Raw genomic sequence first — 57,671 nt, forward strand, 5'->3', positions numbered from 1 at the left:
TCTCTTGCATAGGATCTGTAAATGTCGTAGGCGTAAGCTTTTGCTGTAAAAACATCGTAAGACCCATAAGTATAGGTAGAACAAAATATGGATCCATAACAGCTAAATCTTGTATCCAAAGTATCCATGGAGCAGCTTTTAGCTCTATAGCGTTTAATAAAACCCTATAAATTGCGAAAAATATCGGAATCTGCATAATTATAGGCAAGCAACCTCCCATAGGATTCGCACCGTGTTTTTTATAAAGCTCCATCATATGAGCGTTTAGCTTTTGCGGATCTCCTTTATACTTAGTCTGAAGCTCCTTAATTTTTGGAGAAAGCTCTTTAAGCTTATTCATAGATAGCATTCCCTTGTATGTAAGAGGGAATAGCACAAGTCTTATAATCAATGTAAGCACTACTATCGCCCAACCCCAGTTGCCTATATATCCATAAAGTAAATTTAAAAACCCAAACATAGGCTTAGCTATAAATGTAAACCATCCATACTCTATGACATCTGTTAATCTGGCGTCTATAGACTCCAATGTCTTATGATCTTTAGCACCTATATATCCACTAGTCTTAAAATCTCCTGTATTTTTAATAAAAACTATAGCATTATCGGCGGTATCTTTAGACATCACTACATTTAAAGGCTTATCGAAAGAATAAAATAAAGTAGTATAGTATCTATCGCTATCGGCCGCTATATTCACATCATCAAATTTTTCAGTACCCTCCAAGTCACCATCTTCTAGTATAGTTAACTTCTCATCCGCATGACGTATAAGTGCTCCATGAACAGTATAATTATCCACAACCACACTTGGTCTAAATCCAGGAGTTATAAAGTATTCTCCGTTGCTAACCAAAACCTCCAAATCATAGTTACCGCTAGGATAGAAAGTAATGTTCTTAACTACTTTGGATCCATTTAAATTTTGAGCTAAAACCAAAGTTTGCTTTGAGTTCGTAACGTCTATCTGACTAAGATTGCTTACATAGTCTGTTTTAAACGCCTGCTCATTTAAATTTGTATCGCTAAATCTAATTTCAAGCGGAAGAAGGGTTTTAGAAGTTAGCTCTATCCTGCTTCCATCTTCATTTTTATATTTATCTTCATTTAAATAAAATTTTGAAATTCTGCCTAAATTATCAATTTGCGCTTCAAAATAAGCGCCTTTGATAGTAGCTATTGTTTTGGTTTGACTTTCGCTAATATCAGGCACAGAAGCAGTAGAATTTGAAGTTGTAGCAGGTGCTTGTTTGGCTTGTGTTTCTTGAACACTCACTGTTCTATTTTGATCTATTGGCAAATTTTTAGGGATAAAAAAATAATCATATACTATAAAAAAAATAAAAGAGATGACCGTAGCCAAAATAACTCTCTTTTGAACAGATAGTTTATCTAACACTATTTTTCCTTTAACGAATCTAAGACTTTTATAACATAAAATTTATTCTCTTTATATGGGATAAACCAAAAATTTATATTAGGTCTAACGTTTTGGTAAAAAATTAAAAAAGAGCTAAATTTTTTATAAATAACAGGGTAATCTATACCACCTTTAAATAGCTGATTGCAACGAAGAATTCTAATAATAGTAGCTAAAAAAGCTAAAAAAAATTTATTGTTTTGAAACTGCCAGATGGCATATTCGGAGCATGTGGGATAGTATCGACATGACTTTGGGGTAAATTTAGAAATATAACGCTGATAAAATTTGATTAAAGATATCATTGCCTCTCTCATCGTTATTTTTATTGCTTTAAGCATCCAAGCTTTTTTAAAGCCCAAGATATATTTTTCTGAATCTTTAAATAAGGGATCTGCTCAAGTCCCGCCTTAACAATAACCACATAAACACCGTCTTCAAGCTCATTATGAATTTGATTAAAAACTGCTCGCAATAGCCTTTTACAACGATTACGAACCACAGCTTTACCAACTTTTTTGCTAGCTACTATAGCTAGTTTAGGCTCGTTTGAAGGTTTATAAAATATGGTACAACAGTCGCAATACCACTTGTTCGCCTCTTTATAAACCGTCAAAAATTCCTTTGATTCGCTTATGGAACCAAATTTACTTAAGCCGCCAATCTTCTTCTACCTTTTGCACGTCTTGCGTTTATAACCTTACGTCCATTTTTTGTTTTCATTCTTTGGCGAAAACCATGAGTGCGTTTTTTAGGCGTTTTATGAGGCTGATAAGTCCTTTTCATAACTTTTTCCTTTTGTTAAATTTTATGATAAAGTCGTGATTTTAACAACAAATTACTTAAAATCCATTGAATAAAATTTATAAAGCTCATAAGAGATAATCAAAATAAAAATTTTCTAAAATAGGCTTTTAAAAATTTTATTTAGTTTTAACTGGCAATTTGATAATATTTTTTAATGATTTATGCAAACGAAATTGAAATTTTAAGACAACTTCACTATCTAAAGGCATTTGGGTATAGATATATAAATCCATCTTTTGGATTACATATAAAAAATAATGTTTCAAACGATATAAAAGAGCTTGAAGAGCAGATTAAAAACTGTAACTTATGCGAGCTTTGCAAGAGCAGAAATAACGCTTTAGTGGGAAGTGGAAGATTGGATTCCAAGATAATGTTTATAAGCGAAGCGCCAAGCGTTAGTGAGGATATAAGCGGAAAGTTTTTAGAAGGCTCTATTGGAGAGAAATTTTGCAAATTAATATATGAAATTTTAGGCTTTAACAGGCATGAATTTTACATGACAAGCATAATAAAGTGTAAAATTCACCAAAACAACTTAGCCATAAATCTTAGCTACGAACTTTGTAAGCCATATTTAATGTCTCAAATAGATATAATTTCACCAAAGATTATAGTCGCTCTTGGCGAAAACGTATTTTTAAATTTAATCAATAATTTGGAGCGAACAAATAGCTTTGAATCCATCAGAGGAAATGTTTTAAGATTTAAAAATTCCTATCTTATGGCCACTTATTCGCCAGCATGGGTGCTAAAAAATCCAAGCAAAGAGCAGGCCTTGATAGATGATTTAAATAGAATAAAAGGGTTATTATGAAAAAAATTCTTTTGGTTTTTTTAATTATACAAATTTCACTTTTTGCCAGAAGCGATAAGCTTTCAGATATTCCGCCGGCATATGAAATTTACATAAATTTAGAACCATTTAAATGCGATGATGTATGTCTTTTAAATTTAATTAAAGATGGTCTTTTGCATAGCTTTTTGGCAAGATATGAAAGAAGTGACAATGCAGAAGTTATTCAAGCTTTTAGAACTATCAAAGGAGAGATATCAACCGAGAAAGTATTTATACCAAGCGCTAATGCAGAGTTTAAAATCGCTATTATAATACCCCAAGATAGTATCAAAAGCTACGCCGCAGTAGTATCAAATTCTGCTATCGCATACATGATAAGACAAAATGCGAATATAGATATTAAATTTTACAACATCGGTAACGAATCTACGGATAGTATAAGCGATGCCTTAACAAGAGCCAAAGCTGAAAACATAAGCTATCTGATAACTCCATTTACTCAAGTTGGAGTAGCGCATCTAAATAATCTGTTAGAAGATTCTATGCTCGCTTATATACCTACACTCCACTCTTCAACTCTGCCTAATTTAAAAGTAAATTTGATATTTGGCGGGATTGATTACAAAGAGCAGATTGCAAGACTTTTGGATTTTTCAAATGGCAAAAATGCTGCATTTTCGGACGGTAGCCTATTAGGAAGCACATTAAATAAATACTCAGAAGAGCTTAGTGGAGGTCTTGTATATCAAAACGAAATAGGAAATCAAACCGATCTTAAAAATTTCGTAGATAGAAACAGCAAGATAAACGAAGCTTCAATATTTTTAAATATTCCTATTTTAAAAACATCGCTATTAAGCTCGCAACTTAGAGTATATGATATAAATGCAACCAATCTATTAAGCACGCAGATAAACTATACTCCAAGCATATTTAAACTAACCCAACCGCAGGATAGAGAATTAATTTATATAGCAAATTCTCTCTCCGCCGTAGATAGTAGCCTTGATTCAAATAATAAAATTTTAGGACAAGATATCAACTTTAACTGGGTCGGCTACTCCACAAGCGTAGGAATGGACTACATCTATACCGCCTACTTAAATCAAAACGCACAAAAGCTATTTAGCGAGCGAATAGAAAATTCTCAAGTGATTTACAATACAAAAATTTTAAAAGCAGGCGAATCAAGCTTTATTCAAGCAGACGCGACGAGATAAACTCAAGCATCTGCTCGCTCATCTTCGCCATGCCCTTTTCGTTCATAAAAGCTACTGTCACATCGGCTTCAAAGAGCAGTTCAGGCTCGCACTTGCTCTTTAAATTTCCGACTTTATAAATTTGCTGATTAATAACAATAGAAACTTTTTTAACCTGCACGGCTTTGCTTCTAACCTCAATCATATCACCAAGTGTCGCGGGCTTTTTAAATTTGGCGTGAATTTCACTTACTACGAAATAGCCATCCTTACTAAACGGCTCTAAATCGGAGTTAAAAAACGCCTCGCTCCTTGCTCTTTCGCAAAATTTGATGTAGTTAGCGTGATAGACTATGCCTGCCGCGTCGGTATCTTCGTAGTAAATTCTAAATTTCATGTATTGCCTTTAGAAAATTCTAGATATTTAATAGTCTTCATAAATAATAGAACTTAATTTTAAACCATAAAAAAATTAATAAGATTTAAGCTCTTTTAATCTTACCCATGCTATCAGTTGGAGCACGAAAGAAGCCAAAATAAACAAATATCCTATGCCAAAGACCAAAGTTAAATATCCTGCAACCAAGAGCCAAAAACTATATATAAAAAACGGATCTCCGCTTAGTTTAGTAAGCTCTTTATAGTATTTAATTCCCACTATAAAGCCATATACAAATAAAACTAAGCCAATAGCTATCGGTATAAATCCTATACTGCTTCCATTAACTCCAAAAGCTATAGCAGGAATAATAGCAAAAATAACAATCATATAACCCGCCAACAAACATACACTCATCAAAATATAATTTTTAAGTATTGTATTGCTTCCTGTAACTTTTTTGATAGAAATCAAAGCAAACACCATAGCTACTATAGAAACAATACTAAACATAAAACCTATTGTAGGAACTGAGGATAAGATGCCCGTGGCTATGCTTATATAAACCTTTAATTTTATAGATTTTATATCATCTTGCTTTAACACATCAAGACTAAATTGAGTTTTTGTGATATATATCTCTTTTGCAAAACCGTCAACTATTTCAAAATCAACTTCTGCACCTATTAAAGAATCAATAGGTTTATTGTTTAAATTCTTAACATCTTCGACATCAAATCGATATCTAACGCCATCTTTTGCAGATATAATTCCGACATCTAAAATTTTACCTTGCATTTTCATCCCCTTGAGCTTAAAATTTATATAATTATATTAACAGATAATAAATTTCAAATTAATATTTATACTAAGTATTTTTTTTAATTTTTAGATCGCACCTTGCGCCACGCGTTACCATTAAAGATTGCTCATAAAAGATCAAAAGCGTCACAGAAACGCCCACTCCAAGCGCAAGAGAAACCGCAACGGTGGTTAGCGCATTATCAAAAAAGAGCATTAGGTAAGTGATCTTTTGGGAAACTTCACTGCTATTAGTAAAAGAAAACAGAGCCAAAATACTCTTGTAAGCGTAAATTCCCGGCACCATCGGTAAAAGCGCGGGAAAAGCTATGATCTCGGCAGGCACTTTTAATTTGCGTGCAAAAAATATCCCTAAAATTCCAACCAAAAAAGAGGCAAAAAGAGTCGCAATTGAGATAGAAAAAATTTCGCTCTTTAGCATCATAAACCTACTTGCATGAGCAAGTGCGGCAAGTGTCGCGGAGTAGATCAAAGTTCGCTTCGGAGGAGAGCTTGCATAAGCAAAGCCAAGCCCGGCAATCGCCGCAAAGAACGCATCCGTAAGAGTTAAAAAAATGAGATCAAACATTTAAAAGCTCTATATTTGAAATGGCAATCGTCATATAAACGCCTATTGCGATACAGATTATCAAAAGTCCGGTGTTTAGCCCTCTACTAATGCCAACGAGCGTGTTTTCGTTAAGTATGTCAAATACCGAATTTATAAGCAAAACGCCCGGCATCAAAAACAAAATGCTCGATCCAATCGCCACGTCAGGCGTATTTGAAACTCCAAGATAAACTCCAAGATAAGCGATAAAAGACGAGATAAAAGAGACTATTATGTATTGAATTTTTAAATTTATGCCAAATTTACTAAACAGATGTCTTAGATAAAATCCGATAAAAGTAGCCACAAAAACACTTGCCATCGAGCCTATATCTCCACCAAAGAGCTTGCAAAAAGCCGAATTTGCAAAACTCATCAAGATAAGTGATACGCCGAAATTTCGCTTAGTGTGGCTTATGATCTCATTAAAAAAGCTTCTTGCTCTTTTAAGCGAAATTTGCTCGTCATAAATTTGCCAGCTAAGAGCGCTCAGCTCGGATATGAGGTTAAAGCTGATAGGCATTGTAGCACTTGATTTTACGTATGTTCGGCGGATAGAATTATCATTTGGATCCATCACGCTTATAGTAAAGTGCTTTACAAAGATAGTAAGGCTCACGTCGTATCCGTAAGCGCGCGCTATCCTGCTTACGCAGCGATCTATGCGAGCCGTGTAAGTGCCTATGCTTAGCATCTTTGCCGCGTAGTCGATCAAAAAATCGGTCACCTCTTGGATATCGGGCTTTTCTTGCATAAATTTGCCTTAAGCCTCTTTTGCACGTGGAAATTTGATAAAAAAGAGCAAAAGCTGAGCAACCATCATCACTTTCATCACAAGCTCGCTTGCCTTATGCATCTGAAAAAACTCAGGCGTCGTGGTTCCTGCTTCACCCAAAGCCTGCGCGTTTAGCACGTAAGGGGTAAAATAAAAGACAAAAGATGTAGCTAGAGCAAAATTTATAAGCGCGAGCATAAAAGAGCTGAATTTTAGAGCAAACTTAACGTCGCTTCTAAGCATAAAAAGCTCGTAAACAAGTGCCAAAATCGCAACCACGATTAAAACGTAGTTAAATTTTACAAATATATTTGTCATCAAAAGTCCGCTTTGAAAATGTGTCAAAACGCCATCTCCTATGATACTCTGCGGATAAAAAAGTGTAGGCGCGATAAAAGCTCCTATTGAGATTTCTATGCCGATTAGAGCCGCTAAAAGCAAAAGATATAAACCTTTCATATTTTTCCTTTAAATTTGATATTTAAATTTGGCGACAAATCCCCTGTCAAAACCCGCCAAATCCTTATAAAATTTAGCCTCAAATCGGTTTATCTCAAGGGCTTTTGCCATACTTTCTTTTTGATCGTAACCCATCTCGCAAACGAGATTTTTTATATTACGGTTTCTTGCTTGCAAGATGATGTTTTTTAAAATTTCATCGCCGTTTTTACCGCCAAATAGCGCCTCATGCGGCTCATTTAGCACGAATTTGCTAAGCTTATAGCCGTCTGCTATATAAGGCGGATTTGAAACGACTAGATCAAATTCGCCACAAGCCTCGTCCATATAGGCGCAATGAATAAAATTTATGCGCTTTTCTACACCGAATTTAACGGCATTTTTATGCGCTAGCTTTAAAGCTTTTTCGTTTATATCGGTCGCCGTTATCAAGGCGTTTGAATTAAGTGCCAAGCATACACTTACAATCCCGCTTCCAACGCCTATCTCGCAAACTTTTGGAGCGTTAAATTCGCGTAAAATTTCAAGCGATTTTTCAACCAAGATTTCAGTCTCGGGACGAGGGATTAAAACTCCATTTTCAACTAAAAATTCAAGTCCGTAAAAGCCTGCTTTGCCCGTTATATACTCAAGCGGCTCGCAAGAGGCAAACCTATCAATAAGGGCAAAATACTCATCCTTATCCTGAAGCTCTTTGCTTAAATTTAAAAACACCCACTCTATGCTCACACCAAGATGATGCATAAGCAGGATTTTAGCAACTCTTGCGGGATTATCACATAAAGATGAAATTTGAGCGCTCGCCTCTTTTAGCGCCTCATCTATTCTCATTTTTTAGCTCATTTATACGCTCATAAAGGCTAGGATGCGAGTGATAGATAAAAGCATAAGCAGGATGCGCTTTAGGAAACGCCCTATTTTCACTAGCCAGCTTCTTAAGCGCACTTATCATGTCATCTTTACTCTTTACGCTTGCACCGAATTTATCCGCGCCAAACTCGTTCTTTCTGCTTACTGCCGAGATAACCGGGCTAAAAACGAAGCTAAAAATCGGCGAGAAAAGAAGTATAAATACGATTATCGCTCCGCCCTCTTTCTCAAGCCCAAGCGCGTTATATGCAGACGCAGGGATATTTCCAAACAGCGCAAACATCGCAAGCAGCATCACGGCACTAAGAGCTATCATCTTAAATAGATCCTTATGCTTAAAGTGTCCTAGTTCATGACCCAAAACGGCGATTATCTCATCTAGGCTAAGCTTTTTTATAAGCGTGTCAAAAAGCACCACGCGCTTTGTCGCTCCAAGTCCGCCAAAGTAAGCATTTAGCCTGTTATCTCGCTTGCTTGCGTCCATACTAAATACACCGCTACTTTTAAATCCGCAACTATCAAGCAGTCCTTCTATAGAGCTTTTAAGCTCACCTTCTTCAAGAGGTTGCATCTTGTTAAAAAGAGGCGCGATTATAGTCGGATAGATCAAATTTATCATTAAAACTATCACAAAGCTAAGAGAAAAAGCCCATAACCACCAAAGCTCGCCCAAAAAATCGATACAAAGCAAGATAAGCCAGACAAAAAGCGAGCCGAAAACAAGAGTTAAGGCAAGAGCTTTTAAAGTATCCATTATAAAAATTTTTGGAGTCGTGTTTGAAAATCCGTGCTTTTTATCCTTGACAAAGGTTTCATATACGCCAAACGGCAACTCAAGAATAGAGGATATGATTATAAAGCTCATCACAAAGATGATATTTTCGCTTACAGAGCCACCTTTAAGCGTGATATCTGCTAAAAATTTAAGCCCCCAAAACGCCCAGATCATAAATATACCCAAATGATAAACAAGGCTTGCTATCTGAAATTTTTGGTTTGCGATAGCTATTTTAGCCGCACTTTTATACTCTTCCTCGCTAAGCACGACAGCTTTAGCCTTACTCTCTTTAGCTATAAAATTTATCTGCAAAAACGCCAGATAAATTTTAACCAAAGTGTATATAAAAAATATAGTTATTAAAAGATTAAACATCTATTTCCTTATTATAAATTATAAATTTTGCAAAATACTATCAAAATTTAGTAAATCATTTCAAAAAATTGTCGTAAAAACTGCTTGCAAAAACGATCAAAATCACAAACGGAATTATATATTTTACATACAAAAACCATAAGTTGATTATCTTTTTGTGATTTTCGCTTCCTTGTAAAATTTCAGCCTTCGCCTCATCCTTTAAAACCCAGCCGACAAATATCGCACAAAGTAAAGACGTAAGCACGAAAAATATCGTCGCACTTATGGCGTCATAAGCATCAAAGATATTTTTACCGAAAATTTTTACTTCGCTTAGCAAATTCGTAGCCATTAAAGAAGGTAAATTTCCAAGCACAAAAATAGCCGCTAGCACTATCAAAATCGCTTTTTTGCGATCTATTTTCATCTTTTCTTGAAGTGTGGTTATAAGCACTTCATAAATAGGAAGCGAAGTAGTAAGAGCCGCTATCATAAGCAATGTAAAAAACGTAACCGCAAAAACGCCTCCAAACGGCATGTGCGAAAATACTATCGGAAGGCTTTTAAACACAAGGCTTGGCCCGCTATCAGGCGTTACTCCGAAGCTAAAAAGCGAAGGAAATATCATAAAGCCCGCAAGCACGGCTATAACGGTGTTTAAAATTCCAGTTATAACCGAAATTTTAACCAGCGCCTCGTCTTTTTTAACAAAGCTAGAAAGCGTTATCATCACGCCAAATCCAAGCGAAAGCGCAAAAAACACCTGCCCAAGTACATCTATAAAAAGCTTCATGCTGATCTTTGAAAAATCAGGCGTGAGATAAAATTTAGTCCCTTCCATAGCTCCTTCAAGAGTTATGTTTTTAACCACCATTGTAATCATAAGCAAAAAGAGTATCGGCATGAGATACTTAGCCGCCTTTTCGATCCCTTCAACCGCGCCTTGAGTTAAGATGATGTAATTTACCATAACAAAAACCAAGGTAGCAAAGCCGACTGCAAAAGGATTATTTACGATATTTTGCTCATAAAACGCACTTGTCGTGGCAAAATCAACAACTTTTGCAAGATCAAGCGACCCAAATAAAATTTGCGCTATATAATTTAGCACCCAGCCGCCTATAACCATATAATAAGCCATTATCCCAAAGGCTCCCGCCAAGCTCATATAGCCTGCCAATCGCCAAATTTTGGCTATCTTTTTACTGTTTACAACACCGCTAAAAGAGTCTATGACATTTACTTTAAGGCGCCTTCCGATAGCGTTTTCAACTAAGATCATCGGAATTCCTATGACGATCATAGCTATACAAAAGGTAAGCACATACGCCCCGCCTCCGTTTTGACCGACCAGATAAGGAAACCGCCAAGTCGCGCCAAAACCGACCGTAGCGCCCGCAATAGCAAGTATATAAGTAAGTCTTGAACTCCAAGATCCTCTTTTCATAAATCATCCTTCAAAAAAAGGGTGATTATATAAAAATTTACTTAAATTTAAGCCTACACGCCTCTAATGGTATGCAAAAACTGCATGTGTTTGCGGTACTGCTCGACGATATCGTTTATGATAGTAGCCTCGCTCCAGCCGAGTATATCATAGTCTTGTCCGCCCTCTTTTAAAAACACTTCGGCTCTGTAATACAAATCATCCCCTTCAAGAGCTCTGGTGTAATCATGGCTTTCCATTCTAACCAGCTTTACTCCGTAGCTAAAGTCCATCTCATCGCCAAGCCCTACGATCAAATTTATAAAATTTCGCTTTTCGTCCTTTGAAATTTTAGCTTTCAGCCCGTTTTGTTCAAATTCGACCCTAACTTCTTCAAAGACTTTTTCGATAACCTCGCTTATAAATTTGTCCGCGTTTTTCTTGTTTGGTAGCGATATGATCGTTTTTAACCTCTCTTGCCAAGTTTTAGACATCTCAGAAACGGGCATGTTGGCTAAATTTCTACTTTGTTTTTTTATAAGATCTACCCTAAGAGCCTGAAAAAGCCCGTAAATAGCTACTAAAAGCGCAATAGTAAAAGGAAGTGCGGAAGCTATAGTCATAGCTTGAAGCGAAGCTAGTCCTCCACCAAGCATAAGAAAACAAGACACAACGCCAATCGCCGCTCCCCAGAAAATTTTCTGCCAAAGAGGAGTGTTGTCTTTGCCGTTTGAACAAAGCATATTCATAATCATCGCCGCAGAGTCAGCCGAAGTAATGAAAAATATCGCGATCATAATCACGGCTATAGTGCCAAGCAGACTTGAAAATTTAAAGCTATCTAAAAACATAAAAAGAGCCGATGCGGTGTTTGAATTTGCAGCTTCGGCGAGCTCGCTAAATCCGTTTTGAACAAGAGTTATAGCGCTGTTTCCAAAGAAAGTCATCCACATAAAGGTAAATCCCGTAGGCACCAAAAGTGCTCCTACGACAAACTCTCTTATCGTTCTGCCCTTTGAAATCCTAGCGATAAAAAGCCCTACAAAAGGCGACCAAGAGAGCCACCATGCCCAGTAAAGAAGCGTCCAACCGCCAAGCCAAGAGCTGTTTGCTTTTTGATACGCGTAGAGGTTAAAGGTATTTGAGATAAGCGTGGATACGTAGTTGCCGCTATTTTGCACGAGCCTTTGAAGAAGATCGGTGGTATTTCCTAAAAACAATATAAAAAGCATAAATATAATAGCCATAATGATGTTTGAATTTGAAAGAATTTTTATACCCTTATCCACTCCGCTTGCGGCTGAAACTGTAGCTAGCAGACACAATATAACAAGCAAAGTTATATGCATACTAGGAGCTCCAAATACGTGAGTAAGTCCTGCATTTACCTGCACGACTCCATATCCAAGAGAGGTAGCCACTCCAAAAAGTGTCGCAACCACTGCAAAAACGTCTATCACATCTCCGATTTTGCCGTAAATTCGCTCGCCTATAAGCGGATAAAAAGCCGATCTAAGAGTAAGAGGCAGATTGTGTCTATACGCAAAAAATGCAAGTATAAGCGCGACGATGGCATAAGTAGCCCAAGCACCCACACCCCAGTGAAAGAAAGTGATATTCATAGCAAGCTTGGCAGCCTCCATGCTTTTAGGCTCTCCGACTGGTGGGTTAAGATAGTGCATAAGCGGCTCGCTAACGCCAAAAAACACAAGCCCTATACCCATACCTGCAGCAAAGAGCATGCCAAACCAAGATAAATTCGCATATTCGGGCTTTGAGTGATCGGCTCCTAGTTTTATATCTCCAAATTTGCTAAATCCAAGCATAATAACACAAAGCACGATAATGGCGATAGCAAGCACATAAAACCAACCGAATTTGATAGTGATGAAATCCTGCATGGATTTAAAAAATTCGCTTGATCCCTCAGGAAAAACAACAGAAAAAATAGCAATCATAAATATGATAAATACCGATGGATAAAATACGGATGTGTTAAATTTCGAGTTTTTTATAAAGGTCATAAATCTCCTTGTTTATTTTAAGCTTGCTTTTAACTTACTTGAATTTTGTAAATAAGTCAAATAAATTATAAATGTAAAGCGTATTAAATCCTTAAATTTAGGGAAAGTAACAGCCAAATTTCATTCCGCTAAATTTTGATAAAGAGTTTTATAAAGTATTTTTAGAAGCAATGCAAATTTGAATTTGTATAAATTTCCAAATTTTGCTTTTAGGCTCTATTTTTGGGATATAAATTAAATTTAGCGGCTTTAAATTTCAATCCTTAGATTTGTAAAATTTGAAATTTTTAAAATTCTAATCAATATTTTTTATTATTTAAGAAATATTTTATTTTAAATAAGTATAATTCCGAAATAATAAATTTTATTAAAAGGAAAAAATTATGAGACAACTAACAACTACTTCGGGCAATCCAATCGCCGACAACCAAAACTCGCTAACTGCAGGTGCTCGTGGCGGCGTTATGATGCAAGATTATCAACTAATCGAAAAACTTGCTCACCAAAACAGAGAGAGAATCCCTGAAAGAACGGTTCACGCTAAAGGTAGCGGTGCATACGGCGTACTTGAGATAACTAACGACATATCTAAATATACAAAAGCTAAAGTTCTTCAAAAAGGCGAGAAAACAAAGCTATTTTTACGCTTTTCGACAGTTGCAGGCGAAGCCGGAGCTGCTGATGCAGAGCGCGACGTAAGAGGATTTGCGATCAAATTTTATACAAAAGAAGGCAACTGGGACTTAGTAGGAAACAACACACCTATATTTTTCTTAAGAGATGCTTACAAATTCCCTGATTTCATCCACTCTCAAAAGAGAGATCCTCGCACACACCTACGCTCAAACGAAGCAGCATGGGATTTTTGGAGCTTAAGCCCTGAAACGCTTCACCAAGTAACGATCCTAATGAGCGATAGAGGAATTCCTGCAAGCTACAGAACTATGCACGGATTTGGAAGCCACACTTATAGCCTAATCAACAAAGACGGCGAGAGATTTTGGGTAAAATTCCACTTCAAATCACGCCAAGGAATTAAAAATTTAACCAATAAAGAAGCGGCCGATATCGTTGCAAACGACAGAGAAAGCCACCAAAGAGACTTATATGAAAATATAGAAAAAGGCAATTTCCCAAGCTGGGATTTCAAGATCCAAATAATGACTGACGAGCAAGCTAAAAAGCTACCTTTCAGCCCGTTTGACTTAACAAAAACATGGTCTCATAAAGATTTTCCACTGATTGAAGTAGGTGTTATGACTCTAAATGAAAACCCTAAAAACTACTTCAACGAGGTTGAGCAAGCGGCATTTAGCCCGTCAAATATAGTTCCTGGCATAAGCTTTAGCCCTGATAAGATGCTTCAAGCTAGAATTTTCAGCTATCCTGACGCTCAAAGATACAGAATCGGAACTCACTACGCACAGCTTAAAGTTAATCAACCTATAAACGAGATAGGTACTTATACAGTTGGCGGCGCTATGAATAACGGCATGTACGAGATCGAAGACAAGGCTTACTATGAGCCAAACAGCTTTGGCGGTGCTAAAGAAAACGCTGATTTCCTAGAGCCTGACATGCAGCTTGAAGGCGTGATGAAAAGATATAACCACAGAGATGAGGATAGCGATTATTACAGCCAACCAAGAGATTTGTTTAACCTAATGAACGACTGCCAAAAATCTCAGCTATTTAACAATATAGCAGAGAGTATGTGCGGAGTAAGCGACTTCATAGTTGAGCGCGCACTTGGACATTTTGAGAAAATTTCACCAGCTTATGCAGCAGGCGTTAAAGCCGCACTTAAGAAATAAGTTATGAGTGATAGAAATTTAGAGATTAGCAAAGAAGAAGAGGCAAGGTATAACGAACTTTGCCTCATGGCGCTCGATTTTGCTAGAAAAGACGAAGTAAGCGAGCTTGAAAAGATGATCAAGGCTGGACTAAATGTGAATTTAAAATCCTCTAAAGGCGATACGCTCCTCATGCTTGCAAGCTACAATAACTCCATAAATACCGTAAAAATGCTAATAGCAAACGGCGCACAGGTAGATGAGCGAAACGACAGAGGTCAAACTCCTCTTGCAGGAGCTGCGTTTAAGGGATATTTAGACGTAGTAAAAGCTCTGGTTGAAGCAGGTGCGGACATAAACGCAAACAACGGAATGGGCGCAACGCCTCATACCTTTGCCGTGATGTTTGGTAGAAGCGAAGTCGCAAAATATCTACTAGCCGCAAATAAAAAGCCAAGTTTGCTAGCTAAGATAAGTTCAAATTTGCTATCTCTTTTTAGCAAGAAGGCTTCATAGTATTCCAAATTTAAGAGAGCTTCGGCTCTCTTAAATTTTTATTTACTTAAAAACCCATATTATAAAACATTTTTAAAGATTAGATAAAAATATAATATTTATAATAAGATTGTGTAATTTTAGTAAATTTTCATATTCTTTTTACATAGTTAATACTATTTTATAAAATTTTAAAGATCATTTTAATTATAATCTCTCTAAATTCTAAGCAAAAGGAGATTGTATGAACTCTTTGGTCTTGATGTTTATAGGCTTTGCAGCCTTTATAGCTGGATTTTTTATATACTCGAAATTTATAGCCGAAAAGATACTAAGGCTTGATCCAAATTTCAAAACCCCTTCACATGAATTTGAAGATGGGGTAGATTACGTTCCTACGAATAAATTTGTATTATGGGGACATCACTTTACCTCTGTTGCCGGTGCTGCACCTATTGTAGGGCCTGCTATTGCCGTTATTTGGGGCTGGGCGCCTGCATTTTTATGGGTTATACTAGGAACGGTGTTCTTCGCAGGAGTTCATGATATGAGTGCAATTTGGGCAAGCGTGAGAAATAAAGGCTACTCAATAGGTACGATTTCAGGTCAAATTCTAAGCAAACGTGCTAGAAGCCTTATGATGGTAGTTATATTCTTACTTTTACTTATGGTCAATGCCGTATTTGCCGTTGTAATCGCAGGTATGATGATAAAAACTCCATCAGCAGTAGTTCCGGTATGGGGTGCTTTGGTGGTTGCATTTTTTATAGGACAGGCGATATACAAATTTAAATTAAATTTGCCTTTGGTTTCTTTAGTAGGTGTTATTGCGCTATATTTTCTGATATATATAGGACCTAGTATGCCGGTATCTTTACCAGACAATGTGCTTGGACTAGATGCCAATGCCGCTTGGATCGTGATTTTGTTTATCTATGCGGCAGTTGCTTCCATGCTTCCTGTATGGATGCTACTTCAACCAAGAGATTATATAAACGGTCTTCAGCTATTTGTGGGGCTTATAGCTCTTTATGTATCTTTTGTTATAGTATCACCTGATATAGTTGCTCCGGCATTTAATTCAAATTTACCTGCTGGAACTCCATCTATGTTCCCTCTACTTTTTGTAACTATAGCTTGTGGTGCGATTTCAGGATTTCATGGCTTAGTCTCAACAGGAACTACGGCAAAACAAATAAAGAGCGAACCTGATGCTAGATTTGTAGGATACTTCGGAGCCATAGGAGAAGGATTACTAGCACTCGCCGCCATCCTTGCAGTAACTGCTGGTTTTGCTAGCCTATCTGAGTGGGAGGCTGTATATAGCGCATTTGGCAAGGGCGGAATAGGAGCATTTATAGACGGCGGAGGAAAAATTATGAGTATGGGTATAGGGCTGAGTCCTGAACTCTCGGCTACTATGCTAACCGTTATGGCTGCTCTATTTGCAGGAACCACTATGGATACCGGAGTTAGACTTCAAAGATATATATTTCAAGAGTGGGGAGAGGTATATAATCTAAATATATTAAAAAATGGAAATGTGGCTACGCTTTTTGCAGTAGGCTCATGTCTGCTTCTTGCATTTGGAGCTGGTGGAGCTGACGGCAAAGGTGGTATGATAATATGGCCTTTATTTGGTACTACAAACCAACTAATGGCAGGACTTACTCTGCTAATTATCACAGTTATGGTAATGAGACAAAAAAGCGCTATAAGATACACTCTGATACCTTTAGTATTCTTGCTTTTTGTTACAATAGCGGGACTACTATTGCAGCTTGTAAGTTTTTACAATAAAGGAAATTGGCTACTAATCTTCCTTGATTGTATTATCTTAATAGCTACTATCATGGTGTGTTTAGAGAGCTTTGCTATCCTCAAGAAGGAATTTGTAAAACAATGATAGAGAAGATAAAATCTTTTTTAGAAGGGCTTGACGAATACTATCAAGCCCCTTACAGAAGTGCACTAACAAAGAGTTATCAAGAAGAAAATGATTTTTTTATGCTTATGGCTTTTGCTGAAAGCCTTGGCGTCCAAAACCCTGCAAGTTTCTATACTATAGAACTTTTACCGTTTTTATTAGAAGAATTTCACGCATGGCATAAAAGAATGGGCATGCAACACTCTCCAATAGAGCATTTTGGATGTTGCTAGAATCTATCACGCCTATAATCTTTGTCGGTGGAAAAGGCGGAGTAGGAAAAACCACCATATCTTCATCCATAGCTTCAAAGCTAGCAAATTTAGGTAAAAAAACACTAATTATCTCAACGGATCCGGCTCATAGCCTATCTGACGCGCTAAATGTAAAACTTAGCAGCAAAATAGTAAATGTAAGCTCAAATTTAGACGCTCTTGAGCTTAATCCTGATGAAATAGTAAATGAGCATTTTAAAAACATAGAGGATACCTTAAAAAGCTACGCGAAGCCGGAGATGTTTCCAAAGATAAAAGAGCATTTAGAGCTTTCAAAAGAGACTCCGGGAGCCCAAGAAGCTGCACTTTTAGAAAAAATTTGCTCTCTTTTAGTGCAGAGAAAAGATTATGAGCATATAGTCTTTGATACCGCACCCACAGGACATACCATTAGACTTCTAGCCATGCCTAGCGTAATGTCGGCTTGGACAGAGGGGCTAATGAAGCATCAAAAAAAGCGCGATGAGGTGACGGACGCAGCAAAAGTATTTTGGAAAAATAAACCAGAATATGAATTTAATCCATTTGCACCAAGTAAAGAGATGAGATGGAAAAAAGCCGTAGCAAAACTAGAAGAACGAAAGAGTCTATTTCTAAAAGCAAATGAGATTTTACAAGATAAAAATTTAACATCCATATATCTTGTGATGATACCAGAGACCCTGCCTCTTTATGAGACTCTAAGAGCATATGAGACTCTTAAAAAATTTGCTATTAATGTAGGCGGAATTTTTATAAATCAAATAATACCTCAAGAACAAAATAGTGAGTTTTGGCAAAATAGGGTTAATAGACAGAGTGAAATTTTATCTCAACTAAACAAAAATCTTCCAAATGCAAAAAAGATACATGTAAAGCTAAGTTCAAACGATCTTAGAGGTATAAAAGAGCTTAAAAATATAAATTTTGAGTTTTAAAAGGATTAGCCGCGCCTATATGGCACGGCTAAGATTTATTACCAGTCAGTTGGATCTAACGGCTCGTTTGGAGTAAAGCTACATTCGTTGCCTTTGCATTTTACAGCTGCATCTATATATAGCCCTTTTTGAAAGCCTCCCTTTTTAGCCTTTCCGTAAGCCTCAAGAGAGCGTCCGCCTGCTGAGCAGTGGAATATCACATATGTATCAGGAATTTTTGACAAGAATGTCTTTGTATCATTCTCTTCAATAGATACATGTAAAGAGCCAGGTACAAATCCAGCAGCTCTCTCTTCGCTTCTTCTTACGTCAACTATTGTTACGCCTGCTGGAAGTTTTTTGTAGTTTTCTACAAACCACGCTCCATCTACAGAGCCCTCGTCTAGTCCTTTTTTAACAGGTCCCATAAACGGTTTGCTTAGTTTTGTTACAGCTCCGCCTGCAGCAACCTTCTCTTCTCCACCTTTAGTAGTTTTAAGTCCCGCTTGTTTCCATGCAGGAAGGCCTGCTGAGTAGTTAGAAACCTTTGTATATCCTAGAGAGACTAGTTTTTGAGCTACTACGTGAGATTTTTTACAATCATATCCTTGGCAGAATGTTATGATAGGTGTATTTTTATCAGTTGGAAAGCGTCCCATAAGAGTAGGAATATCTGTATCGTTTACAGATATGGCTCCAGGTATAGACTCGGCTAAAAATTTAGCATATGGTCTAGCATCTATCAAGAATGCACCGTTAGCATCAAATGCATTTTTAACTACAGATGTACCAACCTCTATATAATCTTTTTTAGACCACTCAGGATATCCAGCTTGATATAGTTTTACATTTTTATATCCAGCCTCTTTTAACATTGCCGCTACTTTAGGACTCTTTGCGCAATCCCAGCCTTGGCAAAATACTATTATCTCTTTATCTTTTGGAGTGCCATCTATTCTCTTTACGTGATCTTTAAAGTCCGTATCGTGAATTTGAATACTAGAAGGTATTGTTCCAGCGTTATAGTGCCTGTCAGGTCTTGCATCTATAAACAAAGCCTCGGTCGCACCTCTCATACCGCTACCTAGTTTGCTTCTAGTATATTTATAATCAACTACTTCAAGCTTATGCTTGTTTATTAAAGATTGAACAGCCTCTGTAGGCTTAGTCGCTATAGCTTGTGCGGCTACAGAAGATGACATACTCGATGTGCCAGTTGCGCAACCGGTTAATAATAAAGCCGCACCGAGTATAATAGCACCAACAAATTTTAAACGCATATATTCTCCTTTTTTAAAATAATATTTTTATGTTTTACTTTATTTAAATTCTTCCCGGAAGCATTCCGTGATATATCATTGGTTTCATTAGGTAAACTTTAAGTAACCACATTAGCCAACGCTCCTGCGTAGGATCAAGCGGGAATGAAGGCGCAGGCTTGCCAGACCAGTCAAATTCCGCAAACATAACAGTGCCTATGCTTGTTATAAACGGACAAACAGTGTATCCGTCATAAGCTGCAGGCAGTTTATCTTTTTTCTCCATTACGGCTATTAAATTATCAACAACAACATGGTATTGTTTTCTAGCGCTTCCACCTGTCTTTCCTAAAGGAACGGCAGCGCAATCTCCTATCGCAAATACATTTGGATATTTTATATGCTGAAGCGTCTCTTTATGGGCAGGAACCCAACTAGCAGGTGAACCTAGTGGAGATTTGCCTACCGCATCGGGGGCTTTTTGAGGCGGTACTATATGTAGGAAATCAAATTTCTTAGTGATTCTCTCACTTTTTTTGATCATCTCATACTCTTCTAAATCTTTATCCCACTCGCCTTTTTCCATCCATGTCTTCTCAAGAGTTGCAACTCTATTTTCAGTATCAACGGCAACAAGCCTTGTTTTAAAATCCCACTTAAAATCACGCTCTTTATACTGTTTTTCAATAGCCTCGGCATATTCTGGAACGCTAAATAATTTATCGCTATTTGTATAAAATAGCATCTCTACCTTATCTCTAACTCCAGCTTTTTTGATTAGATCGTGAGCGATATACATTATTTTTTTAGGAGCGCCACCACATTTAATGGCTGTAGGAGAGTCTGTAAATATAAGCTGCAGCTTCTCGCCTCCTTTGATTTCTTTAGCTTTTTTTATGATATCCTGGATTCCTTCATAAGTATCCACGGAACCATCTGCAAAATAAAGAGAATATACACCATTTTTACCTATTTTTTTGCGAACAACATCGCTATTGCCCAGAGTTGTTATCTCGCCTTCCAATCCTTCAATAGCACCATAATTAAGAGTAACACCCATAGCCACAACAAGATAGTCGTATGAAACTTCACTACCATCTTCTAAAATTACTTTATTGTTATCCGGATCAAAATTTTTAGCAGCTTTTTGTATCCACTTAGCGTCTTTTGGTATATAATCTTTTGTCTGATATATAATATCTTCTTTCTTATAAACACCTGCGGAAATAAGAGTCTGTCCAGCCTGATAAGATACCGAAATAGGATTAGGCTCTATAATAGTTACGTCTGGATTCTTTAGCTTTTTGCAAAGCTTTGCAGCCGTAGCAATTCCCGACAATCCACCTCCAACTATTACGATTTTACCTGTTGCAGAAGAAGCTTCGGCATTGGTAGGGGCTACCGTATTTGCAAACACACCAGCAGCTACAGGGGATATCGCTATAAGTTTCATCGCATCACGACGACTTATCTTATGACCCTCTTTCTCAAGTTCTTCAAGAACCTCATCAATAATCTTGTTTGAGTCCATAAAGCGCTCCTTTGAGTTAATATTTATTTTAAATTTTTATATTTTAAAATTTTAGATTACACTAATATTTTAAGAAAGTATAAAATTGTATCATTATGTTATTTGATTAATATGTGATATAGTCACATATTATTTACCAAATATTAAGATATGATTTCATACTCAAAAATTTAAGTTTTTATCTTAGAATAAACAACTAAAATATATTTAAGGAGAAAATATGTTCTTAAACAAAAAAACATCAGCTTCAATGCTAACAAAGTTTGCATCCATAGCATTTGCCGCACTAGTTAGTCTAGGCTTAACAGTAAGTAGCGCTTCAGCCGATCATGCGCGCGGACAAAAGCTATATCTTAAATTTATGAAAGACGCTACGGGCATTAAAGGCGACGCTTTTGCCGCTCAGCACACTATAGCCGAGTGGAAAGCTCTTTGCGAAAACGGCGCAGAAGGACTTATAAAAGAGTATTCACAAAAATATCCAGGCGCAGCAGAGTTTTTACAAGGATCGCAGTTTAAGAAATTTCAGCCTGATATCTGCGATTTTGTGATCCATTACGCAAAAGATAGCGGCAACGTTCCTTCTTGCTGATTTAAATTTAAAGGAGCGAATTTAAGCTCCTTTTACTGCCTATTACTTTATAATACACACAATAATATCAAATCAATTTATAATATTAAACATCAAAGGAGCATCAAATGAAATTAACAAAATTTACGGCTACTTGCTTATTGGCATTAGGTTTTCTAAGCTTAAATTTAAGTGCTAAAGACACGTATGATTATACGACTGATATGGCGATAGCAAATAGCATTATCAATCCTAAAATTTTGGAGGATGACATTAAAAATTTACAAAAAAAATGTGCAACTGAAGATAACGAAGACTATTGTTTAGCAGCAGAAAGAAATAAAGTCATCTTAAATAAAGGCGATTTTGAGAAATTTTACACAAAGACAGTGCCTGAGTATTGCTATAAAAAGAAGGTGATGGGTGCTTGCAAAATTATAGCTACTGACTTGATAGCTGCCAAGTTATACAGAGAAACAGATGAGCATTATGTTATAAAAGCGGCAAAAGAGATTATAGCCGATAAAGAGGCTACTAATATGCTTAAATTTGGCTGCGAGAAATTAAGCGATAAAGGACAATGCACTTATCTATCTTTAATGTATGCCGAATTAGGCGATATGGACAACGCTAAAAAATACGGCGCACTAAAGAAAAAGGCTACTAAAGGTCATAGAGAGTTTGATGCGATAGGAATTGATGGTTACAGGTGGGGTAATCATTATTATATCTATAAAGAAAAAATGTATGGTAGCGGAAGATGAAACTTTCTCTCTCCCTGATAATATCGGCTCTTATGGTATCGGCTGCTTTAGTGGCTGATACCTCTTTTAAAGAGAGCGTCTATCTTGAAGCTAAAATGCTTGATGAAAGATTTAACATAGACAAAGATATTATCTTGGCTTACGCAAAGACGGAAACTGATTTTCAGCCGTATGTTATAGCCCTAAAAACCAAAAACCCTGATTTTACGCATTGGGTATTTCAACAAGTGGGCTATAAAGCAAAAAAGAGTAAAAATTTACCCTATGTCAGTGTTTTTCCGGCTGATGTTAAGAGCGCGGAATTTTTATATGATTTTATGATAATGAATAAAAAGGCGTTAGAAATAATTGACTATGACTTTGGACTAATGCAGCTTAATACAAGAACGATTGCAGGCTACGGAATAGACCAAGCAGGAGAAAAGGAGTTATATCTGGACTATAAAAAGAATATGCTTTATGGTGCAGATATAATTTAAGATACTTTAAATTTAACTATCCAAATTTTCAGCAATTTCTAAAACTTCAAAATACTCTTCTTCTAAAATTTCAAGCTCTTTTTTGGCAGCTTCAAGCTCTTCATAAAGCTTTGTTAGTCCTATCTTTTGATAGACATTTGGATCGCTAAGTCCTTCGTTTAACTTTGAAATTTGAGCCTCTAAGGTAGCGATCTTATCAGGGTGATTTTGCAAAATTTGATTTTCTTTATAGCTTAATTTTCTACTCTTGCTCTTTTGTTTTTCAGCTAAATTTTCACTATCCGCACTCATCTGAGCTTCAAATTTATCAAGCTCGTTAAGCTCGTCTTCAAGCTCAAGATAGACGCTGTATTCTTGGTGCACAACTTCGATTTTAGTGCCCTCAAAAGCCCAAAGCTTGGATGAAATTTTATCCACAAAATACCTATCGTGACTAACTAGCAAGATAGCGCCTTCAAAGCTTTGCAAGTAGTCTTCTAAGATATTTATAGTAGCTATATCAAGGTCGTTTGTCGGCTCATCAAGCACGAGCACATCATATTCGCCTGTAAAAAGTAGCGCTAACGCGACGCGGTTTTTCTCGCCGCCGCTTAGCACGCCGATAGGCTTATCCAAAAACTCCTTTGGAAACAAAAAATTTTTAAGATAGCCGTAAACGTGCATATTTCGACCGCGCACCTGCACTCTATCGCCACCGTTTGGGCAAAAGACTTCGATCAGGCTCTTTTCATCGCTTAGAGCACTTCTTGCCTGATCAAAGTAGCCGATCCTAACATCACCGCGCTTTATCTCGCCGCCGCTTTGCTTTTCTAGTCCAAGCAAAATTTTAAGCAAGGTGCTCTTGCCACTTCCGTTTCGTCCGACTATAGCTATGCGCTCGCCTTGCAAAACCCTAGCGTCAAATTTCTCAAACAGCACCTTATCGCCAACACTTTTACCTAAATTTTTAATCTCAAACAGCATTTTCTTGCGGTTTGTCGAGTGAGCTTGGTTAAAGTTTTTACTCGCTCGCTCAAGCTCAAGCCTTACTCTTCGTATGACGCCCGGGTTTTTCTTAGCCTCTTCGCGCATCTGCATGACACGCTCTTTGCGCCCTTCGTTGCGTTTTAGCCTTGCTTTTACACCTCGTCTTAGCCACTCCTCTTCGCTTTTAAGCTGTTTTAGCAAAGTCTCGTGAGATTTGGCCAAAGAGAGTAAAATTTCCTCTTTTTTGGCTAGGTAGTTAGCATATCCGCCCTCAAAACTACGAAGCTTGCCATCCTCAACCTCAACGCTTCTAGTCGCCAAAGCATCGATAAAATAGCGATCGTGGCTTATAAATACGATAGTTTGCTTTGAGCTTTTAAGCATCTCTTCAAGAAAGCGCACCATATATACATCAAGGTGGTTTGTCGGCTCATCAAGCAATAGCACGTCAGGCTTTTTAAGTATGAGCGCACCTAGTGCCACGCGGCGAATCTCTCCTCCGCTAAGGCTTGAAACCGCCCTATCTTCATACTCTTTTAACTTAAATTCGACCAAAACCTGCTCGATCTTTCGCTCAATCTGCCAGCCGTCTTTTGCCTCGATAAATTTTATAAGCTCATCTTGTCTAGCATGAAGCTCTTTGTCATTTGGTCTATTTGCAAGCTTTTCAAGAACCGCTGCATATTCCTCTCTAGCGTCAAATATCTCTTTAAGCTCCAAATTTAGCGTCTCTTTTACGCTTGCGCCTTCGCTGAAATTTGGATTTTGCGCAAGCATTTGCACAGATATTGCGTTTTGCACCACTCTTCTGCCCGTATCAGGCTCGACTAGACCGCCTATAAGCTTCATAAGCGTGCTTTTACCACTTCCGTTTTTACCTATGATAGCGATTATCTCGCGCTCATTTACGCTAAAATTTACCTGATTTAATATCTCGTTTGGACCAAATTTTTTACTTACATCTATTAGATCGACTAACGCCACAAAAAGCCTTGATTAAAATGAAATTTGCTTACTAAGCGCAATTATACAAAGTGTAAGAGCCATCGGCACATAAACATATCTACCTATGCTATACCAAAGATCACCCTGCTTTTTAGCTGCGCCCATGTTTATCTCATCCACAATCTCATCTTTTTTTATTATCCAAAACCAAGATACCGCTCCGATAACCGCTCCGATTGGAATAATATAGATAGAGACAAAATCCATCCAAGGCCCCCAGCTTGATATAGCCTCCATATTTACGCCTATTCCAAAACATATAACACAAAGAGCTATCAGCATAGGAGCGCGCTTAATATTTGGAAATTTGTGCATGATAGATTCTGCTACCGCTTCAAACATATTTTGCAAAGAGCTAATGCCTCCAAAGATTACAGCAGTAAATAAAATAATGGCAAAAATTTGTCCACCAGGCATATCTTGTAAAATTTTAGGAAGTGTTACGAAAAGTAGCCCTGGTCCTGCCGCAGGATCCATTTTGTAAGCAAAAACAGCAGGTATCATCACAAGCGCTGCAACAAGTGCGGCGATAGTATCAAAAATAGCCGTCTTTTTAGCAGAATCTACAACATCCTCTTGTTTAGAAAGATAAGCGCCATAAACTATCATTCCAGAACCCGTAATAGAAAGTGAGAAAAATGCTTGTCCCATCGCTGCAACCCAAACCATAGGATCGCCTAGCTTAGCCCAATCGCCTTTAAATATAAATTTATATCCCTCAAAAGCACCGTCAAACATGGCTACTCTAATCGCCAAAATAAAAAATAGTATGAAAAATAGAGGCATCATAATTTTGTTTGTTTTTTCTATACTTTTAGCTCCGAAAAATAGAGTAAAAAGTGTACCTGCAACAACTATAAAGTGAAAAGGAACTACCGAGTAACTACTTAACGCGAAAGATTCAAACCATGTATTTGTATCAACACTCATTAAAGAGCCTGTTACCGCTTGAAACAAGGCCTTTAAAACATAAGCGATAATGACAGCATAGCCTATTGCTATACACATAGATCCTGCAAGAGGTATCCAGCCTACGATCTTTCCAATCTTACCAAGCCCGCGAGTGTTAAAGGCAAATTCATAAGAGCCTAGAGTACCGGTTTTTGCGCGTCTTCCTATAGCATACTCAGCAGAAAGACCAACATAAGAAAATATGGCAACAAAAAATAGATATATGAGCAAAAATGCCCCACCGCCATTTGTGCCGACCTTGTAAGGGAAGCCCCATACGTTAGCCATACCTACGGCAGATCCGACGCAGGCTATAATAAATGCCCAGCGAGAGGTGAAACTTTTCTTTTCCATTTTTTACATCCATTAAGTTGAAGATTTTAAAAATTATACTTAAGTAAACTAATAAGAAAATTATATTAGCTATTATTATAAAATATTTGAAAAAGACTAAAAGCAAGGCTTTTATCTTCGGTTTTATGAAATATAAATTCTATTAAATTTATATTCTGATATAATCAACCGTTATTTTTAGAAATCTTACGCATATATCAAAAGAGAAACTTTATGAACCTATCGCTTAAAAAGCTTGCGCTTCCCATATTTTTAGACATGTTTTTACATTTTGTAACACTTATTATAAATACATATATGGTTACAAAGGTAAGCATTCATCTAGTGGGTGCGATGGGTGCAGGAAATCAAGTCATGGATCTTTTCATGACCATATTTAGCTTTTTAAGCGTTGGTTGCTCTGTAGTAGTAGCTCAAGCCTTGGGCGCAAAGAATAAAAATTTAGCTACAAGAATAGTGCATGCAAGCATTACATTTAATACGATTTTTGGGATAGTTGCGGCTACATTTTTATATTTTCAGGGATACTTGGTGCTTAAAATATTAAGAGTGCCTGAAAATTTACTCGATGAGAGCTACAGCTACCTACATATTTTAGGTTTTGCACTATTTATCGACGGAATGGGTATGGTGCTGGCGGCTGTTTTAAGAGTGTATAATTTCGCAACAGCGGTTATGCTTGTATCATTACTAATGAACGTTATTACGCTTATTGGAAATGCTATCGCGCTATTTGGATGGTTTGGACTACCAAACTACGGTCTTTACGGTGTAGGGATTTCTACACTGATAGGCAGGCTGGCTGGTGTTGCGGTGCTATTTATAATTTTAATCAAAATAGCAAAGGTAAGAATTTATATAAAAATGCTTCTAACCCTGCCATTTAATATCCTGCGCAAAATTCTATCTATCGGGATTCCAAGCGCTGGTGAAAATCTATTATGGATGGCGCAATATATGGTCGCATTTGGCTTTGTAGCAAGCATGGGCGAGGCCAGTTTAAACGTGCAAACAATATACTTTCAAATAACTCTATTAATACTTCTATGCGGAGCAAGTATTAGCGTAGCAAATGAGGTTATCGTCGGTCATTTAGTAGGCGCAATGAGATTTGAAGAGGCCTATATAAAGACTTTTAGAGCGTTAAAGCTAGGTTTTATAGCAACCTTAGCCGTTGTTTTAATAGCCTATTTTGCAAAAGATGAGATTATGAACAGGCTAAATTTAACAGACGAGCTAAAACAGATAATGCTTCCGCTATTTACACTATCGATAATTCTTGAAACAGGACGAACTTTTAACATAGTGATAGTAAATGCACTTAGAGCAAGCGGAGATGCGAAATTTCCACTAATCACGGGAGCTATATTTATGTGGGGTGTTAGCTTACCGCTTGGATACTATTTAGGAATCATGCAAAATATGGGCATAATAGGAGTCTGGATAGGATTTGTAGCCGATGAGTGGCTAAGAGGACTTGTAAATACATGGCGATGGAAGAGTAGAAAATGGCAGTCAAAACGACTTGTATAAAATTTGATAAATTTGATGTTACGCTCAATTTTAAAAGAATAAAATCAACTCGCATTAAAATTTCAAAAACAGGTGAAATTTCGCTCTCATTACCGTATTTTTGCACCCAAAAGCAGGTATTTGAAATACTGAATAAAAATATAGAGTGGATAGAAAAAACTCACTCCAAAATTTTAGAAAATTTGCCAAACAGTGATGAATTTAGGCTACTTGGTGAAGTTTATAAACTCCAATTTGATGAAAATATAAAAAACATAAAAATAGTTGATAAAGAAATTTGGACTCCGAGCTTAAAAAGGCTCGAAAAGTATAAAAAAGATGAGGCCAAAAAGATTTTTTATGAGCTGATAGAGAAATTTAGGCCATTCGTTGGTAAAGATATAAACAGAATCGTAATCAGAAATATGCAAACCAGATGGGGTAGCTGTAACTCTCGCAAAGGCTATATAAACCTGAATCTAAATTTAATAGAAAAACCAATAGAATTGATCGAATATGTAGTGCTTCATGAGCTCACACATCTAATATATCCGCACCATAAAAAGAGTTTTTATGATTTTATCGCTTCAATCATGCCAAATTTTAGAGATCTTGAAAAAGCCTTAAACAATAAAAATTTATAAATACCCAAATATGCGTTTTAAGCGCAATAGTAACAAAATATGTTAAAATAGCATATTATTAACTTTAAAGGATTTGTATGAAAAAAATTTTAGCATTTGCACTGCTATCCTTAAGTGTTTTTGCAGGTGATTTTGAAGATGGTTTAGCTGCATACAAAAATGCCGATTATGCAAGTGCATTTGAGAAATTTAACGCCGCTTGCATGAACAAAAACGCTGCAGGTTGCGAGCAAGTAGCGTTGATGTATCACACAGGTAAAAGCGTTAAAAAAGATGTAAGCAAAGCCTTTTCACTATATCTTCAGGCTTGCGAAGCGGGACAAAAGCATAGTTGCTCAATGGCTGGCGGAATGCAAGATATGGGAGAAGGAACAAAGATTGATAAAGAAAACGCAATGAAACTTTTAGTAAAAGCTTGCGAGCTTAATGATGCTCACTCTTGTGCCGTAGTCGGTTCTTTTCATCTTGAAAAACAAACGCCTGACAGTTTAAAAACGGCAAAAAATCTCTTTCAAAAAGCTTGCGATCTAGGCGACCGCTTGGGATGTATGTGGGCCGAGGATCTAAGTAGATCAAAGAAAATATAATATCAGTTACGGCGTTAAATTTGCGCCGTAACTTTAGATTTATCTCTACTTAATAGGACTGTTTATACCTATTATCATATTATCTTCTTTTAGGTATAGCTTAGCTGCATTTTTGATATCCTCATTTGTTATCATGCTAACAAATTTCTCATACTCATCTAGACTAAATATCTCATTATCATATATCTTGCTTGATACCAACTCATTTAGCCAAAAACCGGATTGCTCATATTTTTGTTCTAGCTTTAAAATAGTAGATTTTTTATAGCTTTGAATATATCTATCAAGCGCACCTTCGCTCTTTAAATTTGATATCGTCTTTTTTATTCCATCAAGAACGCTATCAAGTTTTTGAGGAGAAGTTGTAAAAGATATATCGACTCTTGAATGAATATAAGGATGTTTATTTAGTCTAGTACTCAAAGAGATTCCGTAAGTTTCGCCCTTTTCTTCGCGTATATTCTCTCTAAGTGCCATTTTTAGCACTTCGCCAAGAGCAGAAATTTTTATCAAATCAAATTTAGAATACTGGATTTGGTTATTTTTCATCTTTACTATCACATCGCTACGATTTGAAGTCTGATAAAATCGCTCAAATATATGAACTCCATCTAAACCTCTTACGCCGTCATCTATAAAATTTTCGCTATTAAATTTAGCAGGCAGAGTGGCTATATATTTTTTAATAAGTGGCTCCATATCGGTCTCTTTGAAATCTCCGACAAAAATAAATGTATAAGATGAAGCGTTAGTAAATTTATCATTTACTATATCTTTTAAGTCATTAATTTTAACCGCCTCTATATCACTTCTGCTAAAATGCTTTTTACGCTCATTGCCGTTGTAATAAAATTCGCTAAACTCTTTAGAAAATTTATAGCTCGGCAAAGACTCTCTTTTGGCAAGATCTTCTATTCTTTTAGTCTTAATCTTTTTTAGCATATCATCATCAACTCTTGGGGAATTAAACTCAAGATATATGGCTTCCACTAAAGACTCTATATCGCCAGTGCTACTCTTGCCGTAAAATCCATGAGATAAAGAGCTTATTCGCTTTTGATAGCTTAAGTATTTTCCGTTTAAAATTTTACTTATTTGGTAGTTATTAAACTCTCCAGCTCCACTTTCATTTGAAAGTGTGGTCGCAAACTCTCCTAGCTGAGGTCTGGCAAGATTTGAGACACCTCCTTTACTAACAGCCGCGAAAGATATTAAATTTTTCTCATTTTTAAGAGTTTTTAGAATCACAGTAGCATTATTTTCAAGAGTATAACTCCAAATTTTATGCTTTTCATCAAATTTTTTTGAGATAATTTTGCCTGGTTTTATCTCTTTATTTATCAGTTTTGAAGGCAATTTAAAGCTTTTAAGATGAAATGTATATGGCTTTATATCATTTGCAAGCTGTTCAAATTTCTCCTTACCAAGCCTATATCCTTTAGAACTAAATATACTGACGCTCTTTTCATCAAGGCTCAAGATTCGTCTAAATTCAGCATTAACCTCGTCAAGAGTTATTTCGTTTAAAATTTTAAGACTTAAATTCCTGCTATCAATATCGCTTAAAATCACATTTCCAAGCTCAAGTGCATAGACTATATCTCTTAGATAATCGGCTGATTTTTTACTCTTTGATTGCAGATATCTATTATTGATAATGTTGATTAAATTTTTCTTCTCATCATCAAAGTCGCTTTGGCTAAATCCATGAATTTTTATGCCGTTAATAACGCTTAACATATCTTTTATAGAGTCCTCTTGATCATCTCCTATGATTTTCATATCAAAGCTATACATTGTCTTTTGCGCCTGAATCGGCATATTTGTAAAAACCGCTCTTTGAATAGAATTTTCTCTATTTGTTTTCTCTTCATAAAGCGTATTTATCAAATTTGAAATATATAGATTTATAATCGCTTTGCGAATTTGCGATTCAGTTTGTCTTGGTGAAAATTTATCAAAAAATGAAATTTTAATAGAATTTTCAGCGGTTTCATTTGAATCGTAGTTGTAGATATTAAGTCCGTTTTTAGCAGGTATAGTTCTGTTTTCTTTAGTATCATAATTCGTATTTTTAACAGAAGAAAAACTATCTTTTATATAGTTTAGAATTTCATCTTTTTTAAAGTCTCCTACAGCCACAAATTCCATAAGTCTAGGCTGATACATCCTATTATAAAAGTCTTTCATCTGGCTTACGCTAACATTTCTTACTATATTCATATCACCTATCGGGGCTCTACTAGCATAGATACTCCCTTCCAGTAAATCATCCCAATGTAGTTTATAAAGCCTATATTCAGGAGTATTTCTAGACCTATCCTCCTCTATAATTACCCCGCGCTCCTTATCAAGCTCATCTTTATCGAAGTTAATTCCATCCATCCAGTTACGAAAAACCAAAAAAACATCTTTTAAATTTCGCTCGTTTACCTCTATATTTAGCATATATGCCGTAGAATCATAAGTCGTATAGGCATTCAAATCGGCACCAAATGCCACGCCTAAACTCTCAAGTTTTTGTATCAACTCGTTTTTACTAAAGTCCCTACTCCCATTAAATGCCATATGTTCAACAAAATGCGCTAAACCAAGCTCGCTTGGCTTTTCATCCGCAGAGCCTGCGCGCACAACAAGCTGAAAATATGCCTTATTTTCCGGCAATCTATTTTCTTTAATATAATATTTTAGTCCGTTTTCAAGAGTGCCTGAGGTCAAATTTGCATCTTGCGAAAGAGCAAAAAGACCAATAACAGTAATTAAAAGTAATAAAATTTTTCTCATATCTTCTCTTTTATAAAATTTAATCTATCAAAATCATCCGATCAAGTCGTTTTAAATATCTATATATCCTATCCAGCTCGACTTGACTATCTACTTTGGAGTCTGAATAGTAATACTCTATTTCTTGAGTCGAATCCTCAAGCAAATTTACCCTCTCAAGTTCGTATTTTAGCTTATTTACAGTCCCTTCATTTCCATCTATAAATTTTATATTCGGTGGCAAAATTTCTCTTAAAGTATCTTTAAAATAGTTAAAATGCGTACATCCTAGCACAAGCGAAGAGTAATTAGCAAGATCAAATTTTAGCAGTTCATTTTTTAAATATGCACGCACTCTTTGAGAGTAAAACTCCTCATTTTCTGCAAATTCAACAAGCTTAGGCAAAGCAACTAAATCTATTAAACTCTTATTATCAAAACGAGCTATAAGATCTTTTAGTTTTTTACCTTTTACCGTTACAGGAGTTGCAATTACGATGGTACGTGAGTTTTTAAATATATCTGCAGCCTTTTTAACAGCAGGCTCCATCCCTATAATAGGTATAGCAAACTCCTCTCTTAGCTCGTTTATAGCTGCACTAGTGGCGGTATTACAAGCTACAACTACCGCTTTTACGTCTTTTTCTTGCATAAATTTAAAAGCATGAGTAGTGTAAGATAAAATTTGCTCCTTACTCTTTAATCCATAAGGAACATTTTGCCTGTCCGCGTAATATAAAAACTGCTCGTTAGGCAATTTTTTAATAGCCTCATTTAATACGCTAAGCCCGCCAAGCCCTGAGTCAAATATCCCTATTTTCATCGCGCATTCCTCTTTATATTTGCCAAATTAACTCCAACCACTCCAAGTATTATAAAACTTGCTCCTAAAAAATGATAGATTTCAAAATTTTCATCAAGCAAGAATATTCCGGCAATTATTGTTACCAAGGCTGAAAGATTGCTAAAAATTCCTATCTTAAAAGCTTCTAATCGTTTTAGTGAATAGCCGAACAAAAAAGAGGTTGCTACGGAACTAAAAATTGCTAAAAATAGTGTCGAAATAGTAAATTTAATATCTAAAAAAGGCGCGAAATAAAGCTTTAATTCTCTGGATTTTAAAATATAATCACTCAAATTTAACATATTAAAAAATATAAATCCTATAAAAATAGTAACTATAACTAACTTTGAAATTTCAAATTTTGCCAAAACACGCCTTGCAAAAACATTATAAAGCGAGATAGCAATAACTGATAAAATAATTAAAAAATTGCCTATTAGATTTGAATTTTCACCAAAATTACCAGACATATAAATGATGTAAATAATGCCAAAAACAGAGACTAGCGCAAAAAATTTCTGCCATATATTTGTATATTCTCCAATAAAGAAATGCGCAAAAACCATTGTAACAACTGGAGTGCAAGCATGAAAGATTCCAGCCATAACCGAGCTGGTAAATGTAAGTCCAAAGGCTTGAAAAGCAAAAAATAAACTTGGATATAAAATGGCTATAAATGATATTTTTTTAAAATCTTTTAAGCTTATTTTTTCATTTATAAAACCGAATTTTATTAAAATCAGTACAACTATAAAGGCTATGCTAAATCTATGCGCCAGACTTTCAAATACGCTTGCAAACTCAAGTGAAATTTTGACAAAAGCAAATGAAAAACCTACTATAAATGTAGCAGCTAAAAGCGATAGATAGGCTCTTAACATAAAGGGTTAAGAGCTCTTTTTCTCGCTCTTATTTTTCATCCACTGATATGCAAAAACTAGCCCGTAAATACCCACTCCAATCGCATAAGATGTATATTCGTTAGGAATGGCGGCTATATATTTAACGCACATATTTGGAACCAGAACAAGAGGCACTACGGCAAGCAGTAAAACTCTCTCCCAAATTTGTACCCTAGTTACAAAAAACCCTTGAAGCGCCGAAGAAAAGGCAAACATTCCTATAAGTGCGGTTGAAAATATGAGCAGCATCTCAAGTGGATTTGTTATCCAAACAATACCTTTAGCATCATTTGGAGCTGCAGGATTTATACTCTCTATTAATAAAAGCTTGTTGTTAAACACAAAGGCAAAAGGTAAAACCGTGGTTCTTAGATCGTAAAAGAAGCCTTGCACACCAACTGTTACAGGGTTTGCCTTGGCAATACCGGCAGCGGCGTAAGCGGCAATTCCTACAGGAGGCGTATCGTCGGCTAAAATTCCAAAATAAAATACAAATAGATGCACCGCAATAGCAGGAATTAAAAATCCGTTTTTATAAGCTAAAAATAAAATTACAGGTGCAACAAGAGATGATACCACTATATAATTAGCCGTAGTTGGAAGACCCATTCCAAGTATCAAAGACATAACAGCGGTTAAAAATAGTATCAGCAAGATATTATTACCTGCTATAATCTCAACCACTTCAGATAAAACCTGACCAATACCAGTAAGAGAGATTGAGCCCACTATAATTCCGGCTAGACCAGTGGCTATAGCTATGGTAGTCATATTTCTGGCAGCCGTTACCATAGCCCAGAAAATATCCGCAAAGCCTATAATAAAATCGTTTTTATTTACTTTTTCTCCCATAGCCATTTTTTTAATAGGCTCTTGGAATATAATTATCAAAAACAAAACATTTATAGCGTTAAATGCCGCAGATATTGGCGACTCTTTGGCTATCAAAAGGGTATAAAGCATAACCAATATAGGTATTAGATAGTGAAGTCCGCTAAAGAAAATTTTCAACTTAGAAACGCTTTTATCTTGTTTCATTCCTTTTAAGCCAAGTTTGCAAGACTCCAGATGCACTATAAAAAATAAGGATGCATAGCAGACAAAGGCAGGAATTACAGCAGCTATCATTACATTAGTATAGCTCATGCCTAAAAATTCGGCTATTATAAATGCAGCCGCACCCATAATAGGTGGCATAAGCTGTCCGTTTACACCAGCTGCCACTTCGATAGCTCCGGCTTTTGTACTAGTCAGTCCTGCTTTTTTCATAAGAGGAATGGTAAATGTTCCAACGGTTACAACGTTTGCCGTTGAGCTTCCGGAGACCATACCTGTTAAACCGCTAGCTATAACAGAAGCCTTAGCAGGACCTCCTCTAAATCTGCCAAGCAGGGCAAAGGCTAAATTTATAAAATACTGCCCCGCTCCAGCTCTTTCAAGAAGCGAACCAAACAAAACAAAAAGATATATAAAGCTCACACTAACACCAAGCGGCACTCCAAATACGCCCTCGGTAGTTAGATACATATGCCCTGCGAGTTTATTTAGACTGGCACCTTGGTGAGCTATGATGTCTGGCATATACTGTCCAAAATAGTCATAACACAAAAATATAGCCGCGATGATGCCAAGCGCAGGTCCTATCACGCGTCTGCCGGCTTCAAATAGTATAAGCACAGCGGCGCTTGATATCAAAACATCAAATTTAGTATAGTCTCCTGGTCTTTGAGCAAGAGAGTAAAACTCTACAAAAGGATAAAGTGCCGCTATGACACCCACTACACAAAGCAAGATATCATAAATCGGCACGCTAGTTTGAGCCTTTTTGTGAAATTTCACAGGATAGAGCAAGAATACAAGCGCTATCGCAAAAGAGAGGTGAATAGAACGTGACATAGTGGTATTCATAGGAAAATACGCGATATATAGTTGGAAAACCGACCAAGAAAAACAAATTATACTTGTTAAATAGATATAAAAATTCGAGTTTATCTCTCTTGTTTTTACCTCTACAAACTCTTCTTTTTCCTGAGGTATTGCATTTTGCGCCTTATTTTGCTCTTCTATATCCGTATTTATATCCTTGTTTTTTAAATCACCAATTTTGCCGTTTAGCTCCATTAACCCACCCTTAAAATTATTTAATTATTCCATGTTTTTTAAACTCAGCCTCAGCAGCAGGATGAAGCGGAGCTGAAAGACCCTCGATCAAAGACTCTTTAGTAACCGCGCCAAGTGCCGGATGGAGTGTTTTATACTCATCAAAGTTATCTAGTATCGCCTTAACAACAGCAGTTACCGCTTTATCGCTCATGTCTTTGTTTGTAACCAAAACAGCCTTAACACCGATACTTTCCACGTCATGGCCTACACCTTCGTAAGTGCCTTTTGGTATCACGCCTTTTGCAAAATAAGGAAACTCTTTAAGCATCTTATCGATATTGTCACCTTTGATGCTTACGATATCTATAGGCATAGAGTTAGCTGCATCGGTAATATTTGCTGTAGGATGGCCCACCATATAAAAATATCCATCTATTTTTTTATCTTTAAGTGCGTGAGGGCACTCTTGAGCTGTCAAAACTCCGTGGTGTTTTAATTTTTTAGCATCAAATCCATAAGCATTAAACACTGTAAGAGCGGTCATCTCATTACCACTGCCAGGATTTCCTACGTTTATGCTTTTTCCAGCAAGATCATTAATAGATGAAATTTTACTTGCTTTTGATACTACAAATGCCAAAAGCTCAGGATAGATAGAGACTACAGCACGTAAATTCTTATCTCCCATATCCTTAAATTTGCCCACTCCGTTATATTTATCATAAACTACGTCGCTTTGTACAAAGCCGAAATTTAGCTCTTTTTTAAGAACGTTATTTACGTTATATATAGAGCCGCCGGTTGATTGAACGGAACATTTTATCTGAGGATCTTTATTGGCAAGTCTGCATATAGCTCCGCCCACAGGATAATAAGTTCCAGTCATTCCACCTGTTCCGATAGAAATGAACTCTTTTGCGCTAAGTGTTGAAGCCAAAAGCAGTCCAGCCAAAGCCAAAGATGTTTTTTTCATAGTCAATCCTTTATAAAAAATTTGATTTTCTATCGTATCACAAATTCTATTTTTGCCAGAAATTTATTTGAGATTTTTTGAGACTAATTCTAAAATTTTTCACAATTTTACACATTTTAGGCTTAAAAATAATTTTCTTAAGTTTTAATTTATATTATTTTTATAATGATTTTTTTATTTAAGTTTTATATAGAGCAAGATTGATTAAATTCTTAAGCTAAGGCACGACAAAGCTTAAGAATTTAAAATATATATAATTAATCAATAAAACGCTTTGTTAAATTTTGATACTCATCTATCCTGCGATCTCTAAGAAATGGCCAAATTCTACGAACCTCTTCACTTCTTTTCATATCAATATCTACAATATAGCACTCTTCGCTCTCACTATCGGCTCTAAATAGCTCCTCGCCCTGAGCACCAAAGACAAAGCTATTGCCCCAGAATTTTATTCCGTCCATAGCTCCGCTCTGATCCTCTTCAAAACCTACACGATTTACAGCTACCACAGGCAAACTATTTGCGACAGCGTGTCCTCTTTGAACCGCTACCCAAGCATCCAGCTGACGTATTTTCTCTTCACTACTATCAGACTCAAACCAACCTATAGCAGTAGGATAAATTAAAATTTTAGCACCGCGCAAAGCCATAAGTCTAGCAGCTTCAGGATACCACTGATCCCAGCATACCAAAAGCCCAAGTCGCCCCACGCTCGTATCTATCGGCTCAAACCCAAGATCGCCCGGCGTAAAATAAAATTTCTCGTAAAATCCAGGATCATCCGGTATATGCATCTTGCGGTATCTGCCAGCTATGGAGCCGTCTTTTTCATAGACGTAAGCAGTGTTATGATAAAGTCCGTCGGCTCGCTTTTCAAAGAGTGAAGCAACCAAAACCACACCATTTTGTTTAGCTACATGCCCCCAAAATTTGACATCCTCTTCCCATTCGTTAGCAAGATCAAAGAATTTAGTATCTTCGCCTTGGCAAAAATACTGAGTTTGATGAAGCTCTTGACAGACTACAAGCTCAGCCCCACCCTCGGCCGCCTCTCTTATTAGCTCTATAGTTCTTTGATTCGTAGCCTCTTTCGAGCCATGAAATTTTTGTTGAATTAGCGCTACTTTCATAAAATCACCTCAAATTAAATTTTCAAAAAATTATATCACACAAAGCTTTTAAGCCAAATTTCTATCATCATAAGGATCTAGGTGGGTTGTTATCTCCCATCTAAATTCACTAAATTTATCCCTTATTTCATATTCGATTTGGTTGGAAATCTCATGCGCCTTAACAAGTAAAATTTCCTTATCAAATACCAAATGAACGACCATATAGCAGATATCGGAACTCTTTCTGGTTGTCAATCCATGAAAGCTATTTATCTCTTTTTTGGATTTTATAATATCTTCTATTTGACTTACTATTGTGGACTCAAGAGCCTTATCTAAAAGCACTCCTAGGCTCTCTTTCATCAAAGATATGGCTGAATTTACAATATATCCGCTAATTACGATACCAAAGATTGCATCTATTATCGTAAATCCTGTAAATTTGATAATAATTAAGGCTAAAATTATGCCAAAATTAGTAAAAAAATCGCTTTTATAATGAAGCGCATCAGCCTTAATTATCAAATTTTTTGTCTTCTTTGCTACAAAATTTAAAAACGCAACAAGAGCGCCCGTAACCACAAAAGAAAAGATCATCACATACAGGCTCAAATCGACATTTAACTCTACTTCGTCGGCTCTAAATTTAAGTATGCTTTCATAAAAAATAAAAACTCCTATACCTACGATTAAAATCCCTTCAAGCATCGCAGCTATGGCTTCTAATTTAGTATAACCAAAGTTAAATTTATCGTTTGGTTTGGCTTGAGATTTTCTAAGTGCAAAAAAGTTTAAAGCAGATACCAAAAGGTCAAGCATAGAATCAATCGCGGAGCTAAGCACCGAAACAGAACCGCTTGCTATACCTGCAATAAATTTAATAACCGAAAGCAAAAAAGCCGTAGTTCCAGCTACTATTACGGCTAATCTTTGTAAATTTTTATTTTCTATCCGTTCCATCTCTTCTTAAAAACCTATTTTGACTTGAGCAGTGAAGCGAGCCGTTTTGACGAACAAAAACGAGCGAATTTACACCTATTATTTTGTGATTTGGAAGTGCTTTTGCAAGCCTTTCAAGCACGATTTTATCGTTTTTATCATCATAAGTAGGCACGATCAAAGCGCCGTTTACAAAGATAAAATTTGCATAAGTACACCCCAGCCTTTTACCTTGGTAAAATTTAGGGCTAGGAAGCGGAAGCGGCAAGAGGTTAAAGCCCGTTTTTTCAAGCTCTTGCTTCATTTTTTCAAGCTCCTCATAGTGCTCATCATTTTTATCATCCGTGCAAGCATAGGCAATCGTATCAGGTGAGATAAACCTAGCCAAAGTATCTATGTGAGAGTCGGTATCATCGCCCTTTATGAAGCCGTGCTTAAGCCAGATAACACGATTTAAGCCAAAAAGCTCTTTTAGCCTCTCTTCAATCTGATCTTTACTAAATTTGGAATTTCTATTATCGTTTAACAGGCAAGTTTCAGTCGTTAGCAAAGTGCCTTGTCCGTTAAATTCTACACTTCCGCCCTCTAGGATGAAATCAACCTCTTGCAAATTTGTCTTAAAACGCTTAATAAGCTCTAAATTTACGGCGTTATCCTTTGAGCTTTCAAATTTCCCGCCCCATGCGTTAAATTTAAAATCATAGCTTAAAATTTTATCTCCGTTTTCAACGTCAATCATCCCGTAATCGCGTATCCACGTATCATCTGTGTCAATCTTAACAAACTCCACATTATCAAATTTGGCAAATCGTGAGTTAAAAATTCCTTCATCAGGGCATATCAAAACGCACTTTTGAAAAGGAGTTATCGCCGCCACAAGCTCTTCGTAGCTATCTAAAATTTCGTTCAAATACGGCTTCCAGTCGCTGTTTTCGTGCGGAAGCGATAAAAATATCAGCTCTTGTTTTTCCCACTCTGCATAAGCTCTCAAATTTTACTCCTTAACTTCTCTTTTATCTTTATAAATTTTAAAAATTCCATAAAGTGTTATGAATATCCAAAAAACCTCTATCAAAAAAGAGCCTAGATTAAAATGCACAAGAAGCGAGATGATAAGCAGTATGGCTCCAGCTAAATTTATAAGCTGATAGCTTAAATCAGCGCTTGTCATCTTGCCGATCTGAAGTAAAAAATATGCAAGCACGATGCAAATCATGCCCAAAAATCCGATAAATTGAAAAATATCCATAAAATCTCTCTGCTCAAAATCAAAACTAATTGTAACATATTAAAAAAATTCTAGTTTTAAAAATTAAATATTATTTACAATAAATTTGTGTAATATTTCAAAAATATATTTTAAATAAAATTTAAATAACTTTATCATAAGGAGATTTTATGAAAAATACCGTTTTGCTGATGGCTGTGCCGCTTTTAGTAAGCAGCTCATTTGCGTTTGACGCAGCCAAAGATAAGGCTAAAAGCGCTTATCCGTTTGAAGTAAAAGTTCAGGAATTCAGGCTTCCTGCAGGCATTGATGAAAACGGCATAATAGACGAAGCCAAGCTTGGCGACTCTCCTTATGCAAAAACAGTTATATTTGGCTCAAAACTACTAAATGAGACCTCGCGCTATCTTGGCCCTCAGGCAAAAGACGAGAAAAAGCGCTTTGCTGGCAATAACCTATCCTGTTCAAGCTGCCACTCAAAGGGCGGAGTTGAGCCGGGACACTCTCCTTTCGTAGGAATTACGGCTAGATTTCCTCAATACAACTCAAGAGCCGATCAGGTCGTAACTCTTCAAGATCGTATAAACGGCTGCTTTCAGCGCTCAATGTCGGGCAAGCCGATCCCTGCAAACTCAAAAGAGATGCGCGCGATGGTAACTTACATGCACTGGCTATCGACAGGATATGAAGTGGGCGCAAAGGTTAAAGGTCAAGGACTTGTAAAAGCTGAATATATAGATAGAGCAGCCGATCCTAAAAAAGGTAAAGAAATTTATGCCGCCAGATGCGCATCATGTCACGGTGAAAACGGCGAAGGCATGGTAAATCCCGACTTTGCAAACGGTGGAGATTATTATGTATTCCCGGCTCTTTGGGGCAATGATAGCTACAACACGGGTGCCGGCATGTACCGCCTCATAAAAGGCGCTCAATACGTCAAATCAACGATGCCTCAAGGCGATGCGACTCTAACTTGGGAAGAGGCTTATGACGTAACAGCTTACATGAACTCACACGAAAGACCGATCAAGCAAGGCCGCGAGAAAGACTTTCCTGATCTTGACGTTAAGCCTATGGATATGGACGTGGGACCTTACAACGACGGATTTGACGAGAATGCTCATAGATTTGGACCTTACAAACCTATGCTTAAAAAATAAATTTTTCTTTGAATAGCAGTATTAATACTAATTTTGTCTTTAAATTTAGTATTAATACGCTAAAATCCCCCTCAAATTTAAATAATTAGGCTAAATTTTATGGATTTTGAGTTTATCAAAGAATTTTCGCCGATGTTCGTAAAAGCAGCGTTTTTAACGCTAAATTTGGCTTTTTGGGGGATCTTGCTCTCTATCATCATCGGTATCATCTGTATGGCTATAAAATTTTACAAGATAAAGCTCCTAATCCCTATCGTAAACGGCTACATCGAGCTTTCACGCAACACTCCGCTTCTTATACAGCTATTTTTCTTGTATTACGGTTTGCCAAAGCTGGGCATAAATATAAGCTCGTTTTCATGCGCGGTGATAGGGCTAGCGTTTCTTGGAGGAAGCTACATGGCTGAAAGCTTTAGGCTTGGGCACGAGTCGGTAAAAACCTCTCAGATCGAAGCGGGTCTTAGCATAGGACTAAGTCAAAATCAACTTCTTGCCTATGTAATCACTCCGCAAGCCTTTAGCGTGGCACTTCCTAGCATAAGCGCAAATATTATATTTTTACTTAAAGAGACATCAATAGTTAGCATAGTAGCACTTGCTGACCTTGTATATGTAGCAAAAGATATCATAGGACTATACTATATGACTGATGAGGCGCTATTTATGCTAGTTATTAGCTATCTTATAATTATTTTGCCAACTTCACTTCTTTTAACTTGGCTTGAAAAAAGGATGAAACGTGCAAGGAGCTAGCATCTTATTTGATGTCCAAAATTTAATGCGCCTTGGCGAAGGACTTATAGTAAGCCTTGAAATCTCTATAATATCGATAGTTATTTCGGTATTTGGCGGTTTATTTATGGGCGTTTTAATGAGCTCAAAAAATAAATTTATATATTGGATTTGCAAATTTTGCCTTGAAATAGTCCGTATCATGCCTACTATAGTATGGTTATTTATATTTTACTTCGGAGTAAGCAGAGCTTTAGGGCTTCATATCAGTGCGTTTGCGGCTTCGCTTTTAGTATTTAGCGTTTGGGGCATGTTTGAGATGATGGATATAGTAAGAGGAGCTATTACCTCAATACCTAAACACCAATTTGAAAGCGCATCATCATTAGGACTAAATAAGGCTCAAATTTACATATATGTCATCATCCCTCTTGCCATGCGCCGTTTGGTTCCGGGTGCCGTAAATTTACTAAGCAGGATGATAAAAACAACCTCAATAGTCGTATTAATAGGAGTGGTTGAAGTCGTCAAAGTCGGTCAGCAAATAATAGAAAACCACGTCTTTACAAACAACATGGCGCCGTTTTGGATATACGGCTTTATATTTTTTCTATATTTTATCATCTGCTATCCGATCTCAAAGCTCTCAAAGAAGCTTGAAGATAGATGGAATTAGGAGAATTCGTGAATAAATACATACTTCAACTTAAAAATTTACAAAAATACTATGGCGATACGCACGCTCTTAAAAATATAAATTTAAACGTAAAAAGTGGCGAAGTTGTCGTTATATTAGGACCTTCAGGTTGTGGTAAAAGCACTACACTTAGATGTATAAACGGTTTAGAGCATATTGAAAATGGGGAGATAATAATCCACAATCAAGTAATCACAAAAGACTTTAAAGACTGGACTAAAATTAGGCAATATGTGGGCATGGTCTTTCAAAGCTATGAACTATTTGACCATATGAACGTAATAGATAATATCCTACTAGGGCCGGTAAAGGCACAAAAAAGAGATAAAAAAGAGGTAGAAAAAGAAGCTGACATGTGGCTAGCAAAAGTTGGCTTAAGCGGTAAAAAATACTCATATCCAAAAGAGTTAAGCGGTGGTCAAAAACAAAGAATCGCTATCGTGCGTGCACTTTGTATGAATCCAGACCTAATGCTATTTGACGAGGTTACGGCAGCCCTTGATCCTGAAATTGTGCGTGAAGTACTAGATGTAATAATAAATTTAGCCAAAGATGGCATGACAATGCTAATTGTAACTCATGAAATGGAATTTGCTCGTGCGGTTGCAGACCGCATAATATTTATGGATGCCGGTGAAATAGTAGAAGAAAATACACCTAACGAATTTTTTACAAGTCCGAAAACGGAACGCGCAAAGAAATTTCTAAATCTATTTTCATTTTAATTAAGTATTTGTTAGTCAAATTTATTGCATAATTTACCTTATTTCAATCAAAGGAAAAAGAATGAGAAATTTTATGCTTTCATTTTTGGCAATCTTCGCCACTGTATTTTTAACAGCTCAGGTAGCCGAAGCAAACGACGCTTTGGCCAAAATAAAAGAGCGTGGATATGTGCGCATAGGAGTTTTTAGCGATAAACCCCCATTTGGATACGTCGATAAAAACGGCAATAATCAAGGATACGATATTTACTTTGCAAAACGCATAGCAAAAGATCTGCTTGGCGACGAAAGTAAGATAAAATTTGAGCTTGTAGAGGCCGCTAGCAGGGTTGAATTTTTAGTAGCTGACAAGGTTGATATTATTTTAGCTAATTTTACACATACGAAAGAGCGCGCTAGAGTCGTTGATTTCGCGCTTCCTTATATGAAAGTATCGCTTGGCATAGTTAGCCCTGAAGGCAAAGTAATAAAAAATATAAACGAGCTAAAAGGCAAAAAATTAATCGTAAATAAAGGCACTACAGCTGATGCATACTTCACAAAAAAACATCCCGATATTGAACTTTTAAAATATGATCAAAACACAGAGACATTTGGCGCACTGTTAGATAAAAGAGGTGCGGCTCTAGCTCATGATAATGCCCTACTTTTCGCATGGGCTAAAGAAAATCCTGGCTTTATAGTAGGTATAGAGTCGCTTGGTGATGTAGATGCAATAGCACCTGCAGTCAAAAAAGGCAACAAAGCTCTACTTGAGTGGATAAATAATGAAATAATCGAACTTGGTAAGGAAAACTTCTTTCACAAAGCATACGATGCTACACTTAAACCAATATATGGCGACAGTGTAAATCCGGAATCTCTTGTAGTAGAGGGTGGAAAATTATAGATTTTTAAGAAAAGAATACATAAATTGATTCCCCTTTGTTTGTTTACAAAAGGGAATTTTATTACTGGCAGCCTACATCATTCCGCCCATGCCACCCATTCCGCCCATATCAGGCATTGCCGGCATTGCAGGTTTATCCTCTTTTAACTCGCTTATAGTAGCCTCAGTTGTAAGAAGAAGGCTTGAAACGCTAACCGCATTTTGAAGTGCTACACGCTCGACCTTAACAGGGTCGATGATGCCTGCTTCAAACATATTTACATACTCGCCTGTGGCAGCGTTAAAGCCGAAATTTGCATCTTTGCTTGTGCTAACCGCATTTGCAACCACGCCCGCATCAAAGCCTGCATTTTCAGCTATTTGGCGAAGTGGAGCAGTTAAAGCGCGTCTTACGATAGCAGCACCGATAGCCTCATCGCCGTTTAGATCAAGCTTTACTCTCGCGCTTGCTTGGATAAATGCAGCGCCACCGCCGATTACTATACCCTCTTCTACGGCAGCTTTTGTAGCGCTTAGTGCATCATCTACGCGGTCTTTTTTCTCTTTCATCTCAGTTTCGGTTGCAGCACCCACTTTTATAACAGCCACACCGCCGCTTAGTTTTGCAAGGCGCTCTTGAAGTTTTTCTTTATCATAATCACTTGTAGTCTCTGCGATTTGAGCTTTGATCTGAGTGATTCTAGCATCGATTCCTGATTTGTCACCTGCACCGTTTACGATCGTGGTATTGTCTTTATCTATAACGACAGTTGAAGCTTGTCCTAGGTCGTTAAGCGTAGCTCCATCAAGAGTTCTGCCAAGCTCTTCGCTTATCACTTGACCGCCTGTTAGGATGGCGATATCTTCAAGCATTGCTTTTCTTCTGTCGCCAAAGCCAGGAGCCTTAACAGCAGAGATATTTAGCACACCGCGAAGTTTGTTTACAACAAGAGTTGCAAGAGCTTCACCCTCGATATCTTCAGCGATGATTAAAAGCGGCTTGCCTGTCTTTTGAATTTGCTCTAATATAGGCAAAAGCTCTTTTAAATTTGTAATCTTCTTATCAAAAAGCAAGATATAAGGATTGCTTAGCTCTACTTGCATTTTCTCCGCATTTGTGATGAAATAAGGGCTCAAATATCCACGGTCAAACTGCATACCTTCAACCACGTTTAGCTCATCTTGGATTGATTTTGCCTCTTCTACGGTTATAACGCCGTCTTTGCCTACTTTTTCCATAGCATCAGCGATTAGATTACCGATAGTGGCGTCTGAATTTGCAGAGATTGTAGCTACTTGAGCGATCTCTTTTTTATCAGTTACCTTTCTTGCCATAGCTTTTAGCTCAGCTATGATAGCGGCTGCCTCTTTATCCATACCACGTTTTACTTCGATTGGATTTGCGCCTGCTGTGATGTTTCTAAGACCCTCTTTAAAGATAGCATTTGCAAGAACGGTTGCTGTAGTAGTGCCGTCTCCAGCCTCATCAGCAGTCTTGCTGGCTACTTCGCGCACTAAACCTGCACCCATATTCTCAAGCGCGTCTTTTAGCTCAACCTCTTTAGCCACGCTTACGCCGTCTTTTGTGATAGCAGGAGCACCGAAACTCTTTTGTATAAGCACGTTTCTGCCGCGTGGTCCCATTGTCACTTTTACAGCGTCATTTAGCTTTCTTACACCCTCATATAGTCTATTTCTAGCCTCGTCTGAAAAAAATATCTCTTTTGCCATTTTTTGTCCTTAATATTTGATTTTAACTTATTTTATAACGCCCAAAACATCATCTAAATTTAGTACAAGATATGTTTTTGCTTCAAGTGTGATCTCTGTTCCCGCATATTTTCCAAACACTACTTCATCGCCCGCTTTTACGCACTCAACTTCGCTGCTCACAGCTAAAACTTTACCGCTTAAAGGTTTTTCTTTAGCATTGTCAGGTATAATAATACCTGTTGCTGTTGTCTTAACGTCCTCAAGGCGTTCAACTAATACACGCTTGCCTAATGGTTGAAAATTCATAATTCATCCTTTTGGTTAATTTTCATTTTTAGCACTCTTTTATTTTGAGTGATGAAAGTATATGATATTTTTTTGAATTTGTCAATAAATTAGTCAAATTTCTTAGTAAAGTTTAGTCTATATAACTAAACTTCCCTGAATGTATAAATTAAATTTAAAGGAAAAATATGCGAATCTTAGCTGTCATACTTGGACTTATTATACTGTTGCTTTTTGGCTCTTATATCATCGCTTTTACCGATTTTGGAAACGGCATCGTAAAGCCTTATGTTGAAAATATTATTAAAGAAAAAAGCGGATTTAACGTCAAATTTGATAAATTTCAGATAAGACCTACAACTATTAATATAGCAACAAGTATAAATAGCGAAATAAACGCTAAAGTAGAAGGGGATTTATCCTTATTTAGCCAATCTCTTAATCTTAAGTATAGCGTAGTGGTGGACAACTTAGTCTCTCTTGGCGTTGAACTTAAAGAAAAAATGCTATTTTCTGGAACAGTTAAAGGTAAATTTAGCGATTTTAACGCAAATGGAGCTGGAAATTTACTAGGTTCCAATCTTAAATTTGCAGCAAACTTAAAGGATTATAAACCGCTTGCACTTATTTTAGATGCAAAAAACATAGAGCTTGATAAGGCTCTGGCTTTAGCAAATCAGCCGATATACGCTAACGGCAAAATAGATATCACAGCAAATATAGCGGATGAGAGCGGCAAGCCAAACGGAACGGCAAACATCGATATTTTAAACATTAAAACCAATAATGCTTTAATCGCAAAAGACTTTAATGTCACGCTGCCTTCAAATTTTAGTGTAAACGGAGCGATAAAAGCAAATATAAAAGATTGGCTAGTAAATGCTAAAACAGCCTTTGTTGCGCCTATAGCTGTGGCGGGAAGTGAAAATACCATATATGATATCAACTCACAAACTCTAAGTAGCGATTTTAGAGTGATGATAGATGATTTAACCAAATTTGAACCTATTATAAACCAAAAGATTACTGGCACACTAAACATCAAAGGCAATACAATAGTAGCCAAAAACCAGCTAAAAAATTTTGAAGCCGATATAAACGGCTTTGGAGGCAGTGTCAAAGCCGTATTAAATAACGATAAGCTAACAGCTAAAATAAACTCATTAAGGCTTGAAGAGCTTACCAAAGTAGCTGCGATGCCGGCCTTTGCAAGCGCGGTTATAAGTGGCGATGCTATACTAAACGATATAAAAAATACAAAAAATATCTCGGGCAGTATTAAACTGACAGCCAGCAACGGCAAATTAAATCCAAGCGAGTTTAAAAAGCTTACAAATTTAGATATTGCCAGTGGAGTAAATTTTAACCTTAATGCAAATGCAGATGTTAAAAACGGAGAAGCGAAATTTGACGCAAACTTTCTTTCTAATTTGCTCAATTTAAAAGACCTAAAAGGCAGCTATGATATTGATAAAAAAGCCCTTGCAGGCAAATTTAGTCTAAGCGTGGACGATCTTGCAAAACTTGAGAGCATAGTTGGGCAAAAGCTATCCGGAAAAGTCGATATAAACGGTGATGTAAGCACGATTAACAATCAATTAAAAAGCCTAAATATTGACGGAAACGCGCTTGGCGGAAATATTAAGGCGAATTTAAAAGATGAAAAACTAACCGCAAATCTAAATTCGCTTTTACTTAAAGATATCTTTATCTTGATAGGCTCTAAGCCTTTAGCAAATGCTACAATAAATGCGGATGTGAATCTAAATGGGTTTGATATGAAAAATCTAAACGGAACAGCAAAAGTAAATATTAAAGATGGCCTGATATACGAAGCTGAAATGAGCAAAATGCTAGAAAAAAAGCTTCCGGCAGGGCTTAAATTTAGCGCCAACACAGATGTAAATATCCAAAAAAGCATAGCAAATTTTGACGTGACAGCAAATTTATTGGCAAATGACAGCAAAAATCTTCTTGAAGTAAAAAATACAAAAGGAAGCTTTGATATTAACCAAAATAGACTCAAAAGCATATTTGAGCTTGATATACCAGAACTTAAAAATATAAGCTTTTTAACAGATCGCGTTCTATACGGACCGATAAATTTAAAAGGAGACGCTCAAAAACAGGGCGAAAACATAACGGCAAACGTGACATCAAAGCTATTTAACGGCGATTTTAAAGGAAATCTACAAGATAATAAACTTGTAATAAATTTAACTAAATTTACAGCCAAAGGGCTAACAGATATGTTAGGTTTTGCCAATATATATGATGGAGTTGGCGATATGACTGCTGATTATAACCTTGCCACACAAAGCGGTAAATTTAATGTTTTAGTAGATGAGGGAAGGCTTGTCAAAAATAATTTTACTCAGACTATAGCGACATTTACCGGCAGGGATATTACAGGCGAAATTTATAGAAACAGCAAAATTTATGGAACTATAGAGAAAAACTTGATAGATTTTAATGCCGATATGAACGCTACTAGAAGTCAAATTAATGTCACAAACGGCAAATTTGATACAGCAACCAAGGCTGTAAATATTCCGGTAAAGATGAATTACGAAAAGACAGATATAGCTATTAATGTAACAGGAACAAGTGATAATCCTAAATACAATGTTAGCTCTGATTATATTAAAGGCAAGGCATTAAAAGAGCTGGATAGATTTTTAGATAAAAAGCTTGGCGGATCAAAGAGCGATAGCAATGAAACAAACTCTACTGGTGGAATAAATAAAAACGATGTGATTAAAGACCTCATAAAAGGACTCTTTTAATTAATTGGAAATTTGAGTGAAATCAACTTTCACTCAAATTTTGCCTTGTATATTATTTTATTGTATTAACGGTATTGCAAGCCTGTTCATTACCGTATTTGCAGCCTTTTGATAAAAGATCTTTGGCTTTTTGCAAATCTTTGGCTACCTTATCTACACCTTTGCTATAGATAAGACCACCTTTTAAACAAGATATATCGTCTCCGTGTTCACAACCCTTCTCATAAGCCTCAACCGCTATTTTCACATCTTTTTTGATAGACTTGGTGCCGTTTTCATAGAGTCTGCCTACTGCTCCACATCCAAAACCCAGCTTATTTTCACAGCTCTTTTTATAAATTTCAAGAGCCTTTTTCTCATCCTTTAGCACCCCTCTGCCGTTTTCATAAAAGCTGGCTAGATTATAGCAATTAAACATGTGCCCTTTTTCACAAGACTGCTCAAAAGCTTTAGCTGATTTTTCATACTCTCCAGCCAAAACAGCCTCATCCAATACAGGACCTACATGGCTATCAGAACCCATAGAAAAGGCAAGCGAACAGGCTGCCGCCAAACAGAATATAGTTTTTTTCATCTATTCTCCTTGTAATTTATTAAATCTTATTCTAAATCTATATTTTAATCATACAGGCTTGATTTTAGCAGAGATTTGATAAATTTAAAAGCAAATTTATAAGTTTTGTATAGAAATATTAATTACATTAATGATTTAAGATCAATCTCTATCTTTTAAATCTGTCAAAAAACCACATAAAGGCAAAGAGTAGTCCGGCAGCTTTGACTCTATTTTGATCATACATAAAATCTCTAGCCCTATCTACATCTATATAGACAAGCTCGATATTTTCGCCATCTATTCCACCACCCTCACTTACTTTCATACTATCGTTTATAGTTGCATAAAACATAGTTTGAGAATTTCCTCCAAATCCAAGCGCTCCGTGAGTTACCACTATTTTTTCAGCATCCTCTATCTTAAATCCTACTTCCTCCATAACCTCTTCTATTATTGCCTCTTTTTCGCTAAGCCCTTTATCCATAAGTCCTGCGCAAAGCTCGTATGTATAGCCCATTTCATAATAGCTCTTGCCATCTTTATGTAAGTTGTGCCATACAGCCGGACGAAACTGCTTAACCAACAAAAACGCATCCTTTTCTTCGTGATATAATAAAATAGACACACTGTTATGCACTTTTACACAATCCCAATATTTTCGAGTTCCGTTTACGGAGTATCCTAAGCGATAAGGCTTTATGAAGTTAGATTCTTCTAAATTTAAAATTTCAATATCTTTTATAACAGTATCCATTTGGCAAGTCCTAAAAAGCTAAAAAATCCGACTACATCGGTAACTGTTGTAAGCAAAACGCTTGAGCCGACAGCCGGATCTATATTAAATCTCTTTAAAGTTAAAGGTATGACGGTTCCAAAAAAGCCAGCAAAAAAGAAATTCATAAGCATAGCAGAACCTATAACCACTCCAAGCATCGGTCTATCAAACCAAAAAGAGGCAACAATACCTATCAAAACAGCAAATATTATGCCGTTTGTAAAGGCTATGCCAAGCTCGCGCTTTAAGGCATTCTTGGCATTTTTAAACTCAATTTCGCCAAGAGTTAAACGCCTAACAGTAACAGTAAGTGCTTGAGTACCTGTATTTCCACCCATTGATGCAACGATAGGCATCAGAATGGCTAGTGCAACATAGCTTGCAATAGTGTCATCAAAAAGACCTATTATACTAGATGAAACAATGGCTGTAACTAGATTTATAAGTAGCCAAATACCACGAGATCTGGTAGCCTTTAGCAGGCTATCATCTTCTTCTTCATCAGCATCACCGACGTTTGCAAGATTATAAATTTGCTCAGTTGCGCTATCTTCTATAAAGTCATGCACGTCATCTGTCGTAATACGTCCTAAAAGCACACCCTTGCTATCAACGACAGGTATAGAGTTTAAGTCGTAGTTTTGTACCCTATCTACAACCTCCTCTATAGGCTCATTATCTATGGCCACGTGAGGCTTATATTTATCCTCTTCGCTTTTTTTAATGATCTCTTCAAGAGTTTTGTTAAAGTCAAAAAGGATCAAGTCTTCAAGAGGAATGGCAAATTTTAAAACCTGATCATCGTCTATTATAAAAAGCTGAGAAACGTTTTCTAATTCACCGTTTTCTTTCTGTTCTCTTAGTCTATTAACGGCTATTTGCAGTTTTTCTTTTAAATTCGCGCTAAAAAGCTCCGTCTGCATATATGCACCGGCTTCATTCTCATCGTAGCTTCTAATCCTTAAAATTTCCTCTTGATCATCCCTGCCAAGACTGTCAAAAACCTCTTTCGCCTTTTTCTCGTCAATATCTTCTATGTATTCTAAAAGCTCGGCAGCATCGTCACTCTCTAATTCTTCTATAGCCTCTATAATCTTATCTGTAGGTAGAGTTTCGATAACATCTTTAAGCATATGATCAGGAAGCTCTATGGCCACATCACCTAAAATTTCAGGTTCAAGCTTCTCTATGTACTCTGCAAAAAGCTCCTCATCATGTTGCCTTACGGTCTTTAGATGCTGAGCTATGTCAGCAGGACTCAGCTCCTCTTCGATAGTATCGTTTAAATGCGAATCTATGAGCTCTTTGGCTTCGGTCAATTGATCATTTTCATTCATATTAATCCTTAAAATTCCACAAAGTTATCAAAAGACTCTTCTTTTTCAGATACCAATTCTTTGTCCAAATATTTTTTTATTCTTGAGTCATTTTCAGCTATAATCTTTTTAAATTCGGCACTTACAGAGCCCTCTACACTGCGTTTTTTTACCTTAAGCATACTTTCTGGATTTATAGCCTTTTGATTTTTGTATAAGCCAAAATGCAGATGTGGTCCTGTACTCATTCCGGTATTTCCTACGTAGGCTACAAGTTGATTTTGCTTGACTTTTACACCTGATTTTATGCCCTTGGCAAAACCATTTAAATGCGCGTACAAGGTCTCATATCCTCCACTATGCCTTATTATCAGAACCTTGCCGTATCCGCCCTTTCTGCCTACAAATTTTACTGTTCCATCGCCCGCGGATTTTATAGGAGTACCTTTAGGTGCACCATAATCAACCCCAAGATGAGCCTTATATCTTTTTAATACTGGGTGATATCTCTTAAGTGTAAAAGGTGATGTTATACGCGCATTTGCTATAGGTCTGATAAGAAAAAATTTATCATTTTGCTTTCCGCTTTTATCGTAAAATTTATTCTCCATTTTATATACGGTGTGCTGTTTTTTATTTACCTCAATCATTGAAGAGTGAATTTCAGGCGTACCAAATACCCTGCCAAGCCTTCTTTTTTGAGTATAAACAATAATAAGCCTATCGCCTTTTTTAATCTTTCTAAAATCCACCTGCCCGCTCATAGCAACGCTAAAAGCATTTGCAAGCGCGATATTACCGGTATGATCTAAAATATCTTGATATGGAGAAACATTTATCTTGATGCTTAAAACTAGATCTTCTATCTGATATGATATTGGAGTTAACTGCACTTTAAATTTATCATTCACATCTTTATATATTTGAATTTGAAGCTCTTCGTTTATAGGGATTAAAACCTGTCTAATGCCGCCCTCGTCATCCCTTAAAATTTGATATTTTACGCCTGCCATTATCTCGCTTACAGCCTCTTTGTCCTCTCTGTCTAAGCTATAATAGATAGATAAGGGTATAGAGTTATTTTCAAGGAAGGTTAAAAATGTAGCGCCATTTGGCCATATAAGCTCTTCTACACTAGGTTTTGCGGCAAACAGCTGTAAAAAAAATGTCATAAATAATATTATTTTTTTTACCATAAGCTCCCCTAGATAAAGAATAGGTGTAATTATACTTTGAACTTACTTATATTTTGCAAAACTAAAGCGGTTTTAGGCTATAATCCTTTAAAATCTTAAAAATTTAGGAGAAAATTTGAAAAATATAGTAGCCTTTTTAGTTATTTTCATAACATCTTGTTTTGCGGCACAATTTAGCATGAATGAGTATAATGCTCCGCTAATAGAAGCAAAAGACGGATACGGCACAATAATAGACAGCCCTGATATAGTTGTCGGCTCAAGTGGTATAGTAATGCATAATTTCGGCCCGTCAAAAAGATCAATAATAGCTCGTGCGAGCGTAACAGAAAAAAGCGGAGGATTTGCCAAAGTTCGCTTTGAAGTATTTGACTCTTTGGAGCAAAAGGCTATGCCAATACCCGGAATTCTTCCTGCAAGAGGTGATACTATCATACTAAACTACTTATATAACCGTTCTTTAATAGTAGTTCCAAATAAGGAAATTTATGATGAAGTAGTAAACTCTTTTAAAAGCATGGAGTTTATACATCCTGATATTGTAGGCTCATATTTAAGCTACGAATATAAGCCAAATCCTAGTCGCAACGACTTTCGCAAAATGTGCTCTCAAAGTGCGGCCGGACTAATATTTATAGCGATGAACAACGAAGCCTTGTTTGCAGATTGTCAAAGCTTTGAAGTTTTAAAGAGATTTAAAAGCGGTTCGGTAAGCTACTATCAACTACCGTTTTATACTCGTGTTAAAGATATAGATACAGTATTTTGGAAATTTGGCTCAAGCAAGATAAGCGACTTTGATCGCCATTACAAATCACTTTTGAAAGATAAATAATGGAAAAAAGACATATAGATTTTTTTACTAGACTATTAAATCAAGACAATGCATATTTTGACAAGGCTCACCTTTTGGCATATAGCTACGATGCGACAAGAAAACGTCATCTGCCAGATGGGGTGCTTTTCCCAAGAGATGAGAGCGATGTAAGCGCTATTTTAAAATATTGTAACGAAAATAAAATTCCTATAATCGCGCGCGGAGCTGGAAGCGGCTTTACAGGAGGATCTTTAGCTATAGAGGGCGGTATAATTTTAGCCTTTGAAAAGCATATGAATAAAATTCTTGAAATAGATATGCAAAATATGGTTGCAGTAGTGCAGCCAGGCTGTATAAATATGGATTTGCAGCGAGCTGTAGAGGCTAAAGGGCTTTTTTATCCACCAGATCCTGCCAGTCAAGACTACTCTACAATAGGTGGAAACGTAAGCGAAAACGCTGGAGGTATGAGAGCCGCGAAATACGGAATTACCAAGGATTACGTAATGGCACTTAGAGCAGTGCTTCCAAACGGAGAGGTCGTAAGAGCTGGTAAGCGTACTATAAAAGATGTCGCAGGATACAATATAGCTGGCATTTTAATAGCTTCAGAGGGCACACTTGCTGTAATAACCGAAATTACCCTAAAGCTAATCGCTAAGCCAAAATTTAGAAAAACCGCTATGGGTGTATTTGACAGTGTAAATTCAGCTATGAATGCCGTATATAAGACCATGGCTGCTGGAGTAACACCTGTGGCGATGGAGTTTTTGGACAACTTAAGCATACGCGCGGTCGAGGAGAAATTTAATAAAGGCTTGCCTACAAATGCTGGCGCGATTTTAATAAGCGATGTTGACGGTGATATCGAGGCCGGCTTAGTGCAAGATCTAGAGATAATACAAAAAGTATTTAAGGAAAACGGGGCTAGCGATTTTAAAATTGCACGTGATGAAGCAGAAAGAAATGATATATGGTTTGCGCGCAGAAACTGCTCTCAAGCGATAAACATATATGGAACCTTGAAGCTAAACGAAGATATTACAGTGCCTAGATCAAAGCTTCCTGAACTGTTGGAAAAAATTAGCGAAGTAGCGGCTAAATACGGAGTGCAAGTACCTTGCTTTGGACATACCGGAGACGGCAACGTACATACAAACGTAATGGTGGTAGACAAGAACGATCCTGCACAGGTACAAAACGGGCATAAGGCGATAGAGGAAATTTTTAAGATCACCGTTGATCTTGGAGGCACACTTAGCGGCGAGCATGGCATAGGTATAAGTAAGGCCGAATTTATGCCACTTGCATTTACAGATGCAGAGATGGCTCTATTTAAGGAGATAAAAAAGGCCTTCGATCCGAATAATATTTTAAATCCGAACAAGATGGGGCTGTAAAACAAATTGAAATTTACAAAAGACGACTTAAAAGCATATATTAAAATCGCATTTAGTATCAAAGATAAGCAGCTGCTTCACTACGCTTCAAGCCTTAGCTTTCATACTATGCTTTCGATTATACCTGTGCTTTTAATCTCGTTTTCGATATTTACTCAAATGCCCAGCTTTAGCGTATACTACGGCAAGATAAAAGAATTTATATTCTCATCTTTACTACCTTCAAATCAAGAAATGATAACAGAACATATAGAGACCTTTTTACAAAACAGCTCGGCCTTAGGAGTGCTTGGTCTTGGCGCTATTATCTTTACTTCGATAATGTTTTTTATGGATTACGAATATGTGATAAATAAAATCATGAAGAGCGAAGGAAGAAATTTTTGGAGCTCTCTAAGTGTATATTGGACGCTTATTACACTAGCTCCCATAGGGCTTGGGCTTAGTTTTTATCTATCCAATATGCTTCAAAATTTATTAAATTCAAACTCATACACAAATTGGATAAATTTCTTAAGCATATTTCCATATCTAATCATTTGGGCGATTTTTTGCATCACATATCTCATATCAGTAAGCCGACCAATAGCCATCAGAAACGCTCTTTTTAGCTCCTTTATAGCCTCTCTTATCTGGTATTTTGGTAAAAACATATTTGTATTTTATGCGGTTAATAACAAGACCTATCTTAGTATCTACGGCTCATTTTCTGTCGTTCTTTTGTTCTTCTTGTGGGTTTATGTCTCTTGGATAATATTTTTATACGGAGTTAAACTTTGTAGCTTTTTAGAGCAAAGAGATAAAGCAAAAGAGATTGGAAAAAACGAGCAAGAGGGCTAAATTTCTGTTTTTTATACTAATTAAACTTAAAATATTATAGATTAAAAAGATATATAAATTTATATCCAAATTTACACTATCCGTCCTTAACTCTAAAAACCAAATTAAATTTTCATCGAAAATCCCGCCTAAATTTAGTAGATGAAGCACCAAACCAAGAGGGTAAAAAATCACAAAAATTAAACTCAGAGGCAACACGGCAAACTGCTGAAAGCTAATCAGAGGGAAAAAATATAAAACCGGTATTATCATAGCCAAATACACCCATAAATTTAGCAAGATAACATGAGCGAGATTTGAAAATTTATTACCAAAATGATGCAGATAAAGATAGATATAAAACACTCCTGCGCAAGAGAGATAAAAGCCGATACTAAACAACAGAGATGGCATAAAACTAACCGCAAAAGCTATCAAAATAAACAGAGCTTCAAAACTAATAATTCGCACATTTCTACTAAGCATATAAAAAATAAGCAAGCTCATCAAAAATGCGCGCAAAAAAGACGGCACAAAGTCTATCAGCATAATATAGCCAAATAAAAATATAAAAATAACTATACTTAGATCAAATTTCTCACTTCTAAAAGGAAAAAATCTAGCCTGAAAATAGCGATAAATAGGGCGCAATATAAAATACAAAAACCCAAAAATAATTCCCAAATGATAGCCGCTGATGGCTATTAGATGGGCTATTGCAAAGTGATTTACATCGCTTCTTAACTCCTTTGATATCGGAGTGGCTAAAAATAGCGCAGTATATAGCTCTTTTGCCTTTGATATGTCGTGTTGATTGGATATAAAATCATAGATTTTTTCTCTAAATTTATCCAGATATTTGCTATTTTCACTATATCTTATCTCTAAAATTCCAAAATTTGGCAGATAAAAACTACGGCTTAAATAATCGATAAAAGTAAGTTTATTTTTAATGGGACGAAGCAAAATTTTAGAATTTATCTCGGGCTCAAAATCCACTTTGGCGGTCGTATACAGCGTAAAATTTCCTGTTTTTAGCCTTAAAACTCGGTAAGTTTTACCTTTTTCATTTGTTTTTAGATAGCTTTGAAGCACCTTGGCTTGCAAAATTTCATACCTATCTGCCTTAAAGCCTTTAAATTCATAAAATTTGATAGCTAAATTAAAGGCTAAAACAAAAAGACAAAAAAGGCAAAACAGCCCTATTTCACGCTTGCTTTCAAAAACTTTATTACTATACATAAAGTGTTAAATTGCAAATTTAGCAAACGACCAAAACCCCATCAACCGGTAAATTCGGCCATATGAATTGCGCCAAAACTCTTATCGACAAAGCGGGTAAATTCTTTTTGAAATATTACATCAACCGTGCCGACAGGTCCGTTTCTGTTCTTGCCGATTATTATCTCTGCATCCTCTTCGATCTTGTTTGGTATAAATTTAGGCACATACTCTTTACCTTCGGCCTTGGCTCGCTTCTCGCGCTCCTTCTCCTCCTGCTCGAGATAGACCTCATCACGGTAGACGAAAAGTATCATATCCGCATCCTGTTCGATCGCTCCCGATTCTCTTAAATCACTTAGCATCGGACGCTTATTTGCACGCGCTTCAAGGCTTCGGTTTAGCTGAGATAGAGCGATTATCGGCATATCAAGCTCACGTGCAAGAAGCTTTAATCCGCGCGAAATTTCAGCGATCTGTAAGTGTCTATCGGAGTAGTTTGACGTAGCCATCATAAGTCCGATGTAATCAATCACGCAAAGCGAAATTTCAGGATGGCTCGACTTTAGCTTACGCATCTGAGTTCTTATCTGATGGATATTTACATATCCGCTATCATATACGAAAAACTTCTTATTAGACATATCCTCACAAGCATCGCTCATCCTGCTCCACTCCTCATCATCCATCTTTGCCGTCATTATGTTTTGAAGTGGGATTGAGGTTTTAGCAGAAAGCATCCTTAGCATAATCTGCTCGGCAGGCATCTCAAGCGAGAAAAAGACAACTCCGTTACCCCGCTGTAAAACATTACTCATTAAATTTAGACATATAGTGGTCTTGCCCATACCCGGACGAGCGGCAATGATGATAAGATCGCCGTTTTTAAAGCCTTTTGTTTTTTCATTTAATTCTTTAAATCCGGTATCTATTCCTACTATATCCTGGTTTTCAAGCATCTTTTGCTTCTCAAGATGAGCTAAGACATCTACTATGATCTCTTTGCTTTCCTTTATGACTCCAGCCGC

The 57,671-nt window shown here is 36.6% G+C and carries 56 protein-coding genes (2 of these 56 running past the window's edge); 22 read left to right on the forward strand and 34 right to left on the reverse strand.

Annotated features, from left to right (window positions below; genetic code table 11):
- The 4 genes in view from yidC to rpmH are tightly spaced (at most 8 nt apart) and all read right to left on the reverse strand, a layout consistent with a single transcriptional unit that may run on beyond the window.
- Positions 1-1,399: the 5' portion of a membrane protein insertase YidC gene (gene yidC, locus CDOM16190_RS04400; protein WP_170019045.1), read on the reverse strand. Its footprint begins 161 nt before the window's first position; the window shows 1,399 of its 1,560 coding nt (coding positions 1-1,399); the start codon lies at positions 1,397-1,399; the stop codon falls past the left edge of the window.
- On the reverse strand, positions 1,399-1,737 hold the full coding sequence (gene yidD / locus CDOM16190_RS04405) for a membrane protein insertion efficiency factor YidD (protein WP_170019170.1): 339 nt from the start codon (positions 1,735-1,737) through the stop codon (positions 1,399-1,401). The genes yidC and yidD overlap by 1 nt, the downstream gene beginning before the upstream one ends.
- Positions 1,738-1,745: 8 nt before the next feature.
- The gene (gene rnpA, locus CDOM16190_RS04410; protein ID WP_169974041.1) at positions 1,746-2,084 is read right to left on the reverse strand and encodes a ribonuclease P protein component; all 339 of its coding nucleotides are present in this window, start codon (positions 2,082-2,084) and stop codon (positions 1,746-1,748) included.
- Positions 2,072-2,206: a 50S ribosomal protein L34 gene (gene rpmH / locus CDOM16190_RS04415; protein WP_170019046.1), complete on the reverse strand. Its 135-nt coding sequence runs from the start codon at positions 2,204-2,206 to the stop codon at positions 2,072-2,074. The genes rnpA and rpmH overlap by 13 nt, the downstream gene beginning before the upstream one ends.
- Before the next feature lie 175 nt (positions 2,207-2,381).
- Between rpmH and CDOM16190_RS04420 the strand changes: the two genes are divergently transcribed.
- Together CDOM16190_RS04420 and CDOM16190_RS04425 are read left to right on the forward strand one after the other, a co-directional pair.
- Positions 2,382-3,044 carry a uracil-DNA glycosylase gene (locus tag CDOM16190_RS04420; protein WP_170019047.1) on the forward strand — a complete coding sequence of 221 codons (663 nt, stop codon included), beginning with the start codon at positions 2,382-2,384 and terminating at the stop codon, positions 3,042-3,044.
- Complete coding sequence (locus CDOM16190_RS04425; protein WP_170019048.1) at positions 3,041-4,246, forward strand: hypothetical protein; 1,206 nt, start codon at positions 3,041-3,043, stop codon at positions 4,244-4,246. The genes CDOM16190_RS04420 and CDOM16190_RS04425 overlap by 4 nt, the downstream gene beginning before the upstream one ends.
- On the opposite strand, the gene CDOM16190_RS04430 is transcribed toward CDOM16190_RS04425, so the two are convergent.
- The 9 genes from CDOM16190_RS04430 to CDOM16190_RS04470 form a co-directional block, all read right to left on the reverse strand.
- Positions 4,221-4,622, reverse strand: coding sequence for a YbgC/FadM family acyl-CoA thioesterase (locus tag CDOM16190_RS04430; protein ID WP_170019049.1), 402 nt, complete (start codon positions 4,620-4,622; stop codon positions 4,221-4,223). The genes CDOM16190_RS04425 and CDOM16190_RS04430 overlap by 26 nt on opposite strands.
- A 75-nt stretch (positions 4,623-4,697) precedes the next feature.
- Positions 4,698-5,402 carry a hypothetical protein gene (locus CDOM16190_RS04435; RefSeq protein WP_170019050.1) on the reverse strand — a complete coding sequence of 235 codons (705 nt, stop codon included), beginning with the start codon at positions 5,400-5,402 and terminating at the stop codon, positions 4,698-4,700.
- Positions 5,403-5,472: 70 nt separating this feature from the next.
- Positions 5,473-5,994, reverse strand: a complete 522-nt coding sequence (locus tag CDOM16190_RS04440; RefSeq protein WP_170019051.1) for a threonine/serine exporter family protein — start codon at positions 5,992-5,994, stop codon at positions 5,473-5,475.
- Positions 5,987-6,769, reverse strand: coding sequence for a threonine/serine exporter family protein (locus CDOM16190_RS04445; protein ID WP_169973813.1), 783 nt, complete (start codon positions 6,767-6,769; stop codon positions 5,987-5,989). The genes CDOM16190_RS04440 and CDOM16190_RS04445 overlap by 8 nt, the downstream gene beginning before the upstream one ends.
- Positions 6,770-6,778: 9 nt before the next feature.
- Entirely contained in the window at positions 6,779-7,249 is a 471-nt protein-coding gene (locus CDOM16190_RS04450) for a DUF4149 domain-containing protein (protein WP_170019052.1), read from the reverse strand.
- Positions 7,250-7,258: 9 nt separating this feature from the next.
- Entirely contained in the window at positions 7,259-8,080 is an 822-nt protein-coding gene (gene prmC, locus CDOM16190_RS04455) for a peptide chain release factor N(5)-glutamine methyltransferase (protein ID WP_170000704.1), read from the reverse strand.
- The gene (locus CDOM16190_RS04460; RefSeq protein ID WP_169973806.1) at positions 8,067-9,272 is read right to left on the reverse strand and encodes a M48 family metallopeptidase; all 1,206 of its coding nucleotides are present in this window, start codon (positions 9,270-9,272) and stop codon (positions 8,067-8,069) included. The genes prmC and CDOM16190_RS04460 overlap by 14 nt, the downstream gene beginning before the upstream one ends.
- Positions 9,273-9,327: 55 nt before the next feature.
- Positions 9,328-10,701 (reverse strand): sodium-dependent transporter, encoded by a 1,374-nt coding sequence (locus CDOM16190_RS04465; protein ID WP_170019053.1) that lies wholly within the window; start codon positions 10,699-10,701, stop codon positions 9,328-9,330.
- A 53-nt stretch (positions 10,702-10,754) separates the two neighbouring features.
- Entirely contained in the window at positions 10,755-12,704 is a 1,950-nt protein-coding gene (locus tag CDOM16190_RS04470) for a BCCT family transporter (protein WP_170019054.1), read from the reverse strand.
- A 383-nt stretch (positions 12,705-13,087) separates the two neighbouring features.
- Here CDOM16190_RS04470 and CDOM16190_RS04475 point away from each other — a divergent pair, with 383 nt between their 5' ends.
- From CDOM16190_RS04475 to CDOM16190_RS04495, 5 genes are all read left to right on the forward strand, one after another.
- Entirely contained in the window at positions 13,088-14,518 is a 1,431-nt protein-coding gene (locus CDOM16190_RS04475) for a catalase (RefSeq protein ID WP_170019055.1), read from the forward strand.
- Positions 14,519-14,521: 3 nt separating this feature from the next.
- A complete protein-coding gene (locus tag CDOM16190_RS04480) occupies positions 14,522-15,013 on the forward strand; it encodes an ankyrin repeat domain-containing protein (protein ID WP_170019056.1) in 492 nt (163 codons plus the stop codon).
- A gap of 223 nt (positions 15,014-15,236) precedes the next feature.
- On the forward strand, positions 15,237-16,898 hold the full coding sequence (locus CDOM16190_RS04485) for a carbon starvation CstA family protein (RefSeq protein ID WP_170019057.1): 1,662 nt from the start codon (positions 15,237-15,239) through the stop codon (positions 16,896-16,898).
- Positions 16,895-17,152: a cory-CC-star protein gene (locus CDOM16190_RS04490; RefSeq protein WP_170019058.1), complete on the forward strand. Its 258-nt coding sequence runs from the start codon at positions 16,895-16,897 to the stop codon at positions 17,150-17,152. The genes CDOM16190_RS04485 and CDOM16190_RS04490 overlap by 4 nt, the downstream gene beginning before the upstream one ends.
- Entirely contained in the window at positions 17,143-18,111 is a 969-nt protein-coding gene (locus tag CDOM16190_RS04495; RefSeq protein WP_170019059.1) for an ArsA family ATPase, read from the forward strand. The genes CDOM16190_RS04490 and CDOM16190_RS04495 overlap by 10 nt, the downstream gene beginning before the upstream one ends.
- Positions 18,112-18,149: 38 nt before the next feature.
- Here the strand turns inward: CDOM16190_RS04495 and CDOM16190_RS04500 are convergent, their stop codons facing one another.
- Together CDOM16190_RS04500 and CDOM16190_RS04505 are read right to left on the reverse strand one after the other, a co-directional pair.
- Positions 18,150-19,370, reverse strand: coding sequence for a rhodanese-like domain-containing protein (locus CDOM16190_RS04500; protein WP_170019060.1), 1,221 nt, complete (start codon positions 19,368-19,370; stop codon positions 18,150-18,152).
- Positions 19,371-19,413: 43 nt separating this feature from the next.
- Positions 19,414-20,880, reverse strand: coding sequence for an NAD(P)/FAD-dependent oxidoreductase (locus CDOM16190_RS04505; protein WP_170019061.1), 1,467 nt, complete (start codon positions 20,878-20,880; stop codon positions 19,414-19,416).
- Positions 20,881-21,100: 220 nt separating this feature from the next.
- Between CDOM16190_RS04505 and CDOM16190_RS04510 the strand changes: the two genes are divergently transcribed.
- The 3 genes from CDOM16190_RS04510 to CDOM16190_RS04520 all read left to right on the forward strand — a co-directional run bounded on the left by CDOM16190_RS04510 (position 21,101) and on the right by CDOM16190_RS04520 (position 22,694).
- The gene (locus CDOM16190_RS04510) at positions 21,101-21,472 is read left to right on the forward strand and encodes a hypothetical protein (RefSeq protein WP_170019062.1); all 372 of its coding nucleotides are present in this window, start codon (positions 21,101-21,103) and stop codon (positions 21,470-21,472) included.
- A gap of 107 nt (positions 21,473-21,579) precedes the next feature.
- Complete coding sequence (locus CDOM16190_RS04515; protein ID WP_170019063.1) at positions 21,580-22,215, forward strand: hypothetical protein; 636 nt, start codon at positions 21,580-21,582, stop codon at positions 22,213-22,215.
- Positions 22,212-22,694 carry a transglycosylase SLT domain-containing protein gene (locus CDOM16190_RS04520; RefSeq protein WP_170019064.1) on the forward strand — a complete coding sequence of 161 codons (483 nt, stop codon included), beginning with the start codon at positions 22,212-22,214 and terminating at the stop codon, positions 22,692-22,694. Before CDOM16190_RS04515 ends, CDOM16190_RS04520 begins: the two co-directional genes overlap by 4 nt.
- A 12-nt stretch (positions 22,695-22,706) precedes the next feature.
- Here the strand turns inward: CDOM16190_RS04520 and abc-f are convergent, their stop codons facing one another.
- Together abc-f and CDOM16190_RS04530 are read right to left on the reverse strand one after the other, a co-directional pair.
- On the reverse strand, positions 22,707-24,644 hold the full coding sequence (gene abc-f, locus CDOM16190_RS04525; protein ID WP_170019065.1) for a ribosomal protection-like ABC-F family protein: 1,938 nt from the start codon (positions 24,642-24,644) through the stop codon (positions 22,707-22,709).
- A gap of 12 nt (positions 24,645-24,656) precedes the next feature.
- Positions 24,657-25,970 carry a sodium-dependent transporter gene (locus CDOM16190_RS04530; protein WP_170019066.1) on the reverse strand — a complete coding sequence of 438 codons (1,314 nt, stop codon included), beginning with the start codon at positions 25,968-25,970 and terminating at the stop codon, positions 24,657-24,659.
- A gap of 213 nt (positions 25,971-26,183) precedes the next feature.
- Here CDOM16190_RS04530 and CDOM16190_RS04535 point away from each other — a divergent pair, with 213 nt between their 5' ends.
- The 3 genes from CDOM16190_RS04535 (at position 26,184) to CDOM16190_RS04545 (ending at position 28,713) form a co-directional block, all read left to right on the forward strand.
- The gene (locus CDOM16190_RS04535) at positions 26,184-27,503 is read left to right on the forward strand and encodes an MATE family efflux transporter (RefSeq protein ID WP_170019067.1); all 1,320 of its coding nucleotides are present in this window, start codon (positions 26,184-26,186) and stop codon (positions 27,501-27,503) included.
- Positions 27,479-28,126, forward strand: coding sequence for a M48 family metallopeptidase (locus CDOM16190_RS04540; RefSeq protein WP_170019068.1), 648 nt, complete (start codon positions 27,479-27,481; stop codon positions 28,124-28,126). Before CDOM16190_RS04535 ends, CDOM16190_RS04540 begins: the two co-directional genes overlap by 25 nt.
- Before the next feature lie 77 nt (positions 28,127-28,203).
- A complete protein-coding gene (locus CDOM16190_RS04545; protein ID WP_170019069.1) occupies positions 28,204-28,713 on the forward strand; it encodes a tetratricopeptide repeat protein in 510 nt (169 codons plus the stop codon).
- Positions 28,714-28,758: 45 nt separating this feature from the next.
- Here CDOM16190_RS04545 and CDOM16190_RS04550 read toward each other — a convergent pair whose 3' ends face one another.
- From CDOM16190_RS04550 to CDOM16190_RS04590, 9 genes are all read right to left on the reverse strand, one after another.
- A complete protein-coding gene (locus CDOM16190_RS04550; RefSeq protein ID WP_170019070.1) occupies positions 28,759-31,497 on the reverse strand; it encodes a M16 family metallopeptidase in 2,739 nt (912 codons plus the stop codon).
- Between the two features lie 19 nt (positions 31,498-31,516).
- Positions 31,517-32,299: a glutamate racemase gene (murI, locus tag CDOM16190_RS04555; RefSeq protein WP_170019071.1), complete on the reverse strand. Its 783-nt coding sequence runs from the start codon at positions 32,297-32,299 to the stop codon at positions 31,517-31,519.
- Positions 32,296-33,201, reverse strand: a complete 906-nt coding sequence (locus tag CDOM16190_RS04560) for a DMT family transporter (protein WP_170019072.1) — start codon at positions 33,199-33,201, stop codon at positions 32,296-32,298. Before CDOM16190_RS04560 ends, murI begins: the two co-directional genes overlap by 4 nt.
- A gap of 6 nt (positions 33,202-33,207) precedes the next feature.
- Positions 33,208-35,343, reverse strand: coding sequence for a TRAP transporter permease (locus CDOM16190_RS04565; RefSeq protein ID WP_170019073.1), 2,136 nt, complete (start codon positions 35,341-35,343; stop codon positions 33,208-33,210).
- 16 nt (positions 35,344-35,359) lie between these two features.
- Positions 35,360-36,298, reverse strand: a complete 939-nt coding sequence (locus CDOM16190_RS04570; protein WP_170019074.1) for a TAXI family TRAP transporter solute-binding subunit — start codon at positions 36,296-36,298, stop codon at positions 35,360-35,362.
- Positions 36,299-36,555: 257 nt separating this feature from the next.
- Positions 36,556-37,428 (reverse strand): carbon-nitrogen hydrolase, encoded by an 873-nt coding sequence (locus CDOM16190_RS04575; protein ID WP_170019075.1) that lies wholly within the window; start codon positions 37,426-37,428, stop codon positions 36,556-36,558.
- A gap of 48 nt (positions 37,429-37,476) precedes the next feature.
- Positions 37,477-38,370 carry a cation diffusion facilitator family transporter gene (locus CDOM16190_RS04580; RefSeq protein WP_170019076.1) on the reverse strand — a complete coding sequence of 298 codons (894 nt, stop codon included), beginning with the start codon at positions 38,368-38,370 and terminating at the stop codon, positions 37,477-37,479.
- Positions 38,351-39,340, reverse strand: a complete 990-nt coding sequence (locus CDOM16190_RS04585; RefSeq protein ID WP_170019077.1) for an agmatine deiminase family protein — start codon at positions 39,338-39,340, stop codon at positions 38,351-38,353. The genes CDOM16190_RS04580 and CDOM16190_RS04585 overlap by 20 nt, the downstream gene beginning before the upstream one ends.
- A 3-nt stretch (positions 39,341-39,343) precedes the next feature.
- A complete protein-coding gene (locus CDOM16190_RS04590) occupies positions 39,344-39,598 on the reverse strand; it encodes a CBU_0592 family membrane protein (protein ID WP_170019078.1) in 255 nt (84 codons plus the stop codon).
- Positions 39,599-39,747: 149 nt separating this feature from the next.
- Between CDOM16190_RS04590 and CDOM16190_RS04595 the strand changes: the two genes are divergently transcribed.
- The 5 genes from CDOM16190_RS04595 to CDOM16190_RS04615 all read left to right on the forward strand — a co-directional run bounded on the left by CDOM16190_RS04595 (position 39,748) and on the right by CDOM16190_RS04615 (position 43,780).
- Positions 39,748-40,737 (forward strand): c-type cytochrome, encoded by a 990-nt coding sequence (locus CDOM16190_RS04595; protein WP_170019079.1) that lies wholly within the window; start codon positions 39,748-39,750, stop codon positions 40,735-40,737.
- A 99-nt stretch (positions 40,738-40,836) separates the two neighbouring features.
- A complete protein-coding gene (locus tag CDOM16190_RS04600) occupies positions 40,837-41,490 on the forward strand; it encodes an amino acid ABC transporter permease (protein WP_169973761.1) in 654 nt (217 codons plus the stop codon).
- Positions 41,491-41,515: 25 nt separating this feature from the next.
- Positions 41,516-42,145 (forward strand): amino acid ABC transporter permease, encoded by a 630-nt coding sequence (locus tag CDOM16190_RS04605; RefSeq protein ID WP_170019171.1) that lies wholly within the window; start codon positions 41,516-41,518, stop codon positions 42,143-42,145.
- Between the two features lie 8 nt (positions 42,146-42,153).
- A complete protein-coding gene (locus CDOM16190_RS04610; RefSeq protein ID WP_502707505.1) occupies positions 42,154-42,891 on the forward strand; it encodes an amino acid ABC transporter ATP-binding protein in 738 nt (245 codons plus the stop codon).
- Between the two features lie 61 nt (positions 42,892-42,952).
- Complete coding sequence (locus tag CDOM16190_RS04615) at positions 42,953-43,780, forward strand: cysteine ABC transporter substrate-binding protein (protein WP_170019081.1); 828 nt, start codon at positions 42,953-42,955, stop codon at positions 43,778-43,780.
- 72 nt (positions 43,781-43,852) lie between these two features.
- Here the strand turns inward: CDOM16190_RS04615 and groL are convergent, their stop codons facing one another.
- Together groL and groES are read right to left on the reverse strand one after the other, a co-directional pair.
- Entirely contained in the window at positions 43,853-45,490 is a 1,638-nt protein-coding gene (groL, locus tag CDOM16190_RS04620) for a chaperonin GroEL (RefSeq protein WP_170019082.1), read from the reverse strand.
- 27 nt (positions 45,491-45,517) lie between these two features.
- A complete protein-coding gene (gene groES, locus CDOM16190_RS04625; protein WP_170019083.1) occupies positions 45,518-45,778 on the reverse strand; it encodes a co-chaperone GroES in 261 nt (86 codons plus the stop codon).
- A gap of 167 nt (positions 45,779-45,945) precedes the next feature.
- On the opposite strand from groES, the gene CDOM16190_RS04630 reads away from it, so the two are divergent.
- A complete protein-coding gene (locus CDOM16190_RS04630; protein ID WP_170019084.1) occupies positions 45,946-48,543 on the forward strand; it encodes a translocation/assembly module TamB domain-containing protein in 2,598 nt (865 codons plus the stop codon).
- Between the two features lie 52 nt (positions 48,544-48,595).
- Here CDOM16190_RS04630 and CDOM16190_RS04635 read toward each other — a convergent pair whose 3' ends face one another.
- From CDOM16190_RS04635 to CDOM16190_RS04650, 4 genes are all read right to left on the reverse strand, one after another.
- A complete protein-coding gene (locus CDOM16190_RS04635; protein WP_170019085.1) occupies positions 48,596-49,117 on the reverse strand; it encodes a tetratricopeptide repeat protein in 522 nt (173 codons plus the stop codon).
- Positions 49,118-49,265: 148 nt separating this feature from the next.
- Positions 49,266-49,853 (reverse strand): NUDIX domain-containing protein, encoded by a 588-nt coding sequence (locus CDOM16190_RS04640; RefSeq protein WP_170019086.1) that lies wholly within the window; start codon positions 49,851-49,853, stop codon positions 49,266-49,268.
- Complete coding sequence (gene mgtE / locus CDOM16190_RS04645; RefSeq protein ID WP_170019087.1) at positions 49,838-51,211, reverse strand: magnesium transporter; 1,374 nt, start codon at positions 51,209-51,211, stop codon at positions 49,838-49,840. The genes CDOM16190_RS04640 and mgtE overlap by 16 nt, the downstream gene beginning before the upstream one ends.
- 8 nt (positions 51,212-51,219) lie before the next feature.
- Positions 51,220-52,386, reverse strand: coding sequence for a peptidoglycan DD-metalloendopeptidase family protein (locus CDOM16190_RS04650; RefSeq protein ID WP_170019088.1), 1,167 nt, complete (start codon positions 52,384-52,386; stop codon positions 51,220-51,222).
- A 178-nt stretch (positions 52,387-52,564) separates the two neighbouring features.
- Here CDOM16190_RS04650 and CDOM16190_RS04655 point away from each other — a divergent pair, with 178 nt between their 5' ends.
- From CDOM16190_RS04655 to CDOM16190_RS04665, 3 genes are read left to right on the forward strand one after another with little or no spacing between them, the layout of a single operon-like run.
- Positions 52,565-53,221, forward strand: a complete 657-nt coding sequence (locus CDOM16190_RS04655) for a plasminogen-binding N-terminal domain-containing protein (RefSeq protein WP_170019172.1) — start codon at positions 52,565-52,567, stop codon at positions 53,219-53,221.
- Positions 53,221-54,603, forward strand: a complete 1,383-nt coding sequence (locus CDOM16190_RS04660) for an FAD-linked oxidase C-terminal domain-containing protein (RefSeq protein ID WP_170019089.1) — start codon at positions 53,221-53,223, stop codon at positions 54,601-54,603. Before CDOM16190_RS04655 ends, CDOM16190_RS04660 begins: the two co-directional genes overlap by 1 nt.
- Before the next feature lie 6 nt (positions 54,604-54,609).
- Positions 54,610-55,443 carry a YihY family inner membrane protein gene (locus CDOM16190_RS04665; protein WP_211437404.1) on the forward strand — a complete coding sequence of 278 codons (834 nt, stop codon included), beginning with the start codon at positions 54,610-54,612 and terminating at the stop codon, positions 55,441-55,443.
- On the opposite strand, the gene CDOM16190_RS04670 is transcribed toward CDOM16190_RS04665, so the two are convergent.
- Both CDOM16190_RS04670 and CDOM16190_RS04675 read right to left on the reverse strand, forming a co-directional pair.
- A complete protein-coding gene (locus CDOM16190_RS04670) occupies positions 55,390-56,664 on the reverse strand; it encodes a ComEC/Rec2 family competence protein (RefSeq protein WP_170019090.1) in 1,275 nt (424 codons plus the stop codon). The genes CDOM16190_RS04665 and CDOM16190_RS04670 overlap by 54 nt on opposite strands.
- 41 nt (positions 56,665-56,705) lie before the next feature.
- On the reverse strand, positions 56,706-57,671 hold the 3' portion of the coding sequence (locus CDOM16190_RS04675; protein WP_211437413.1) for a replicative DNA helicase. The gene runs 417 nt beyond the window's last position; the window shows 966 of its 1,383 coding nt (coding positions 418-1,383); its start codon lies off the right edge, out of view; it ends in the stop codon at positions 56,706-56,708.

This window comes from Campylobacter sp. RM16190 (assembly GCF_012978835.1).
Classification (GTDB): domain Bacteria; phylum Campylobacterota; class Campylobacteria; order Campylobacterales; family Campylobacteraceae; genus Campylobacter_A.

What these genes read in the sequence shown, in the direction of transcription:
- CDOM16190_RS04660 (WP_170019089.1), top strand. Translation starts at nt 53,221, where the DNA reads ATGGAAAAAAGACATATAGATTTTTTTACTAGACTATTAAATCAAGAC.
- CDOM16190_RS04575 (WP_170019075.1), bottom strand. Translation starts at nt 37,428, where the DNA reads ATGAAAGTAGCGCTAATTCAACAAAAATTTCATGGCTCGAAAGAGGCT.
- CDOM16190_RS04480 (WP_170019056.1), top strand. Translation starts at nt 14,522, where the DNA reads ATGAGTGATAGAAATTTAGAGATTAGCAAAGAAGAAGAGGCAAGGTAT.
- CDOM16190_RS04595 (WP_170019079.1), top strand. Translation starts at nt 39,748, where the DNA reads ATGAAAAATACCGTTTTGCTGATGGCTGTGCCGCTTTTAGTAAGCAGC.
- CDOM16190_RS04530 (WP_170019066.1), bottom strand. Translation starts at nt 25,970, where the DNA reads ATGGAAAAGAAAAGTTTCACCTCTCGCTGGGCATTTATTATAGCCTGC.
- CDOM16190_RS04505 (WP_170019061.1), bottom strand. Translation starts at nt 20,880, where the DNA reads ATGGACTCAAACAAGATTATTGATGAGGTTCTTGAAGAACTTGAGAAA.
- mgtE (WP_170019087.1), bottom strand. Translation starts at nt 51,211, where the DNA reads ATGAATGAAAATGATCAATTGACCGAAGCCAAAGAGCTCATAGATTCG.
- groES (WP_170019083.1), bottom strand. Translation starts at nt 45,778, where the DNA reads ATGAATTTTCAACCATTAGGCAAGCGTGTATTAGTTGAACGCCTTGAG.
- CDOM16190_RS04670 (WP_170019090.1), bottom strand. Translation starts at nt 56,664, where the DNA reads ATGTATAGTAATAAAGTTTTTGAAAGCAAGCGTGAAATAGGGCTGTTT.
- CDOM16190_RS04615 (WP_170019081.1), top strand. Translation starts at nt 42,953, where the DNA reads ATGAGAAATTTTATGCTTTCATTTTTGGCAATCTTCGCCACTGTATTT.
- CDOM16190_RS04445 (WP_169973813.1), bottom strand. Translation starts at nt 6,769, where the DNA reads ATGCAAGAAAAGCCCGATATCCAAGAGGTGACCGATTTTTTGATCGAC.
- CDOM16190_RS04425 (WP_170019048.1), top strand. Translation starts at nt 3,041, where the DNA reads ATGAAAAAAATTCTTTTGGTTTTTTTAATTATACAAATTTCACTTTTT.
- groL (WP_170019082.1), bottom strand. Translation starts at nt 45,490, where the DNA reads ATGGCAAAAGAGATATTTTTTTCAGACGAGGCTAGAAATAGACTATAT.
- CDOM16190_RS04515 (WP_170019063.1), top strand. Translation starts at nt 21,580, where the DNA reads ATGAAATTAACAAAATTTACGGCTACTTGCTTATTGGCATTAGGTTTT.
- CDOM16190_RS04550 (WP_170019070.1), bottom strand. Translation starts at nt 31,497, where the DNA reads ATGAGAAAAATTTTATTACTTTTAATTACTGTTATTGGTCTTTTTGCT.
- CDOM16190_RS04535 (WP_170019067.1), top strand. Translation starts at nt 26,184, where the DNA reads ATGAACCTATCGCTTAAAAAGCTTGCGCTTCCCATATTTTTAGACATG.
- CDOM16190_RS04540 (WP_170019068.1), top strand. Translation starts at nt 27,479, where the DNA reads ATGGCAGTCAAAACGACTTGTATAAAATTTGATAAATTTGATGTTACG.
- CDOM16190_RS04640 (WP_170019086.1), bottom strand. Translation starts at nt 49,853, where the DNA reads ATGGATACTGTTATAAAAGATATTGAAATTTTAAATTTAGAAGAATCT.
- CDOM16190_RS04510 (WP_170019062.1), top strand. Translation starts at nt 21,101, where the DNA reads ATGTTCTTAAACAAAAAAACATCAGCTTCAATGCTAACAAAGTTTGCA.
- CDOM16190_RS04440 (WP_170019051.1), bottom strand. Translation starts at nt 5,994, where the DNA reads ATGTTTGATCTCATTTTTTTAACTCTTACGGATGCGTTCTTTGCGGCG.
- CDOM16190_RS04520 (WP_170019064.1), top strand. Translation starts at nt 22,212, where the DNA reads ATGAAACTTTCTCTCTCCCTGATAATATCGGCTCTTATGGTATCGGCT.
- CDOM16190_RS04560 (WP_170019072.1), bottom strand. Translation starts at nt 33,201, where the DNA reads ATGTTAAGAGCCTATCTATCGCTTTTAGCTGCTACATTTATAGTAGGT.
- CDOM16190_RS04630 (WP_170019084.1), top strand. Translation starts at nt 45,946, where the DNA reads ATGCGAATCTTAGCTGTCATACTTGGACTTATTATACTGTTGCTTTTT.
- CDOM16190_RS04485 (WP_170019057.1), top strand. Translation starts at nt 15,237, where the DNA reads ATGAACTCTTTGGTCTTGATGTTTATAGGCTTTGCAGCCTTTATAGCT.
- CDOM16190_RS04650 (WP_170019088.1), bottom strand. Translation starts at nt 52,386, where the DNA reads ATGGTAAAAAAAATAATATTATTTATGACATTTTTTTTACAGCTGTTT.
- CDOM16190_RS04470 (WP_170019054.1), bottom strand. Translation starts at nt 12,704, where the DNA reads ATGACCTTTATAAAAAACTCGAAATTTAACACATCCGTATTTTATCCA.
- prmC (WP_170000704.1), bottom strand. Translation starts at nt 8,080, where the DNA reads ATGAGAATAGATGAGGCGCTAAAAGAGGCGAGCGCTCAAATTTCATCT.
- CDOM16190_RS04435 (WP_170019050.1), bottom strand. Translation starts at nt 5,402, where the DNA reads ATGCAAGGTAAAATTTTAGATGTCGGAATTATATCTGCAAAAGATGGC.
- CDOM16190_RS04570 (WP_170019074.1), bottom strand. Translation starts at nt 36,298, where the DNA reads ATGAAAAAAACATCTTTGGCTTTGGCTGGACTGCTTTTGGCTTCAACA.
- rpmH (WP_170019046.1), bottom strand. Translation starts at nt 2,206, where the DNA reads ATGAAAAGGACTTATCAGCCTCATAAAACGCCTAAAAAACGCACTCAT.
- CDOM16190_RS04580 (WP_170019076.1), bottom strand. Translation starts at nt 38,370, where the DNA reads ATGGAACGGATAGAAAATAAAAATTTACAAAGATTAGCCGTAATAGTA.
- CDOM16190_RS04465 (WP_170019053.1), bottom strand. Translation starts at nt 10,701, where the DNA reads ATGAAAAGAGGATCTTGGAGTTCAAGACTTACTTATATACTTGCTATT.
- CDOM16190_RS04460 (WP_169973806.1), bottom strand. Translation starts at nt 9,272, where the DNA reads ATGTTTAATCTTTTAATAACTATATTTTTTATATACACTTTGGTTAAA.
- CDOM16190_RS04450 (WP_170019052.1), bottom strand. Translation starts at nt 7,249, where the DNA reads ATGAAAGGTTTATATCTTTTGCTTTTAGCGGCTCTAATCGGCATAGAA.
- yidD (WP_170019170.1), bottom strand. Translation starts at nt 1,737, where the DNA reads ATGAGAGAGGCAATGATATCTTTAATCAAATTTTATCAGCGTTATATT.
- CDOM16190_RS04600 (WP_169973761.1), top strand. Translation starts at nt 40,837, where the DNA reads ATGGATTTTGAGTTTATCAAAGAATTTTCGCCGATGTTCGTAAAAGCA.
- CDOM16190_RS04500 (WP_170019060.1), bottom strand. Translation starts at nt 19,370, where the DNA reads ATGCGTTTAAAATTTGTTGGTGCTATTATACTCGGTGCGGCTTTATTA.
- CDOM16190_RS04565 (WP_170019073.1), bottom strand. Translation starts at nt 35,343, where the DNA reads ATGGAGCTAAACGGCAAAATTGGTGATTTAAAAAACAAGGATATAAAT.
- CDOM16190_RS04495 (WP_170019059.1), top strand. Translation starts at nt 17,143, where the DNA reads ATGTTGCTAGAATCTATCACGCCTATAATCTTTGTCGGTGGAAAAGGC.
- CDOM16190_RS04590 (WP_170019078.1), bottom strand. Translation starts at nt 39,598, where the DNA reads ATGGATATTTTTCAATTTATCGGATTTTTGGGCATGATTTGCATCGTG.
- CDOM16190_RS04545 (WP_170019069.1), top strand. Translation starts at nt 28,204, where the DNA reads ATGAAAAAAATTTTAGCATTTGCACTGCTATCCTTAAGTGTTTTTGCA.
- CDOM16190_RS04475 (WP_170019055.1), top strand. Translation starts at nt 13,088, where the DNA reads ATGAGACAACTAACAACTACTTCGGGCAATCCAATCGCCGACAACCAA.
- CDOM16190_RS04490 (WP_170019058.1), top strand. Translation starts at nt 16,895, where the DNA reads ATGATAGAGAAGATAAAATCTTTTTTAGAAGGGCTTGACGAATACTAT.
- CDOM16190_RS04420 (WP_170019047.1), top strand. Translation starts at nt 2,382, where the DNA reads ATGATTTATGCAAACGAAATTGAAATTTTAAGACAACTTCACTATCTA.
- murI (WP_170019071.1), bottom strand. Translation starts at nt 32,299, where the DNA reads ATGAAAATAGGGATATTTGACTCAGGGCTTGGCGGGCTTAGCGTATTA.
- CDOM16190_RS04605 (WP_170019171.1), top strand. Translation starts at nt 41,516, where the DNA reads ATGCGCCTTGGCGAAGGACTTATAGTAAGCCTTGAAATCTCTATAATA.
- CDOM16190_RS04430 (WP_170019049.1), bottom strand. Translation starts at nt 4,622, where the DNA reads ATGAAATTTAGAATTTACTACGAAGATACCGACGCGGCAGGCATAGTC.
- CDOM16190_RS04635 (WP_170019085.1), bottom strand. Translation starts at nt 49,117, where the DNA reads ATGAAAAAAACTATATTCTGTTTGGCGGCAGCCTGTTCGCTTGCCTTT.
- CDOM16190_RS04655 (WP_170019172.1), top strand. Translation starts at nt 52,565, where the DNA reads ATGAATGAGTATAATGCTCCGCTAATAGAAGCAAAAGACGGATACGGC.